General features: G+C 62.6%; 53 protein-coding genes and 1 pseudogene (1 of these 54 only partly in view). 20 read left to right on the plus strand and 34 right to left on the minus strand.

Annotated elements, in window-relative coordinates:
- Positions 1 to 74 precede the first annotated feature (74 nt).
- The 5 genes from AB5Y95_RS15540 (at position 75) to AB5Y95_RS15560 (ending at position 5405) form a co-directional block, all read left to right on the plus strand.
- A complete protein-coding gene (locus AB5Y95_RS15540; RefSeq protein WP_368161624.1) occupies positions 75 to 464 on the plus strand; it encodes a hypothetical protein in 390 nt (129 codons plus the stop codon).
- A 67-nt stretch (positions 465 to 531) separates the two neighbouring features.
- Complete coding sequence (locus AB5Y95_RS15545) at positions 532 to 3066, plus strand: fimbria/pilus outer membrane usher protein (protein WP_017779285.1); 2535 nt, start codon at positions 532 to 534, stop codon at positions 3064 to 3066.
- 10 nt (positions 3067 to 3076) lie between these two features.
- Positions 3077 to 3808, plus strand: a complete 732-nt coding sequence (locus tag AB5Y95_RS15550) for a molecular chaperone (protein WP_279463054.1) — start codon at positions 3077 to 3079, stop codon at positions 3806 to 3808.
- A 5-nt stretch (positions 3809 to 3813) separates the two neighbouring features.
- A complete protein-coding gene (locus AB5Y95_RS15555) occupies positions 3814 to 4842 on the plus strand; it encodes a fimbrial protein (RefSeq protein ID WP_005308359.1) in 1029 nt (342 codons plus the stop codon).
- Positions 4843 to 4853: 11 nt separating this feature from the next.
- The gene (locus AB5Y95_RS15560; RefSeq protein WP_017785834.1) at positions 4854 to 5405 is read left to right on the plus strand and encodes a fimbrial protein; all 552 of its coding nucleotides are present in this window, start codon (positions 4854 to 4856) and stop codon (positions 5403 to 5405) included.
- A 2-nt stretch (positions 5406 to 5407) separates the two neighbouring features.
- On the opposite strand, the gene AB5Y95_RS15565 is transcribed toward AB5Y95_RS15560, so the two are convergent.
- From AB5Y95_RS15565 to AB5Y95_RS15595, 7 genes are all read right to left on the minus strand, one after another.
- On the minus strand, positions 5408 to 6643 hold the full coding sequence (locus AB5Y95_RS15565) for a winged helix-turn-helix domain-containing protein (RefSeq protein ID WP_005308366.1): 1236 nt from the start codon (positions 6641 to 6643) through the stop codon (positions 5408 to 5410).
- Positions 6644 to 6944: 301 nt separating this feature from the next.
- Positions 6945 to 8351 carry an AMP-binding protein gene (locus AB5Y95_RS15570; protein WP_368161548.1) on the minus strand — a complete coding sequence of 469 codons (1407 nt, stop codon included), beginning with the start codon at positions 8349 to 8351 and terminating at the stop codon, positions 6945 to 6947.
- Between the two features lie 10 nt (positions 8352 to 8361).
- Positions 8362 to 9291 carry an o-succinylbenzoate synthase gene (gene menC, locus AB5Y95_RS15575; RefSeq protein ID WP_368161549.1) on the minus strand — a complete coding sequence of 310 codons (930 nt, stop codon included), beginning with the start codon at positions 9289 to 9291 and terminating at the stop codon, positions 8362 to 8364.
- On the minus strand, positions 9291 to 10139 hold the full coding sequence (menB, locus tag AB5Y95_RS15580; protein WP_019841092.1) for a 1,4-dihydroxy-2-naphthoyl-CoA synthase: 849 nt from the start codon (positions 10137 to 10139) through the stop codon (positions 9291 to 9293). Before menB ends, menC begins: the two co-directional genes overlap by 1 nt.
- A gap of 4 nt (positions 10140 to 10143) precedes the next feature.
- Positions 10144 to 10914, minus strand: coding sequence for a 2-succinyl-6-hydroxy-2,4-cyclohexadiene-1-carboxylate synthase (menH, locus tag AB5Y95_RS15585; protein WP_368161550.1), 771 nt, complete (start codon positions 10912 to 10914; stop codon positions 10144 to 10146).
- Positions 10904 to 12634, minus strand: coding sequence for a 2-succinyl-5-enolpyruvyl-6-hydroxy-3-cyclohexene-1-carboxylic-acid synthase (menD, locus tag AB5Y95_RS15590; RefSeq protein WP_368161551.1), 1731 nt, complete (start codon positions 12632 to 12634; stop codon positions 10904 to 10906). Before menD ends, menH begins: the two co-directional genes overlap by 11 nt.
- Positions 12635 to 12667: 33 nt before the next feature.
- Complete coding sequence (locus tag AB5Y95_RS15595; RefSeq protein WP_368161552.1) at positions 12668 to 14014, minus strand: isochorismate synthase MenF; 1347 nt, start codon at positions 14012 to 14014, stop codon at positions 12668 to 12670.
- 207 nt (positions 14015 to 14221) lie between these two features.
- On the opposite strand from AB5Y95_RS15595, the gene AB5Y95_RS15600 reads away from it, so the two are divergent.
- The gene (locus tag AB5Y95_RS15600) at positions 14222 to 15127 is read left to right on the plus strand and encodes a 1,4-dihydroxy-2-naphthoate polyprenyltransferase (protein ID WP_005308387.1); all 906 of its coding nucleotides are present in this window, start codon (positions 14222 to 14224) and stop codon (positions 15125 to 15127) included.
- A 103-nt stretch (positions 15128 to 15230) separates the two neighbouring features.
- Positions 15231 to 15446 (plus strand): DUF6500 family protein, encoded by a 216-nt coding sequence (locus AB5Y95_RS15605; protein WP_010635255.1) that lies wholly within the window; start codon positions 15231 to 15233, stop codon positions 15444 to 15446.
- 68 nt (positions 15447 to 15514) lie between these two features.
- On the opposite strand, the gene AB5Y95_RS15610 is transcribed toward AB5Y95_RS15605, so the two are convergent.
- Complete coding sequence (locus tag AB5Y95_RS15610) at positions 15515 to 16912, minus strand: PepSY-associated TM helix domain-containing protein (protein ID WP_368161553.1); 1398 nt, start codon at positions 16910 to 16912, stop codon at positions 15515 to 15517.
- A 274-nt stretch (positions 16913 to 17186) separates the two neighbouring features.
- Here AB5Y95_RS15610 and AB5Y95_RS15615 point away from each other — a divergent pair, with 274 nt between their 5' ends.
- Entirely contained in the window at positions 17187 to 17582 is a 396-nt protein-coding gene (locus AB5Y95_RS15615; protein WP_005308395.1) for a hypothetical protein, read from the plus strand.
- A 35-nt stretch (positions 17583 to 17617) separates the two neighbouring features.
- On the opposite strand, the pseudogene AB5Y95_RS15620 reads toward AB5Y95_RS15615, so the two are convergent.
- The 3 genes and pseudogenes from AB5Y95_RS15620 to dbpA all read right to left on the minus strand — a co-directional run.
- A pseudogene (locus AB5Y95_RS15620) lies at positions 17618 to 17725 on the minus strand (YkgJ family cysteine cluster protein); the annotation flags it as partial.
- 160 nt (positions 17726 to 17885) lie between these two features.
- A complete protein-coding gene (locus AB5Y95_RS15625) occupies positions 17886 to 18167 on the minus strand; it encodes a YkgJ family cysteine cluster protein (RefSeq protein WP_017765205.1) in 282 nt (93 codons plus the stop codon).
- Between the two features lie 72 nt (positions 18168 to 18239).
- Positions 18240 to 19616: an ATP-dependent RNA helicase DbpA gene (gene dbpA, locus AB5Y95_RS15630; RefSeq protein WP_005308401.1), complete on the minus strand. Its 1377-nt coding sequence runs from the start codon at positions 19614 to 19616 to the stop codon at positions 18240 to 18242.
- Positions 19617 to 20180: 564 nt separating this feature from the next.
- Between dbpA and AB5Y95_RS15635 the strand changes: the two genes are divergently transcribed.
- The gene (locus AB5Y95_RS15635; protein WP_005308404.1) at positions 20181 to 21386 is read left to right on the plus strand and encodes a NupC/NupG family nucleoside CNT transporter; all 1206 of its coding nucleotides are present in this window, start codon (positions 20181 to 20183) and stop codon (positions 21384 to 21386) included.
- Positions 21387 to 21455: 69 nt separating this feature from the next.
- Here the strand turns inward: AB5Y95_RS15635 and AB5Y95_RS15640 are convergent, their stop codons facing one another.
- The 4 genes from AB5Y95_RS15640 to AB5Y95_RS15655 form a co-directional block, all read right to left on the minus strand.
- Entirely contained in the window at positions 21456 to 21956 is a 501-nt protein-coding gene (locus AB5Y95_RS15640) for a metal-dependent hydrolase (protein ID WP_017783607.1), read from the minus strand.
- Between the two features lie 91 nt (positions 21957 to 22047).
- Positions 22048 to 22605: a cytochrome b/b6 domain-containing protein gene (locus AB5Y95_RS15645; RefSeq protein WP_336289503.1), complete on the minus strand. Its 558-nt coding sequence runs from the start codon at positions 22603 to 22605 to the stop codon at positions 22048 to 22050.
- A 48-nt stretch (positions 22606 to 22653) separates the two neighbouring features.
- Entirely contained in the window at positions 22654 to 22923 is a 270-nt protein-coding gene (locus tag AB5Y95_RS15650; protein ID WP_336289504.1) for a PepSY domain-containing protein, read from the minus strand.
- Between the two features lie 119 nt (positions 22924 to 23042).
- Positions 23043 to 23495: a YaiI/YqxD family protein gene (locus tag AB5Y95_RS15655; protein ID WP_005308419.1), complete on the minus strand. Its 453-nt coding sequence runs from the start codon at positions 23493 to 23495 to the stop codon at positions 23043 to 23045.
- 105 nt (positions 23496 to 23600) lie between these two features.
- On the opposite strand from AB5Y95_RS15655, the gene zntB reads away from it, so the two are divergent.
- The gene (zntB, locus tag AB5Y95_RS15660; RefSeq protein ID WP_065018365.1) at positions 23601 to 24593 is read left to right on the plus strand and encodes a zinc transporter ZntB; all 993 of its coding nucleotides are present in this window, start codon (positions 23601 to 23603) and stop codon (positions 24591 to 24593) included.
- Positions 24594 to 24602: 9 nt separating this feature from the next.
- Positions 24603 to 25121: a mechanosensitive ion channel domain-containing protein gene (locus tag AB5Y95_RS15665; RefSeq protein WP_017780379.1), complete on the plus strand. Its 519-nt coding sequence runs from the start codon at positions 24603 to 24605 to the stop codon at positions 25119 to 25121.
- Positions 25122 to 25163: 42 nt separating this feature from the next.
- On the opposite strand, the gene AB5Y95_RS15670 is transcribed toward AB5Y95_RS15665, so the two are convergent.
- The 11 genes from AB5Y95_RS15670 to AB5Y95_RS15720 form a co-directional block, all read right to left on the minus strand.
- Positions 25164 to 25412, minus strand: coding sequence for a hypothetical protein (locus tag AB5Y95_RS15670; protein WP_005308429.1), 249 nt, complete (start codon positions 25410 to 25412; stop codon positions 25164 to 25166).
- 63 nt (positions 25413 to 25475) lie between these two features.
- Positions 25476 to 26057, minus strand: coding sequence for a DNA-J related domain-containing protein (locus tag AB5Y95_RS15675; RefSeq protein WP_368161554.1), 582 nt, complete (start codon positions 26055 to 26057; stop codon positions 25476 to 25478).
- Complete coding sequence (locus tag AB5Y95_RS15680; RefSeq protein WP_010635247.1) at positions 26054 to 27841, minus strand: sodium:proton antiporter; 1788 nt, start codon at positions 27839 to 27841, stop codon at positions 26054 to 26056. Before AB5Y95_RS15680 ends, AB5Y95_RS15675 begins: the two co-directional genes overlap by 4 nt.
- 168 nt (positions 27842 to 28009) lie before the next feature.
- Entirely contained in the window at positions 28010 to 28531 is a 522-nt protein-coding gene (locus AB5Y95_RS15685; protein WP_368161555.1) for an MltR family transcriptional regulator, read from the minus strand.
- Positions 28532 to 28644: 113 nt separating this feature from the next.
- A complete protein-coding gene (locus AB5Y95_RS15690) occupies positions 28645 to 29790 on the minus strand; it encodes a mannitol-1-phosphate 5-dehydrogenase (protein ID WP_054544001.1) in 1146 nt (381 codons plus the stop codon).
- Between the two features lie 37 nt (positions 29791 to 29827).
- Entirely contained in the window at positions 29828 to 31747 is a 1920-nt protein-coding gene (locus AB5Y95_RS15695) for a PTS mannitol transporter subunit IICBA (protein ID WP_368161556.1), read from the minus strand.
- A 454-nt stretch (positions 31748 to 32201) separates the two neighbouring features.
- Positions 32202 to 33248, minus strand: coding sequence for a DUF418 domain-containing protein (locus AB5Y95_RS15700; RefSeq protein ID WP_368161557.1), 1047 nt, complete (start codon positions 33246 to 33248; stop codon positions 32202 to 32204).
- 21 nt (positions 33249 to 33269) lie between these two features.
- On the minus strand, positions 33270 to 33863 hold the full coding sequence (locus AB5Y95_RS15705; RefSeq protein ID WP_368161558.1) for a TetR/AcrR family transcriptional regulator: 594 nt from the start codon (positions 33861 to 33863) through the stop codon (positions 33270 to 33272).
- A 187-nt stretch (positions 33864 to 34050) separates the two neighbouring features.
- A complete protein-coding gene (locus AB5Y95_RS15710) occupies positions 34051 to 36072 on the minus strand; it encodes an exoribonuclease II (RefSeq protein WP_042008632.1) in 2022 nt (673 codons plus the stop codon).
- Between the two features lie 86 nt (positions 36073 to 36158).
- Positions 36159 to 37058, minus strand: a complete 900-nt coding sequence (locus tag AB5Y95_RS15715) for a LysR family transcriptional regulator ArgP (protein ID WP_017787441.1) — start codon at positions 37056 to 37058, stop codon at positions 36159 to 36161.
- 266 nt (positions 37059 to 37324) lie between these two features.
- Entirely contained in the window at positions 37325 to 37948 is a 624-nt protein-coding gene (locus tag AB5Y95_RS15720) for an acyl-homoserine-lactone synthase (RefSeq protein WP_017765215.1), read from the minus strand.
- A gap of 62 nt (positions 37949 to 38010) precedes the next feature.
- On the opposite strand from AB5Y95_RS15720, the gene AB5Y95_RS15725 reads away from it, so the two are divergent.
- From AB5Y95_RS15725 to AB5Y95_RS15735, 3 genes are all read left to right on the plus strand, one after another.
- Positions 38011 to 38793, plus strand: coding sequence for a LuxR family transcriptional regulator (locus AB5Y95_RS15725; protein ID WP_005308457.1), 783 nt, complete (start codon positions 38011 to 38013; stop codon positions 38791 to 38793).
- Positions 38794 to 39006: 213 nt separating this feature from the next.
- Positions 39007 to 39627, plus strand: coding sequence for an L-lysine exporter (gene lysE, locus AB5Y95_RS15730; protein ID WP_005308459.1), 621 nt, complete (start codon positions 39007 to 39009; stop codon positions 39625 to 39627).
- A 126-nt stretch (positions 39628 to 39753) separates the two neighbouring features.
- The gene (locus AB5Y95_RS15735; protein ID WP_043158768.1) at positions 39754 to 41733 is read left to right on the plus strand and encodes a bifunctional 2',3'-cyclic-nucleotide 2'-phosphodiesterase/3'-nucleotidase; all 1980 of its coding nucleotides are present in this window, start codon (positions 39754 to 39756) and stop codon (positions 41731 to 41733) included.
- Positions 41734 to 41806: 73 nt separating this feature from the next.
- Here the strand turns inward: AB5Y95_RS15735 and AB5Y95_RS15740 are convergent, their stop codons facing one another.
- The 8 genes from AB5Y95_RS15740 to hslR all read right to left on the minus strand — a co-directional run bounded on the left by AB5Y95_RS15740 (position 41807) and on the right by hslR (position 49337).
- Positions 41807 to 42283, minus strand: a complete 477-nt coding sequence (locus tag AB5Y95_RS15740; protein ID WP_005308463.1) for a glycine zipper 2TM domain-containing protein — start codon at positions 42281 to 42283, stop codon at positions 41807 to 41809.
- 137 nt (positions 42284 to 42420) lie between these two features.
- The gene (locus AB5Y95_RS15745) at positions 42421 to 42873 is read right to left on the minus strand and encodes an N-acetyltransferase (protein WP_017787443.1); all 453 of its coding nucleotides are present in this window, start codon (positions 42871 to 42873) and stop codon (positions 42421 to 42423) included.
- Positions 42874 to 42985: 112 nt separating this feature from the next.
- Complete coding sequence (locus AB5Y95_RS15750; protein WP_268010132.1) at positions 42986 to 43381, minus strand: nitrous oxide-stimulated promoter family protein; 396 nt, start codon at positions 43379 to 43381, stop codon at positions 42986 to 42988.
- 112 nt (positions 43382 to 43493) lie between these two features.
- Positions 43494 to 45296, minus strand: a complete 1803-nt coding sequence (locus tag AB5Y95_RS15755; RefSeq protein WP_368161559.1) for an aminopeptidase P family protein — start codon at positions 45294 to 45296, stop codon at positions 43494 to 43496.
- Between the two features lie 33 nt (positions 45297 to 45329).
- Entirely contained in the window at positions 45330 to 45995 is a 666-nt protein-coding gene (locus AB5Y95_RS15760) for a GntR family transcriptional regulator (protein WP_017783592.1), read from the minus strand.
- Positions 45996 to 46170: 175 nt separating this feature from the next.
- On the minus strand, positions 46171 to 47796 hold the full coding sequence (pckA, locus tag AB5Y95_RS15765; RefSeq protein ID WP_017765220.1) for a phosphoenolpyruvate carboxykinase (ATP): 1626 nt from the start codon (positions 47794 to 47796) through the stop codon (positions 46171 to 46173).
- Between the two features lie 149 nt (positions 47797 to 47945).
- Positions 47946 to 48830, minus strand: a complete 885-nt coding sequence (hslO, locus tag AB5Y95_RS15770) for an Hsp33 family molecular chaperone HslO (RefSeq protein ID WP_005308471.1) — start codon at positions 48828 to 48830, stop codon at positions 47946 to 47948.
- Positions 48831 to 48938: 108 nt separating this feature from the next.
- A complete protein-coding gene (gene hslR, locus AB5Y95_RS15775) occupies positions 48939 to 49337 on the minus strand; it encodes a ribosome-associated heat shock protein Hsp15 (protein WP_017765222.1) in 399 nt (132 codons plus the stop codon).
- A gap of 214 nt (positions 49338 to 49551) precedes the next feature.
- Here hslR and exeC point away from each other — a divergent pair, with 214 nt between their 5' ends.
- The 6 genes from exeC to exeH form a co-directional block, all read left to right on the plus strand.
- A complete protein-coding gene (gene exeC, locus AB5Y95_RS15780) occupies positions 49552 to 50400 on the plus strand; it encodes a GspC family type II secretion system variant ExeC (protein WP_005308474.1) in 849 nt (282 codons plus the stop codon).
- A 21-nt stretch (positions 50401 to 50421) separates the two neighbouring features.
- Positions 50422 to 52455, plus strand: a complete 2034-nt coding sequence (exeD, locus tag AB5Y95_RS15785) for a GspD family T2SS secretin variant ExeD (protein ID WP_017780394.1) — start codon at positions 50422 to 50424, stop codon at positions 52453 to 52455.
- Positions 52455 to 53960 carry a GspE family T2SS ATPase variant ExeE gene (gene exeE / locus AB5Y95_RS15790; RefSeq protein ID WP_017787449.1) on the plus strand — a complete coding sequence of 502 codons (1506 nt, stop codon included), beginning with the start codon at positions 52455 to 52457 and terminating at the stop codon, positions 53958 to 53960. The genes exeD and exeE overlap by 1 nt, the downstream gene beginning before the upstream one ends.
- Before the next feature lies 1 nt (position 53961).
- The gene (gene exeF, locus AB5Y95_RS15795) at positions 53962 to 55182 is read left to right on the plus strand and encodes a GspF family T2SS innner membrane protein variant ExeF (RefSeq protein WP_017765226.1); all 1221 of its coding nucleotides are present in this window, start codon (positions 53962 to 53964) and stop codon (positions 55180 to 55182) included.
- A gap of 150 nt (positions 55183 to 55332) precedes the next feature.
- Complete coding sequence (gene exeG, locus AB5Y95_RS15800) at positions 55333 to 55764, plus strand: GspG family T2SS major pseudopilin variant ExeG (RefSeq protein ID WP_005308483.1); 432 nt, start codon at positions 55333 to 55335, stop codon at positions 55762 to 55764.
- Positions 55765 to 55811: 47 nt separating this feature from the next.
- Positions 55812 to 55901: the 5' end (the start) of a GspH family T2SS minor pseudopilin variant ExeH gene (exeH, locus tag AB5Y95_RS15805; RefSeq protein ID WP_279451722.1), read on the plus strand. Its footprint extends 474 nt past the window's final position; the window shows 90 of its 564 coding nt (coding positions 1–90); its start codon is at positions 55812 to 55814; the stop codon falls past the right edge of the window.

Here is a 55901-nt window from a genome sequence, read left to right on the forward strand (position 1 = left end):
GTTGTGGTGGCTGATGCCACCACAACTTCACACCTTCTGTCTCCTCACATCGAACCTTGATCATGAAAACTTCAATGATGGCAGCCATGGTGCTGCAGCTGGTGATTATGGCGGGATCAGTCCACGCCAACGAGATTTCGGATGGGCTGGCCGAGTCGGGCTGTACGCTGGACGTGCAGCGCAGTATTCCTTTGCAGGCCAGGCAACCGGGCACGTTGAAAATCAGCGGCTGTCAGGTTGAAGGAGCAGCAGAGGCATCACTGCCTTTTATTTCCATGTCCGTGCGCGGTGCCATGAGCGATGAGCTTGGCATTCTCAACAACGGCCAATATCACAAGGTGTCCGGCGAGAGCTTTATTATTTCGGATATCGTCAACAGTGATCTGGAATTCAATTTGGGTCTGACCAGCAGTCAACTGTTTTTTCCGGACAGTACGACGCTGTTTGAACTCAATTATATGTAAGCAAGCCAATTGCTTAGTGTAGATACCTCATTACGTGAGACCGTTATGCAATTCCTAGAGTAAATATATGAGCGTTTCAACATCAGACTCTGTGAGAAAAAAACATTATTCCAAAATGGCTTTTATGCTGTGCGTGCCCGGCCTGATGGCGGTGGCGAATCATGCATGGGCAGAGACGGAGTTTAATATTGATGCGCTCGATCTGGACGAACGAACCAAGATCGACCTCTCCCAGTTTGCCGACGAAGGCTACATCCTGCCCGGCGACTACTACCTCGAGATCGAGGTCAACAAGAACAAGCTGCCCCTGCAGAAAATCCCCTTCTACGAGACCGACACCGGCAAGGGGAAGGGCGGGGTGGCCTGCCTGCCGCAAGAGGTGATCCCCAAGCTGGCGCTGACCGACGAGGCCATCGCCAAGATCGACAGCTGGCACGACGGTCAGTGTGCCAACCTGCTGGCGCTGGACGGTGTGGTGATCGCCAACGACATCGGCAACGGCCTGCTGCGCATCGCCGTACCCCAGGCGTGGATGAAGTACAGCGATCCCAACTGGATTCCGCCCGAGCAGTGGGATGAAGGGATCCCGGGGATGATGCTGGACTACAACATCAACGCCCAGATCAACGAGGGCGATGGCTACTCCAACCGCAACATCAGCAGCTACGGCACCCTGGGGTTCAACTACGGCGCCTGGCGCCTGCGCGGTGACTATCAGGCCAATGCCTACTGGGGCGACAACGATCGGACCACTTCCGAGCTGAACCGCATCTACGCCTATCGTCCGCTGCCGAACATGGCCGCCAAGCTGACGGTGGGTGAGCAGCAGCTCAACTCCCAGCTGATCGACGGTTTTCGCTATACCGGCGTCAATCTGGCCAACGACGAGCGCATGCTGCCGCCGAGTCTGCAGGGCTATGCGCCGGAAGTGAGCGGCATCGCCAAGACCAATGCCAAGGTGACCATCTCCCAGTCCGGTCGCATCCTCTATGAGACCAACGTACCGGCCGGTCCGTTTCGCATCCAGGGGCTGGACAGCTCGGTGCGCGGCCGTCTCGATGTGCGGGTGGAAGAGCAGGATGGCAGCGTCAACTCGTTCCAGGTCGACACGGCAACTGTGCCCTATCTGACCCGTCCCGGTTATGTCAGATACAACCTGGCGGTCGGCGCCCCTTCCGAACAGACGGACTCGGTGCACGACGTGCACGGCCCTGCCTTCGTCACCGGTGATTTCTCCTGGGGGGTGGCAAACTCTTGGTCGCTCTATGGCGGCAGTCTGGTTGCGGGTGAATACAACTCCATGGGGCTGGGTATCGGTCGCGATCTCTATGCCTTCGGTGCCATTTCCGCCGACCTGACCCAATCCATTTCCAAGCTGCCCGGCCTGTCGACCAAGATTGGCCAGTCGGTGCGGGTGAACTACGCCAAGCAGTTCGATGAATACAACAGCTCGATCACCTTCGCCGGCTATCGCTTCTCCCAGCATGACTTCATGACCATGTCGCAGTTCCTCAATAACAAGGATCGGCTGGAGAAGAACGAGAACACCTCGAGCGATGACTACAACAACTGGGGTGACAAGGAGCTCTACACCATCACCGCCAACAAGACCTTCTGGGCGGACGATGCGGCCAAGGCGCTGACCGTCTACCTGGACTACACCCACAGAACCTATTGGGAACATGACGCCGAGGATCGCTACGGCCTCACCATCAACAAGAACGTGAACATCGGCAGCTTCAAGGATGTCTCCGTCTATGTGTCGGCCTACAAGACCAAGACCGAGAACTACGAGGATGACAAGAGCGTCATGCTGACCCTGAGCATGCCGATCGGGGACAGAAAGAGCGCGGGATACAGCGTGCAGTCCTCCAACGGCAAGGTGACCCACCTGGCCACCTATCAGGACTACAGCCGGCCGGATGATACCTATCAGCTGGGGGCGGGCGTGCAGAGCAATGGTCACGCCGTGGCGCGGGGTTACTACAACCACAACAGCGACATCGGGGCGGTCAGCCTCAATGCCTACAGCGTGCAGAGCGAGTACACCTCGGTCGGTGCCAGCCTGCGCGGCGGCCTGACGGCGACCGAGCACGGGGCGGCCCTGCATCAGGCGACCCGTCGTGGCGGCACCCGCATGATGGTGGATACCGACAAGACCTCCGGCGTCTCCTTCAACAACGGCCGCGCCGTGACCAACCGCTTTGGCGTCGCGGTGATCAGCGACATGACCGACTATCGCAAGAGCGACACCCGGGTCGACGTGGATCAGCTGAGCGACGACATCGATGCGATGAACGCCATCAAGCAGGGGACCCTGACCGAGGGGGCAATTGGGTATAATGCCTTCGAAATCGCCGAAGGGTTCAAGCTGCTGGCCAACGTCAAGCTGTCCGATGGCTCAGTGCCGCCGTTTGGTGCCACCGTCGTCAGGGATTCCGGCCGTGTGCTCTCGGTGGTGGATGAAGATGGCCTGGTCTATCTGACCGGGGTGAAACCGAATGAAGCGTTTGAACTCTCCTGGGGCGGCGCCCGCCAGTGCAAGATAGTGGCACCGCAACAAGTAACCGATCTGTCGATGAAGACTCTCACTTGCAAGTAATGGGATACCGATGAAAAAGCTGCTCTCTTATACCTGTCTGGCCGTGCTGGGCATGACCTCGCTCAACGTCAGCGCTGCCATCGTGCTGGACCGTACTCGCGCCGTCTATCCGGGTGGTGCCAAGTCCATCAGCCTCAACATCAAGAACGAGAACCAGAAGCTGCCCTATCTGGCGCAGTCTTGGATTGAAGATGCCCAGGGGCAGAAGATCTCTTCTCCCTTCGTGGTGCTGCCGCCGGTACAGCGGGTGGATGCCAACCAGAAGTCCATCGTGCGCATCGCCAGCGTGCCGGCCGTCGACAGCCTGCCCAAGGATCGCGAGTCGATCTATTACTTCAACCTGCGCGAGATCCCGCCCAAGAGCGAGAAGAGCAACGTGATGCAGATTGCCGTGCAGTCCAAGATCAAGCTGTTCTACCGCCCCGAGGCCATTTTGCCCGAGCGCGGCGCCATCTGGCAGGATCAGGTGCTGATCACCAAGCAGGGCAAGGCCCTGCAGGTGAACAACCCCACCCCTTACTACATCACCTACGTGGGTCTCGGCCATCCGCAGGGCAAGGGGAGAACCGCCATCAAGGGTTTCTCCGCCTTTATGGTGGCACCCAAGTCCGAGCAGACGGTCAACATCCCGGAAGCGCTGGGCAATGAATTTGTGATCAGCTACGTCAATGACTACGGCGGATATATGGATATCAAATACCAGTGCACAGGCAATGCCTGTAAAGCCGTGAAGAGCGAGTAAGGCCTATGCTACGTTCCATCTTCTGTTCAAGCCTTATGCTGTTTGCAGGAACGGCATTGGCAAATGGCTATGTGACGCCCAACCCAACCCATGATTACTATATATCGTTGGATAAGGCTGATATTCAAAACAAACCTGGTTTTACTACCAAGGCGTTTGAGTGGAACTTGGGGGGGCAATATTCGGGTATCGTTACCTGCCCCGATAGAAGCATTCCACAATCTCCAGTGTACTATAAGGCGACCATGACGGATGGCTTGCCTCAAGCCGGTGACGGTTTTGTAAAACTAAATGACTTTCTGGATATGAAGGTCGAAATTTGGATAGCCGGTTGGAAGAAAAAATTTGTTACGGCCCCATTTCCGAATGAGAGTAATGATTACCCAAATTACTCTTGTACTAAGGGAAAAGAGACAAGAATAAATAATTTCGAAAGTGGTAGTCGTGGGCGAGTAACCTTCCGTGTAAGAAAACAAATAATTAATGGTGTGCAAATATCGGATCGTCAAGTCGTAGAGATGTATGGCCGCTTAGGATCTACTACTACAGATTTCAATAATTTGCCAATGTCTCGAATTACGATTACATCTGCAATTTTATATGTGCCGGAAGAGTGCGTGATTAACGGTGGGCAGACGATTGAGGTAGAATTTGGTGATTTGCCAGGATCTGGATTGGATGGGAACAATTTTGAAAAGACGGTCCCTCTGACATTTCAATGTCGCGGTGGTGTTTTCGAAGGGGATGCTTTGAAGATCAATCTTGGTATTTCTGGAAAACCGACCTCTTTCAACCAAGACTATCTGCGGACAACTCGGGATGGCTATCAAGGTGGAAATGTCATTTCCGATTTGGGCATAAAGTTCAAGCAGCTGGATGGTTCTCAGCTGAATTTGAATACATTTTATCCGGTTTCCATGCAAGGAAACATTGGTGACTGGGGCTTTATTGCCGCGCCGATAACACCGGTAGGCGCTGATATTCCTGCGGGTGACTTCTACGCCACCGCCACCATAGTTGCCGAATTTCAGTGAGGAGTTGTCATATGTTGCGGACATTGTGGATAGGCCTGGCGCTGTGCCCGCTGTTGGCGGTAACGGCAGCTCCCCGTGCCAGCAATGATCTGGAGTTGCTTGGCAATACGGTCCACCTACATGGCCGTATCATCGATCAGCCGTGCGAGATTGCTCCCGAATCCATCGAGCAGGAGGTCGAGATGGGGGTGGTCGACGTGAAGGAGCTCTATGCCAACGGGGCCGGGGTCCAGGTGCCTTTCTCCATCCGGCTGACCAACTGCAAGCCGGGGATCTTTCGCATGGCCAAGGTGACCTTTACCGGCTCGCAGGATCCCCAGCTCAGCGGCGGGTTGGCGTTTACCGCCGGGATGGCCAAGGGCGCCGGGATCCGCCTCTATGACGTGACCCAGTCACCGCTGGATCTGGGCACCCCCTCCCGCGGTTATCTGCTGGGCGGTGCGGCAGACAATGAGCTGCAGTTCTTTGCCAGGGTGGAAGCGCATCCGGACGCGCTGGCTGCCAAGACCATCCAGCCCGGGGATTATTCCGCCGTGGCCAACTTTATCGTTGCCTATGAATAAGGTCAGAAGTCATTGCGCTGAATGACCTTTGAATTACCCAGACTGGGCCAGTTGATGACGCCGCCCAGATAACTGGAGAGGTAAATGCCCCCCGGCAACTGCACAAACTGTGCTTTCTGTTTAGGGGGGGTCAAGGCGGCTACCAGGGTTGCCACCATGCCGTTATTGGTCAGTGCCTTTTGATCGATGTAATTGACGATGGTATTTTTTACCTCTACCGAAATATCGCCATCATCCCGCTCCAGATCCCCGACGGAATCCAGATTGAACAGCGTCTGACCCTGGCTGTCGGTAGCTATAATGGTTGCCACGACTATTTCTCGGCTCAGCGTAACAATGAACTTGTTTTTTCTTGTCAGCTCAACCCAGTTGTCCGGCGCTTGGCAATTGCTGTGATATCGAACTGTGGTGTCGGTATTGTTGTAATAGTTGTGGGAAACATTCTTTCCCTGCTGAGCCATGGTGGAAATAACGCATTGCACCTCTTCGGCAAGCGGATGACCATTGCGCAATAAAAAGACATTTTCTGACAGCTGGCGACTGTTGTTGTCGATGGAAAAATAGCTGATGGCTTCTTTTCCGACCAGCAGGGATACCTGTTCATCATCCTTGCGCGAAATTTTCTGGACCAACGGTGAGAGCGCATCGATCTTTACCTTCAATGCTTGCTCGGTATCACTGGTCATATAAAGAGAAACATGGCCAAGATTGATGGTGCGCAGCGTATTGGCCGTGGCATAGTGATATATGCTGATGACCAGCGCGGTCAGCGATACCAGCAAGAGTGCAACCAGCAAAATACGCTGCGGGCTGAAATAGCGATCATATTTACGGCGGGTATATTGCCGTCTGACCTGGGGCACATTGGCGGTTGCGACCGTCTGAATTTCTTCATTCGGCACTGCCTCCTCGGTCTCTCCGGCCACTTCAATGGGGGCGCAGAAGATATATCCCACCCGCGGGATAGTATCGATCGCATCCATCAAACCGAATGATTCCAGCTTTCGTCTCAACGAGAGGATCTGCCGGTTCAGGTTGGTGTCGGTATTGTCCTGGTTCGGCCACAAGGCATCCTGCAGCTTGCTTCTGGCAATGACAGTACCTGCCTCATCACACAGCATCTCGAGCAGCTCGGCTTCCTTGTTGCTGAGCTTGATGTCCTTGTCTCCTTTCGAGAGTCGGAATATTGCAGCGGAGAAAAAGATATCCTCTGCAATTTTATAATTTTTGTTACTCATGTGTGACTCGTCTTACTGCCAAGGAGAGCATTTTACCACCATGCAGTCTTTGTTCAAATAATGGGAAATTAGCAATATCTTTAACTATCAACTAGTTACCTTTGCGTTTAAATGCATGGCGGGGAATATGGTACTACAGGCGGCTCGTTCAGTTCAAAAAACACGCAAAAAGAGGGTCATGTATGTAATCGTTCTCACTTCCCCCTGCCTGTGAGGGGTATTTTGACGCCGCCAGCATTTTCTTTCGAATAAAGTGTGTATTTGGATGGCTCCACCATGTCTGAAATTGTCGCATGGCTGATCACTGTTCCTGCAGCATGCGTTGATATTGCCTGCGCTGCGGCTTGAGTTGCCCCCCGAGATCGGGCCAGGGATGCCATTGGTCCGGCACCATGAAGCCGGGCAGGGTCTGCCGGATCCAGGTCGCCAGCTCGGCATAAGGCCGCGGCTCGCCATGCCAGTCGATGAAGGCGGCGGGCCTCTGCCCCCACTCGTCGCTCGGCACCGGCACCACCAGCGCCTGTGCAACTGCGGGGTGATCCACCAGCCGCTGCTCTATGGTCTCGGGCTGAATGTTCTCGCCCCCCGAGATGAAGAGGTTGTCGAGCCGCCCCTCCACCACCAGTTCGCCATCCGTGTTGAAATGCCCCTTGTCGCGGGTGTGGAACCAGCCGTCCTCGTCGAGCGGCCGCGCCAGCCCCCCTTCCTTGAAGTAGCCCGCAAACAGCGTCTCGCCGCGCACGCAGATCTCCCCCTGGCGGATGCAGACCTCCCGCCCCGGCAGCGCCTTGCCCACCACGCCAGCGGCGGCTGGCCGGCCGGTGCAGACCTGGCTGCCCATCTCGGAGAGGCCATAGCTCACCTTGGGCACCAGCCCCATGGCGGTGAGCCTGTGCACCAGCGGCTGGGGGATGGCGGCGCCGCCGAGCAACAGCTCGCGCAGCCGGGTGCGAGCGGGATCGAAGCCCTGCGCCAGCAGTCGCCAGAGCTGGGTCGGCACCAGGGATAGATGGGTGATGGGTTGTTGTTCGAGCCGCTCCCTGAGCGGGCGGGCGCGATCGTCCAGCACCAGGGCTGCGCCCGCCAGAAAGACCCGAAACAGGATGGCGTAGCCGCCGACATGAAACAGCGGCAGGGAGAGCAGCCAGCCACAACGCTCATCGAGCGGGATCTGGCTGGTGGAGCCTCGCGCCGAGGCCAGGTGGTTGGCCAGCTGGTGCACCACCGCCTTGGGCGTGCCGCTGGAACCCGAGGTGAGGATCATGTTGTTGAGCCGGGCCGGCGCCAGCATGCAGTCGCCTTCGTCCGCCGCCAGCTCACGGGTGAAGTCGAGTCGTAGCGGTTGCCAGCCGCCGGTCGGGATCTCGCCCGCCGACCAGCAGGCCCTGACGTCGAGCAGGGTCGCCAGCTCCGTTTGCCGAGTCAGCGGAAAGGCGGGGTTGAGCGGGCAGAAGACGATGGCGCTGCGCACGCAGGCCCAGGCCAGCAGCACATCTTCCAGTGCACCGCGTACCACGGCGGCGAGGCGATCTCCCGGTTGCAGGCCGGCCATGGCCAGCTGCTGGCACAGGCTGTTGAGCCTGGCGTCCAGTTGCCGGTAGGTGAGCGGGACGGCGGCGTGAATGGCGATACGAGCGGGAGCGGATTGCGCCCAGTGACGCACCGGGCAGGGTTCGAGATGGAAGTGATGGTCAGACAAGGGTGGCATGCAGGCCCCTTCAATCGTGGTGAAACAGGGGCTCCAGCAGGCTTGGATCGGGTTTGCTGGCGGCGTCCAGCAGATCGGCGGCCAGCCAGCGCCGGGTATCCAGGCCGGGGGCCTGCTCCGGTGCCCATTCGCCGGCCAGATGGAACAGCTGGTTCAGACCGACGCCGGATTCGAAACAGGAAGAGACGATCACCTTGAGGCGCAGCTCGTGGGCCCGGGCCACCAGCGCCTCGCAATGGGCCAGCGAACCGAGCAGGGTCGGCTTGAGCACCAGGGCGCGCAGCTGGGGAATAGGCTCCCATGGCTTGCCCTGGGCCAGCAACTCGTCGATGGCCACCGGCATGCCGGTGCGATTGGCCACGAAGGCGATGTCGGCAAAGTCGGCGCAGGGGTCTTCCAGATATTCGATCCGGTTTGGATCCAGATGACCGCAGAAGGCCCAGGCCTCCTCGCGGGTCCAGCCCTGGTTGGCGTCCAGCACCAGCTTGAGGGTGGGAATGCGGTCGCACAGCAGGCGGATCAGCGCCAGCTCGTCGCGCATGGGGTAACGGGCCACCTTCAGCTTGGCCTTGTTCGGGGTCTTGTGAAGCCAGTTCTTCCAGTTCTTCAGCAGCTCCTGGGGGGAGCCCTGAATAAGGGGATAGGGTTCGGGCAGCGGGGCTGTCTGGGCAGGCCAGCAGCGGCGGGCACAGTCCAGCCCGAATTGCACCGAAGGGAGCTGCGGGGCTATCTCCTGCCCCGCAGCCAGCCGTTCCAGACAGACGATGGCTTCGGCTTGCGCCTCGGCCAGGCTCTCGCGGGAGAAGCCGGGCAGGGGGGCTATCTCCCCCCAGCCGTCGTCAATGCGGACCAGCAGGCCCTCTCGCGCCACCTCCACCTTGCCGTGAAAGGTCAGGGGCTGGGTAAAAGGCAGTTGGTAGCGATAGAGAGCGAGTGTCATCAGGGATTCCGCTTGTATTTGGAGAAGTCGGGACGGCGTTTCTCGTTGAACGCGTTGCGCCCTTCCTGACCCTCTTCGGTCATGTAGAACAGCATGGTGGCATTCCCCGCCAGCTCCTGCAAGCCGGCCTGGCCGTCGCAGTCGGCGTTGAGGGCGGCCTTCAGGCAGCGCAGCGCCATCGGGCTGTTCTGCAGCATCTCGCGGCACCAGCGCACGGTTTCACGCTCCAGTTCTGCCAGCGGCACGACGGTATTGACCAGCCCCATGTCGAGGGCTTGCTTGGCATCGTACATGCGGCAGAGGAACCAGATCTCGCGGGCCTTCTTCTGGCCGACGATGCGCGCCATGTAGGAGGCACCCCAGCCGCCGTCGAAGGAGCCCACTTTCGGGCCGGTCTGGCCAAACTGGGCGTTGTCGGCGGCGATGGTCAGATCGCACATCATGTGCAGCACGTGGCCGCCACCGACCGCATAGCCGGCCACCATGGCAACGACCGGTTTCGGGCAGGTGCGGATGTCGCGCTGGAAGTCGAGCACGTTGAGGTGATGGGTGCCCTCGTCATCGCGGTAGCCACCGTAGTCGCCACGGATCTTCTGGTCGCCACCGGCGCAGAAGGCTTTTTCACCGAAGCCGGTCAGGATGATGGTGCCGACCTGATCGTCGTAGCGGGCATCGGCCAGCGCCTGCAGCATCTCTTTGACGGTGCGGGGGCGGAAGGCGTTGCGCACCTGGGGGCGGTTGATGGTGATCTTGGCAATGCCATCGCCGGACTTGTGATAGAGGATGTCCTCGTAACCGGCGGAGCAATCACGCCACTCGACGGGGGCATAGAGTTCCGCTTCAGTCATTGCTTCAATCATGACGCTTCTCTTCTTGTTGTTGGTTGACCCACTCCGCGAGGAGCCGGGCAAAGGCCTCAGGCTGGTGGGCATGCAGGTTGTGGCCGCCATCCAGCTCCAAGTGGTTGATTTTGCTCTGCTGACTCGCCATGAGGCAAGCCAGCTGATGGAATTTGTGATCCCGCTTGCCGCTCACCCAGGTGACCGGCAGCGTGCCTTGCGCCAGCCAGGGGGCCAGGTTCGGCTGCTTGCCAAGGGAGGTGGCGCGCAGCATGGCGGCCACGGCCTGGCCGTCGTTGCCAAGGCGGCGGGCTATCTGGCGGGCGCGGGCTGTGTCGTCCAGATCGGTGAACACCCCCTGCCGATACCAGTCGGCCAGCACGCTGGCCAGGGGCTCCTGCTCGAAGCGCAGGGCCCAGCTTTCGTCGTGGGTCAGGCGCGCAGCGCGCTCTTCGGCGGGCAGGCCGGGGTGGCAGTTTTCCAGCAGCAGGGCCTGCAACCCAACCGGCGCCTGGCTGGCGTGATAGAGGGCGAGCCGCCCCCCCAGCGAATAGCCCGCCAACCGGTAGTGGTCGATGCCGCGGGTGGCCAGCTCGTCGCAGAGCCAGCGGTGAGCCTGGTCAAAACCGCTCACCCGCACAGCCTGGTTGCTGCCGTGGCCCGGCAGATCCAGCGCCAGGCTGGGGAGGTCGGCCAGGGCTGCCTGCACGGGTTGCCAGTCTTGGGCATCGCCGAGCAGACCGTGCAGCAGCACCAGCGTCGGCTGGTCGGCACTAGCTGCCACGGATCGCGCTTCCCAGTGCCTTCAGATCCTCGGCGACTTCGCTGCTGGGGACCTTGATTTCAATCAGCGTTACCCCCTTTTCCAGCGCGGCGGCGTACTCCCGCTCAAAGTCGGCGAGGGTGGCCGGCACCCGGTAGTGGAGGCCGAACATGGCGGCGGCGTGTTCGAAGTGCAGGCCGTGGGGCAGGCAGTAGTAGGTCTCCAGCAGTGCGTCCTGGGTCGGCACCGGCAGCATGCGAAAGATGCTGCCGCCGTCGTTGTTGAGCAGGATCACCACCAGCGGCCGGCTCGCCTTGCCAAGCAGCGCCAGGCTGTTGAGATCGTGCAGGGCGCTGAGATCGCCGAGCAGCAAGGTGGTGGGCTCGTCACTGCCTGGTTCGACCGATTGTGCGAAGCCGTAAGCGGTGGCGATGAGGCCGTCGATGCCGGAGGCGCCGCGGTTGGTCATCACCCGGCTGGGGCCCTTGCCCGCCTCGCCGAGCATGTCCATCAGCCGGGCCGGCATGCTGTTGCCAACGAACAGCTGGCCCCTGATCCGCTGGTTCAGACGATGGCACACCCCGAGTTCGGAGAAGCGCTCGCAGGCGCTGCGCACCTGCAGACTCACGGACTGCTGGCGCTCCGCCAGCCGGTGCCAGGGCAGGTGCGAATGCGCCACCGGATGGGCGGTGGCAAAGGCGCCGGGTTCGCACAGCAGGCGGCGGCGCAGCCGGTAGTCCGGGTCGAGTCGGGCCGGCTGCGGGTCGATGAGCCAGTATGCCTGCCAGGAGTGCTGTTTGATGAACTGACCGAGCCGCTTGGAGATGAGACGGGCGCCAAATTGCAGCAGCACCTCGGCGCGGGCCAGTTCGGCCACGAAGCCGCTGTGTTGCAGGGCGAGATCGGCGTGCACCAGGTTGCGACCATCGAAGCGCAGCTGGCTCTGCAGATCGGCCAGCAGGGGCCAGCCGAGCCGCTCGGCCAAGGCGGCGACTGCCTTGGCCTGGGCGGGATCCTGAATGCGGCCGGCGACGATGAGGCCGCGCTTGCCCTGCAGCTCGTCCCAGTCGGGTTGACGGGGGCAGGGGGGTTGCGCCAGTTGCCAGGGGCTCCAGGGCTCGGACGAGCGAAGCCAGTCGCCGAGGGGGGCCAGGTAGGCGGAGAAATCCAGGTACTCATCGCCCGGATAGAGGGGCTCCGGGTACATGCAGTTGAAGTGCACCGGCCCCGGCGTGCGCGCCTGCTGGGCCAGCGCCTGATCCACCGAGCTAAGCACGAAGGCGGCCGGGATGGTGGCGGTGGGGCTCGGCAGGTTCTGCTGATAGACGGGGTAGCGGCCGAAGATCCCCTGCTGGTCGATGGCCTGGTTGGCCCCGTTGTCGATGAGCTCGGGCGGCCGGTCGGCCGAGAGAATGATGAGCGGCACGCCGGTGAGCTGGGCCTCGGCCACCGCCGGCCAGAGGTTGGCCACCGCGGTGCCCGAGGTCATGATCACCGCCACCGGGCGGCCACTGCCCTTGGCCAGCCCCAGCGCCATGAAGCCGAGGCCGCGCTCGTCAAAGTGCAGATGGCGGCGAAAGCCGGGGTGCGCGGCGGCAGCCATGGTGAGCGGTGCCGAGCGGGAGCCGGAGGCCAGCGCGATATCGCGCACGCCGAGGCGAAAGAGCTCCTCCAGCAAGAGGGAAGACCAGACGTGGTTGAAGGTGGCATGGTGACTGGCGAACGCTTGGCTGGCAGACATGAGGCTCTCGTGGTGAGGAGTCGATAAGAAACGCTATCCCAGCAGGGAGAGCACATTGGCGATCTTGTTGTCGAGTTCGGCCCACTCGGCGGCAGGCTCGGAACCCGCGACGATACCGGCGCCGGCAAACAGGGTGATGGCCTGCGCCGTGATGCGGGCGCTGCGGATGGCGACCGAGAACTCGGAGGTCTCCCGGCTCAGCATGCCGCAGGCACCGGCATACCAGCCGCGATCATAGGGCTCGCGCTCGCGGATGAAGGCCAGCGCGGCCTCGCGCGGAGCGCCGCCCACCGCCGGGGTGGGGTGCAGCGCCTCCAGCAGTTGCCAGTCGCAGACGCCGGGCTTGAGTTCGGCCTCGATGTCGCACTTGAGGTGCTGCAGCAGGCGCAGTTTGAGAATGCGCGGCTCGGTCAGAGTGGCATCCGTGGTGAGCGGCGCCAGCCGGCTGAGGATATCGGCGTGCACCAGCCGGTTTTCCAGCCGGTTCTTGCTGTCGCCCAGCAGCTCGGCGGCCAGCGCCGCGTCGGTTGCCTCGTCGCCGGAGCGGCGAATGGTGCCCGCCAGCGCCTCGGTGAAGAGGTGCTGCTGCTCGCGGCGATAGAGCCGCTCGGGGGAGCAGGCGATGAAGCTCTGCTCGGGGGAAAACTGGAGGCCGAAGTGAAAGCAGTCCTGACCGTGTTGTGCCCAGCGGGCCAGCAGCGACCAGGGGGCGACGGCCTGCGGCTCGGTGGCATTCGTCGCACCCTCATGGGTGAGTCGGCTCTGGCGCGACAGCACCACCTTGGGGGTGTGGACCTGGAAGTCGGCGGCGGTCACCTGCTCGACCAGCGTCTGCCACTGGGGCTGGCTCGGACAATCTTCCCGCTGCCACGGGTGGCGGGCCAGCGGGGGCAGGGGCGCCTCCGGCTGGAGGGCGTCGAGGGCGGCGGCGGCGGCCTGCAGTTCAGCCTCGAAGGCGTCGCCACCGGTCTGCTCCGGCAGCCAGAGGTTGAGGCAGAGGGTGACGCACTCGCCACGGCGCACCAGCTCGATGCGGGGCAGCACGAAACGACAGGGGCCGAACCCCTGCCAGCCGGGCTGGGTCGGGTCGAATGCCAGTCCGCCATAGTAGCGGGGGCTGTCATCATGGGGCTGGCTGGTGTGCTCGCAGACCTGGCGGATCGCCCTGGGCTCGGTCAGCTCGCGCAGGCAGCCCAGTGCCACGTATTCGGGCTTGTCCTGTCCTCTGGCATGCCAATAGATGCGGGGATAGAGAGTCTGCGCCGCCAGCCAGCCCAGGAAGGAGCGAACCTCGATCGCGACGCGCAGTCGCACGAAGCCGCTGGCATTGCCATGACGCAGGGCGTCCAGTTGTTGCTTGATATGGGTCTGAGCCAACATGGATTTCGTCTATGAGCCGATAGTGACGGTCCATCCTGCAGAAGGATGCCGTTGGTTTATGCCAAAGGAGCGATTATTCCTATATATTATCTGCCCATTCGTCCATGTAAATCGCCCGGGGAGCCAACTCCCGAGGGGCCAAGTATACCGAAATCCGGTTCGATAACCCTTAACACGATCAATATCTGATTGTTTGGCCATCACAATATGACAAATACCTTATCTATTTGGTTGTTGGCGGCGCGTTTGCGAACGTTGCCGCTGGCGTGCTCCTCCATTTTGCTGGGATCTGGGCTGGCGGCCAGCCGCGGCGCCTTCGACGGCACCATCATGGCGCTCTCCCTGCTGACCGCCATTCTGCTGCAGATCCTCTCCAATCTGGCCAACGATTATGGGGATGCGGTATCCGGGGCGGACAATGGCGAGCGGATCGGCCCCCAGCGCGCCGTGGTTTCCGGCCTCATCACCCGCAAACAGATGTGCGTGGCCATGGCGCTGACCGCCCTGGCCGCCGTGGTCAGCGGCCTCGCCCTGCTGGGCTGTGCCTTCGGCGATCAGTGGTTGCAGATCCTCACCTTCGTGCTGCTGGGCGGTGCCGCCATCGTGGCCGCCGTTACCTACACAGTGGGCAAGACTCCCTACGGCTATCGCGGCTTCGGCGATATCTCGGTGTTCCTCTTCTTCGGTCTGCTGGGGGTTCTCGGCTCCTACTACCTGTTCACCAAGACCCTGCAGTGGGATCTGCTGCTGCCGGCCACCGCCTGCGGCCTGCTGGCCACCGCCGTGCTCAACATCAACAATGTGCGCGACATCGAGACCGATGCCGCCAGCGGCAAGATCACCCTGGCGGTGCGGCTCGGCCGCAACCGGGCCATCGCCTATCACTGGGTGCTGCTGGGAGCGGCGCTGCTGGCGACTATCGCCTTCATCCTGACCCAGCCTGCCAGCTTCTGGCCCTGGATCTTCCTGCCCGCCATGAAGCCGCTCACCGACGCCGCCCGAACCCTGCGCCAGAGCTTCGATGGCGAGGTGCTGACCGGTTCGCTCAAGAAGACCGCCATCAGCGCCTTCCTCTACAGCCTGCTGCTCTCCATCGGACTGGCGCTCTCCTGAGTCGCAACCTTGTCTGGCAATGAAGAAAGGCTCCCGCAGGGGAGCCTTTTTGCTGGTTGGGGTATGCTGTCCGGCCATTCACTCATCGGGCAGGAGGGCCGCCATGCGCGACTCGCTCAAGCAGAAAATCATCCAGGTGTGCCAGCAGAAGATTGCCCAGAAGGGGGAGACGGTCGGGGTCTCCTTCTATGCGTTTTTTGCCAACCGCAATGACGACCCTGAGCTGCTGATGGAGGCGGCGACCTGGTGGATCCAGACCCAGCGCCTCGATCACTTCGAGAAGGCGAGGAAGATCCTCCAGCTGGTGGAGCAGGAGTAAAGACGGGTTGAAAACCAGCGGGCTCCCATTCGGGAGCCCGCTGGCTGGTGCGTCAGGTTGAGGTCACGCTAGCTGGCCCGTGCCAGTCGGGGCGCCCGACGGCGGGCGAAGAGCAGGCTGTCCAGCAGCCAGATCACCAGCATGGAGCCGCCCACCAGCGGGAAGCAGATGCCGAGCAGGATCAGCAGGGCAAGGGCGCCGCGCATGGGGGGCAGGGTGGTCGGCAGCGGCGGGGCGGCGAGGCGGCCCTGCGGACGACGGCTCCACCAGATCCAGAGCCCGCTCACCGAGCTCAGCAACACCAGCAGGCAGATGAGCAGCATGGCGAGCTGATGCGGCCAGCCGTAGAGCTTGCCCATGTGCAGCATGACGCCGGTTTCCACCGTCTTGGCGACCGGGCCGTAGTCCTGCCAGCGCACGTCCGCCAGCACCTTGCCGCTGTATTGATCGATGTGCAGGGTGGCGTCGTTGCGCGGATCATCGGCAAAGATGGCGATGGTGTAGACACCGCTCGCCCCGGCCGGCGGCGTGATGCTGTAGCCCGGCGTGACCCGGCGTGCGGCGGCGATCTCCACCACCTGCTGCAGCGGGATGCGGTGCTCCGCCATCACCATGCCGTCGTGCTCGCCACCGTGTCCCATGGCGCTGTGGTCGTGGGCCTTGGGCTCGGTCGAGCTGGGGATGGGGGTGTTCTCCACCGCCCAGGGCACGGTCTGCTGGTGGGCATGGTTGAGGCTGCGGGCCAGGGGCGCCGACTTGGGCACCTCGTTCCACATGGCGGCCGGGAAGCGGTTCCAGACGGCGGCAAACTGATCGCCCCAGAAACCGGTCCAGGTCATGCCGCTCAAGAGCAGCAGCAGCAGGAAACCGGCCCCCCAGAAGCCGACCACGGCGTGCAGGTCGCGCCACCAGAGCCGGCCACGCTGGCTCCAGCGCGGCCACAGGATGCCGCCAACCCCTGGCCCCTTGCGTGGCCACCAGAGATAGAGCCCGCTCAGGAGCAGCACTATGCCCCAGCCGGCGGCCAGCTCGATCAGCCTATCCCCCACGGTGCCTATCATCAGCTCGGCGTGCAGGGCGCGCGCCACCGCCTGCAGATTCCACTTGTTGTCCATGGTGCCGAGCAGGGCGCCGCTGGCGGGATCGAGGAACAGGGTCAGCTCGCTGCCCCCCTGGCGGACGATGAACTGGGCGCTGGCCTCCGGGCCTGTGGGGGGCAAGTATTTGCTCAGGCTGGCGTCCGGCATGGCCGCCATCGCCTTTACCAGCAGCTGGTCGGCGCTGAGCGGTTGGTTGACGGGGGCGACCTTCATCAGCTCTGGGTACATGAGGTTGTCGAGCTGGGGCTTGAACAGATAGACGATCCCGGTCAGCGAGAGCAGGATCAGGAAGGGGGCGACGAAGAGACCCGCATAGAAGTGCCAGCGCCAGATGCGCTGATAGTGGTTCGCGTCCCGATTTTTCATCTCTGTTCCTTGCGCCTTGGGTTAACGTTTCAGTTGGTGGAATGTTGGTGGCGGCGCGGATGATAACAGCAACGTTTTGTTAACTGCAACAGAACATGAGGGCTGGCCGTGGAGGTAGCCGAGTGCACGCCGAACCGGTTTGCCGGCGGTCAGAAGGTGGCGCAATCCCGTCAGGGCGAGCCTTGTCAAAATGGACTTTTGGCAGAGAGATCATTACCTTGTTGCAACATAAGAGAGTGCTTGCACGGCGAAGAATCCAGGGAAGGAGGCAGACGTGAAGTTGCGACCCCACGGCCATTTCGAGATGCAGCGACAGGGCCAGGTGCTGATCTGCCGGCCGAGCGGCCCCTTCAATCTGGCGGGGGCCATGGCCTATGAGGCGCAGTTCAGCCAGCAGATCGCCAGCCTGAGTGCCGGGCCCTGGGGCATAGTCGAGGTGGCGACCGAATTCGAGGCGGCCGGGCCCGAGGTGCTTGCCCGTTTTCGCCGTCAGTTCGAGTGGTGCGCCAACAACGGCTGTGCCTTTCTGGCGGTGGTGCTGGCGGGCAGTTTCAAGCAGTATCTGGCGGATCAGGTGTTCAGCGGGTTGCCGTTTCAGGGGATCCGTTACTTCGAGCAGACCGACGAGGCGCTGCACTGGCTGGAGCAGCAACTGGTCGGGCTAGCCTGAAATAGACCGCAATGCGACTGATGCTGGTGGGCAGTTCAATCCAGCCTGATAAACCACTTGTCCCGCTCGTCGATACAGTCCGGCTCACCCATCTCGAACTCACGGCAGATCAGGGGGCGCACCTCATGGATGCGGCACATCATCGCGGTGAGTGCGATCGAGGGGCGGCTCAATCGAGTTTGATAAACCACTTGTCCCGTTCGTCGATACAGTCCGGTTCACCCATCTCGAACTCACGGCAGATAAGGGGGCGCACCTCATGGATGCGGCACATCATCGCGGTGAGTGCGATCGAGGGGCGGCTCAATCGAGCTTGATAAACCACTTGTCCCGCTCGTCGATACAGTCCGGCTCACCCATTTCAAACTCACGGCAGATCAGAGGGCGCACCTCGTAGATGCGGCACATCATGGTGTTGCGATCGAGCGCCGCGCACCAGCCATCTTCCAGCCGGTGCATTACCGGCACCTCGCCTTCCCGCTCTTCCACGTAGCGATCCGGCACGCCGGTATCGGTAAACAGCATCACCTCGAGGCGGCAGCAGCAGGCCTCGCAGTTCTGGCAGCTCACTTCTGGGGTCGTCATGGCACCTGCCTTGTTCTCATGGGCACGGATAAATATGAAACAGGCGCCGCTGGGGCGCCTGTGGTCTGAACCTTAGCCCAGTTTGCGGGCACGGTAGCTGCGCCCCTTGATCTTGCCTTCCTGCAGTCGCTTGAGCGCCGCTTTGGCTACGCCCTGCTTGACTGCCACGTAGGAGTACTGCTCGGCGATCTGGATCTTGCCAACATCGGCCCCGGCAATGCCGCCTTCGCCGGTCAGGGCGCCCAGGATGTCACCGGCGCGCACCTTGCTCTTGCGGCCCGCATCGATGGAGAGGGTCACCATCTGCGGGGCTATGGGTTTGATGGCGCGGCCGATGGCATCGAGATCCCCCAGCGGCAGCGGGGCCTGCTGGTACTCCTCGATGATGTTGACGCGCTGGGCCTCGTTCGGCTGATAGAGGCTCAGGGCCAGGCCCTGCTGGCCGGCGCGGCCGGTCCGACCGATGCGGTGCACGTGCACCTCGGGGTCGTAGGTGAGCTCGTAGTTGATGACGGCGCCCAGCTCCTTGATATCCAGCCCGCGGGCCGCCACGTCGGTGGCCACCAGTATGGTGGCGCTGCCGTTGGCGAAGCGCACCAGCACCTGATCCCGCTCGCGCTGCTCCAGATCGCCGTTCAGCGCCAGGGCCGAGAAGCCCTTGGCGGCCAGGTGATCGGCCACGTCGTTGCAGGCTCGCTTGGTGTTGCAGAACACCACGCAGGAGCCCGGCTGATAGTGACTGAGCAGCCAGCCGAGGGCCTCGAGGCGCTGACCGGCCGGCACTTCATACAGCTTCTGCTCGATGGCGCTCTCCTCGTGCAGGGACTCCACGCTCACCTCCACCGGGTTGCGCTGCACGCCACGGCTCATCTGGGCGATCCCCTCCGGATAGGTGGCGGAGAAGAGCAGGGTCTGGCGATCCCGCGGGGCGTGGCTGATGACCCGGTTGATGTCTTCGCCAAAGCCCATGTCCAGCATGCGATCCGCTTCGTCCAGCACCAGCGTCTTGAGGCTGTCGAGCGCCAGGGTGCCCTGCTCCAGGTGCTTGAGGATCCGGCCCGGGGTGCCGACGGCGATGTGGGCACCGAAGCTCAGGGTGGCCGATTGCGGTGCGGTCGGGGTGCCGCCGCACAGGGTCACCAGCTTGACGTTGGGCAGGGTACGGGCGAGACGACGGATCTCGGTGGCAACCTGATCCGCCAGCTCGCGAGTCGGGCAGAGCACCAGCGCCTGTACCTCGAGCCGGTTGACGTCGAGGCGGGAGAGCAGACCGAGGCCGAAGGCCGCAGTCTTGCCGCTGCCGGTTTTTGCCTTGGCGATCAAGTCTTTGCCGTCGAGTACCAGGGGCAGGCTCTGGGCCTGGATCGGGGTCATCTGCAGATAACCCAGGCTGGCGAGGTTCTCGAGCAGGGCGGGGGAGAGGTTCAGGCTGCTAAATTCGTTGTTCACAAAAGGACTCTATATGGGAGAAAACGGGCTGCGCCGGGCGCAAGGGCGCGCATTGTACCAGAATCCGCCGTTGGATGTGCTGCAAATTTGAGCGACTGCTTCTGTTCGTGACTGTCAGCCCGGTGGCAAGGGGCCGGCTCACCGACTGCCCCCTGGCAATCCGGAGCAGCGGTTCGCGGTCGCGGAAATATGTATTTGGCACCGTCTACATTCATCGCAAATAAGATAAACGTTTTTCACTCCACCTTGATTAAATAAATTTGTCGTAAATTTGTTCTGACCACTTCTGCGCGGCCTTGCGAGTATTAAGTGAATGTAATTAAGCTGTGAAAATAGGAGTTTACAAATACATGATTTATTTTTAAGTGATTGTTTGTATTGTGTTTTGTTATTTATTGAACAATGGTTGGATGCTTGTGTGAGCGTTTAATTAATTTAAAAACGTTTGTATTATCCAACATGCATATTTTTACCGCAGATTGTGATGGCTATCTGAATTTTTAAATATGCAAATGTCTATGATGGCGCCGGTCAAAAATTACAATTCACTCAGGTGCTACAGGTATGGAATACGTTCACTTTGTGCTCGGACTCGTCATGGTCCTCGCTCTGGCGTTGCTGGCAAACCGCCGCAACTGGAAACTGATCAAGCCGCGCTATATCGGCCAACTGCTGGTGGTCGAACTGGCGCTGGCCTGGTTCATGCTGAACTCCGAAGTGGGTCTGGCAGTAGTGGGTGGCTTTGCCGCCGGCTTCACCAAGCTGATGGAGTTTGCCAAGCAGGGGACCGACTTCGTGTTCGGCGGCCTGGTCAATGAAGGGGCCTTCTCCTTCTTCCTGATGGTGCTGATGCCCATCGTCTTCATTTCTGTGCTGATCGGCATCCTGCAGTACATCCGTCTGCTGCCGCTGGTGATCCGCGGCATCGGTACCGTGCTGGCCAAGATCAACGGCATGGGCAAGCTGGAATCCTTCAACGCCATCAGCTCCATGATCGTCGGCCAGTCCGAGAACTTCATAGCGCTCAAGAACATACTGCCGCACCTGAACGAGAAGCAGATGTACACCCTGGCCGCCACCGCCATGTCCACCGTCTCCATGTCCATCGTCGGTGCCTACATGCAGCTGATCGAGCCGCGCTACGTGGTCGCCGCCCTGGTGCTCAACATGTTCAGCACCTTCGTTGTGCTGTCGCTCATCAACCCCTATGAGCCGGACAATACCGTGACCGACGCCAAGGCGCTGTCCGAGGGTGACGAGCACCACACCCCGAAGAAAGAGAACTTCTTCGAGATGCTGGGCGAGTACATCATGGCCGGTTTCACCGTGGCGGTGATCGTGGGTGCCATGCTGGTGGGCTTCATCGCCCTGATCGCCCTCATCAACTACCTGTTCGAGATGGCGTTCGGCGTCAACTTCCAGCACGTCATGGGCTACATCTTCTACCCCATCGCCTGGATCCTGGGCATCCCGGGCAGTGAAGCGCTGCAGGCCGGTTCCATCATGGCGACCAAGCTGGTGACCAACGAATTCGTGGCCATGATGGATCTGGGCAAGATCGCGGCCCAGCTCTCTCCGCGCACCGTCGGCATCCTCTCCATCTTCATGGTGTCGTTCGCCAACTTTAGCTCCATCGGCATCATCGCCGGTGCGGTGAAGGCGCTGAACGAAGAGAAGGGCAACATGGTCTCCCGTTTCGGTCTGAAGCTGGTCTATGGCTCCACCCTGGTGAGCCTGCTCTCCGCCGTGATCGCCGGTGTGATGCTGTAAGTCATCCACCCGCCCTCACCACGACAAACCCCTGCCTCGGCAGGGGTTTGTTTTTTGGCGGCCGACTGCCTAGCCGGGCCAGTGGGCCCAGTAACCGGCGGCCAGCAGGGTGAGGGTGCAAAAGCTGGTCTCGAGGGCGCCGCCGCTTCTGAGTGGCCAGCCCGGCAGCCGGTAGCGGCGTTTGCTGGGCCAGAAGAGCGGGATGCCGGCCGGGGTGAGCCAGTCCCCCAGCAGGTGGCTGAGGTAGCCGATGATGAGGGCATCCTTGACCCCGACCGGCAGGGTGTCGGGCGGCAACTGCTGGTTGAGCCCCCAGATGGCGACCGCCACCGCCAGCAGGCTGTGGGTGAAGCCGCGATGACCGAACAGGCGAGAGAGGGGTTTCGAGATCCAGGGCAGCCGCTGCCCCAATACCGACTTGGGGTGGTCGAGGTCCGGCAGCAGGGCGCTGGCCAGGGCGGCGGGTACGGTCTGCCACAGGCTGGCGTCGGCCAGGGCCGGCGTCAGCTGGAGTTTGTGGGCGATCAGGGTGCAGGTAACGGAGAAGAGCAGGTGCCCTTGGGCGGTCATGATGGCTACGACATGGGAAAATGGCGGCGCATCTTACCAGTGTCGCGGGCCATTGCAGCAAAAAACCGGGGCCCGGCGGGCGACCCGGTCATTAACTGCGCGGATCTTCCACCTTGGTGTCGGCGGGCACCCGTTTTTTACCCAGCACCATGGCGCGCACCAGGTCGCTGCGGGTGAGGCGATCGGTCAGGATCACCACGGCCGCATGGACACCGACGGCGGCCATCAGGGTGTTGGCGAGGATGCCGTGCAGCTCCTCCAGCCAGTCCTCGCCCCAGAAGGCATCCCAGGTGGTGAGCCAGCCGGTGACCACGGTGCCGACCAGCGACAGCAGCAGCAGCCAGATCATCAGGGCGCCGACCGGGTTGTGGCCGAGGTAGTAGGGGTGACGGCCCTGGGCCAGCTGGCGCAGGTAGTAGCGCACCCGGGCCGGGGTCGGCCACCACTGGCCGAAGCGGGCGTAATGAGGGCCGATCAGTCCCCACAGCAGGCGGATGATGAGCAGGATGCCCACCGCGTAGCCGGCGTACTTGTGGAGCTTGCTCCCCTCTTCCAGGATGAAGAAGTTGAGCAGGCAGAGGGTGACGGTAGCCCAGTGAAACACCCGGATGAGGGGATCCCAGACTTTCACTTCAGACGAGGTTGTCATGGTGTGGCTCCATAGAAAGGGCCGGCAGGAGACCGGCCCATGGCCGGATTATTCGTCGTTCTCTTCTTTCACTTTCTTCAGATCGGTCGGGTCGAAGTAGATCTCGACCTTGCGCTTCTCCTTGTCCCAACCGTAAATCTCGTAGCAGTTGGTCTCGGTGACCTTGAACTTCTTGATGTCATAGCCCATCGCCTTGATCTGCTGCTGGGCGTCGGCTTCGCTCATCCACTTGCTCTTGTCGGCCTGGGTGCATTGGGGATCGGCCAGGGCTGCGCCGCTCAACAGAGGGATCAGTAACAACAGGGGGGTCAGTTTCATTGCTTGCTCCTTGCGGGTGGTTGGGTCAACAGCCACAAGGCTAGTTCACCAGCCTTAAGAAAGAATTAAGCGCAGAAGGGGATGAACGGGTCTCCCCGGCAGGGCACCGGGGAGCGGGCTCAGCTCAGCTTGCCCCTGACCAGCCACTTGTCCAGCGCGTTGGCGAAGCGCTGCTTGTCGGCCGCGTTGAGGGGGGCCGGGCCACCGGTCTGGACCCCGGCCGAGCGCAGCTCTTCCATGAAGTTGCGCATGCCGAGCCGCGCCTTGATGGTCTCGCGGGTGTAGATCTCGCCGCGGGGGTTGAGCGCCTCGCCGCCGGCATCGATCACCAGGGCGGCGAGGGGGATGTCACCGGTGATCACCAGATCGCCGGGTTTGACCTGCTGGGCGATGACATGATCTGCCACATCGAAGCCCTTCTCCACCTGCTGGGTCTTGATGAAGGGGGAGGGGGGCACACGCAGCCCCTGATTGGCCACTAGCGTGGTCACCACCTGGGCGCGGTGGGCGGCACGGTAGAGGATCTCCTTGACCGGAATGGGGCAGGCATCGGCATCGACCCAGATGGGCATGGCATGGTTTCCTGTGTCTGAAACGAGTGGCGCATCTTAGCACGGCCGGGGGCGGCCGGCTGCCCCGGGGCTGAGTCGGGTCCGGCTTTGGTGTAAGCTGGGCCGATGAACATGAGCGAGAAGGACGAGCAGATGGATCGGGTGCCCAGTGACGTGATTTATGGCCTGACCCTGGATGGCAGGGGGGGCATGCAGCCGCTGGCGGCGGGCAGCGAGATACCGGCAGCGCAGCCGGGCTGGCTGCATCTGGACTATGGCAACCCGGAGGCGGCGCGCTGGCTGTTGCAGACGCCACTGCTGGGTGACGCGGCACGCGAATCCCTGCTCGGCCAGAGCAATCGCCCCAAGCTGGTGCGGATGGGCGAGACGGTGCTGCTGATCCTGCGCGGCATCAACCACAACAAGGATCACAGGCCCGAAGAGATGGTGGCGCTGCGGATCTTCATCACGCCGGACCTCATCATCAGCAGTCGGCGGCGGCCGCTGTTGTCGGAAAAAGATGTCTTCGAGCAGCTGAAGCTGGGGGGCGGTGCGGACACCCCGGCCGACTGGCTGGTGGAGATCTGCGACGCCCTGACCGATCGGGCCGGAGAGTTCGTCGAGGAGCTGCACGACCAGATCCTGGATCTGGAAGAGCAGGTGCTGATGCGCGACCTGCCTGCCAACGGCCGGCTGGCGCTGATCCGCAAGCAGCTCATCATGATCCGCCGCTACCTCTCCCCCCAGCGGGATCTGGTGGCGCGCCTTGCCAACGAGAAGATCAGCTGGCTGGACGAGGACGACCGGCGCCGCCTGCTCGACATCGCCGACCGGCTGCGGCGCTGGCTGGACGATCTGGATGCCGGGGTGGCGCGCACCGCCGTGCTGGCGGACGAGATCAACAACCTGATGGCGGAGGCGACCAACCGCCGCGCCTATCAGATGTCGGTGATGGCGCTGCTGTTTCTGCCGGCCAGCTTCCTGACCGGCCTGTTCGGCATCAACCTGGGGGGCATTCCCGGGGCCGAGAGCCCGACCGCCTTCTGGATCTTCTGCGGATCCCTGGTGGCGCTGGCGACCGGGCTGGCGGTCTGGCTCAAACACAGACGCTGGTGGTAAGGAGCCGACATGACCACATGGGAATCTTTTGGCGTGACCCTGCTGCTGTTGCTGGGCCACACCCTCATTCGCGGCCTCATTCACAAGAGCCTGATGGCCCTCGGCCAGAGCCGGCAGGTGAGCGAGAACCGGGTGCTCTACGTGGAGCACGTGTTCCACTTCCTGCTCGGCTGCGCCACCCTGCTGATCCTGGCCGGGGTGTGGGGGCTCGACTTCTCGCGGCTGGTGGTGCTGGCTTCCTCCTTCTTCGCTGTGCTGGGGGTGGCCATGGTGGCGCAGTGGTCGATCCTCTCCAACATCACCGCCAGCATCACCATCTTCTTCGCCTTCCCCTACCGGATTGGCGATCGGATCCGGATCCTCGACAAAGATGACTCGGTCACCGGGGTCATCACCGAGATCGGCCTCTTCTATGTGCGGGTACGCGATGACAACGGCGATCTGGTCACCTATCCGGCCAACCTGATCCTGCAAAAGCCGGTCAGACGGCTGGAGGGCAAGGGGGCTGAACCCCTGCAACCAGAATGAGAAAAGGCTCCCGCGGGAGCCTTTTTTGCGCCTGCCAGCTTCTCAGCGTTCGAAGAAGCGGTAGAGGTGCTCGATCTGGATCGGGCAGTCCGCCACCAGATGCACGTGCTGGCGGGCCTCTTCGACCGAGCCGAAGCTGAGGGGGCAACCCAGGGTGTCGGTCATCTCGTACAGTTTGCCGTCCTGTCCCCTGAACTCCACGATCCAGCCGGGCAGGATGGCATCCTGCAGGATCTCGGCTTCCTTGAAGGCTTGTTGCTGGTAGAGCAGACGAAGTTCATTGACTGTCATGACATCCTCCCGTGACGCTTGATGCCACTTCAAGTCTAGTGGTTGCGGCCGCCATCAGGCGGCTCATTTGGCCGTCTTGAGATGCTCCCAGGCCCAGCGCAGGCGGATGAAGGTGTTGGCGTCGCCCCCCCGATCCGGATGGTGTTGCAGTGCCAGCTCCCGCCAGCGGCGGCGAATGGCGTCAGGCCCCGCCCCGGCCGGCAGGGCGAACAGGGTCAGCGCCTCTGCCCTGTGTTCATCCCGCTCACAGGCCCGCCAGAAGCTGCCGAGCAGGGCCTCTACCTCCTCCCTGTCGGTCTGCCAGAACACCCGCCAGTCGAGGTAGTAGCTGCGCAGCGCCTCACCCCGGGCGAGGGCGCTTGCCGCGTTGCGAGGAGCGAGCGGTTCGAGCCGGATATCCAGGGTGCTGATCAGCAGCCACCACCCTTCATCGTGGAGCTCGGCCTGCAGCTGATAGAGGGCGTTCATGATGAGGAAGTTGAGCCGAAACAGCTGTTGCTGCTCGTCCCCCGGCAGAGGCGGGATAAGCTCCCGGCGGCGCAGCTCGGCCAGCAGCTCGTGCACCTTGTAGCTGCCGCTGGCCTGCCTGAGCAGTGCCAGCAGCGGGGCGAGCAGCGGGTTGGCGGTCGATTCGGCAGAGTTCACTGGCCGGCCCCCTCTTTGGGGGGCTGCAGGGCGATCAGCAGCTCCCCGGCCAGCGGCTCGACGGGGCCGGTGACGATGCGGGTCCGGCCCTTGCCATCCAGCACGAACAGCGGGATGGCGCCCGGGTTGGCCTCCTGGTACTGGGCCCAGTCGAACGCCTCACTCAGGCGGGTTGCCTTGATCTGGCCACCCCGACTCAGCAGGCCGCTCAGCCTGGCGTAGTTGATGTCGGGGCCGAACAGGTTCTGACGGGCGCGGAAGGTGGCGCTCTCCCGGTTGGCCTTGCCGTGCTGTTCGCTGGAGCGCAACGAGTAGACCTTCTCCTCGCCGTAGAGGTGGGCGAAGTGCAGCACGCCGAGGGCGTTGTTGTGGCGGTTGGGGGAGAGCGCCAGCACGGTACTGATGCTGGTGAGCGGCAGGTGCAGCTCGGCGTGCTCGGATTGCGGGTTGCCGAAGTAGCAGGGCAGGTTGCTCATCCGTGCCTGACGGCAGAACTCCCAGGCCGGATCGCAGAGCTGAACCGGCACCCCCTGATCTGCCAGCGCTCGGCCGATGGCCCGCGCCACCGAGTTGGCTCCGATGATGAGCCAGGTGTTGGGGGCGCTCTGGCGCATCTTGAGCAGCCCGGCCAGCGGCGCCGAAGTGAGGCTCTGCAGCACCACGGTGGAGATGATCACCGCAAACACCAAGGGGACCAGCTTGTCCGCATCGGCAATGCCGGCCTCATGCAGGCTGATGGCGAAGGAGGCGCTGACCGCCGCCGCCACTATGCCGCGCGGCGCGATCCAGCCGAGCAGGGCGCGGGCCCGCCAGGAGAGATCGGATCCCCAGGTGGAGACCAGGATGCAGAGCGGGCGTGCCACGAACTGCACCACGCACAGCAGCGCCAGCACCATGGGGCCGAGCTGCCAGAGCTGGGCCAGATCGAGGCGGGCCGCCAGCAGGATGAAGAGGGAGGAGATGAGGATGACGGCGAGATCCTCCTTGAAGGCCAGCACCTCCTCCAGATCCAGCCCCTCCTGATTGGCGAGCCAGATGCCGAACACGGTCACCGCCAGCAGGCCGGATTCGTGGCTGAGCCAGTTGGAGAGGCTGAAGGTGACCAGCACCAGCGCCAGCACCCCGAACTTGTGCAGGCTGACCGGCAGCCAGTCCTTGCGGATCAGCAGGGTGGTGAGCCAGCCGGCACCGACCCCGATGAGCGAGCCCACCCCCACCGTCTTGGCCAGCGCCAGCAGGGTGTGACCGACCAGATCCCCCTGACTGCCGAGGCGTACCGCCTCGAATACCAGCACCGCAAACAGGGCGCCGATGGGATCGATGACGATCCCCTCCCAGCGCAGGATGCGGTCCACCTCCCGGGTCGGGCGGATCACGTTGAGCATGGGGGCGACCACGGTGGGGCCGGTCACCACCAGCACGGCGCCGAGTACCATGGCGACCCGCCAGTCCAGCCCCAGCAGGAAGTAACCGGCGCTGCCGATGACGGCGAAGCTCACCAGCATGCCGGTGGAGCAGAGGTTGCGCACCACCTTGCCGATCCCCTTGAGCTCGGCAAGGTGCAGGGTGAGCGCCCCCTCGAACAGGATGATGGCGACCGACAGGGAGACCAGCGGGAACAGCAGGTCGCCGAGCAGGGCATCGGGGTCGAGCAGGCCGCCGACCGGTCCCAGCAACAGGCCGGTGAGCAGCAGAAACAGGATGGCGGGTACCCGCAGCGACCAGGCGAGCCACTGGGCCAGCACTGAGACTAGGGCGATCCCGGCCAGGGAGAGAGCGATCATGCAGACCTCGGTTGGGGCAATGGACCTGGAGGAAGTGTAGTGGGGAAGATGGTCAGATTGACACCAGCCGGCGGCGGGAGCAAGGGGGGAAGCGGGTCGCGCGACAGCGGGCGTCACGGTTGCTGGGAAGGCGAGGCAGGGGGCCGCAGGTTGCGGCCATCAGCCGGATTAGATGGGGCTCTCTTTGTGGAGTTCGGTGACGCAGTCGGCCACCGCCAGCACCAGCGCCGAGCGCATCACCTGATCGAGCCGGTTCAGCTGCATCTGGTAGAAGGGCCAGTCCTCCTCGTTGGCGGGGGCCTCCTGCGGCATCATGCCGCCCTGGTTGACGCCGTGCAGGCGTGCCAGCAGATCGCGGATCGGCTTGTCGCTGAAGCGGTAATCCTTGGGGTCGCGCACCAGAAAATCGCGGATCTTCAGGTAAGCCTCGAGATCCTGATAGCGCTCGAGGGAGATGAGGCCGAGGGCGAAGATGAGCTTGAGGCGTACCTCCAGCTGGCCGAGGGGGCCGCTCTGGTTGAGCAAAGGTTCGATGGCGTATTTGACGGCATACTCCTCCTGACGGAACGCGCGTCGCATCAGGGAGTCGACCGCCTCTTCCAGGATGGTCACGACTTCGAGAAAGAAGCCGCGGGGGCCATCCTGCTCGTTCAGTCGTTCCAGTACTTCATCTTCCTGGTGTGTGGTCATAAGTGCATTGGGTCCAGCTGACTGGGAGAGAGTGGGCCTCTCTCCCGGTTTTTATCGTATGAGGCGCTTTGGTGGCCGGCCTGAGCGGGCCGGCACGGTGGCGCCTCATCAGGTCACTTCAAATTGCCATAACGGGTGACGATGGCGCTGACGATGTCGCTGTCGGCGGTCAGGCCGGTGATGCGCGCCAGGGCCTGGGCCGGGCCCAGCTCCGCCAGCAGCTGTTGCAGCTCCACCGCCTGCGGGTCATCGGCATTGCGATAGTGCAGCGCAGCGGCGATCCCCTCCTGCAGGTGATCGCTGGGCAGGCCGTACTCCAGGGTGCCGAGCAACGGCTTCACCAGCCGATCCCCCGCCGCCAGCTTGCGCAGCGGCTGACGGCCGACCCGGTCAATCTCGTCCACCAGATAGGGGTTGGCGAAGCGGGCCAGGATCTTCTCGATGTAGGCGGCGTGCAGGCGCGGGTCGAAACCGTAGCGTTGCACCAGCACGGCGCCGCTCTCCTCCATGGCGCGGCGTACCTTGCTGCGGATCAGCGGATCCTCGATCGCCTCGCGAATGGTGCGATAGCCCCTCAGCTTGCCGAGGTAGGCAGTGACGATGTGGCCGGTGTTGAGGGTGAACAGCTTGCGCTCGACGAAGGCCATCAGGTTGTCGGTGGGCTCCATGCCCGCCACCTGGGGCAGCTCGCCCTTGAACTGGGTCTGGTCGACGATCCACTCGCTGAAGCTCTCCACCGTCACTTCCAGCGGATCATCGTTGGCCGCAGCCGGCGGGACGATGCGGTCCACCGCCGAGTCGACGAAGCCGATGCAGGCGTCGAGGGTGGCATGATACGCGACCGGCAGGTACTTGAGTACCTCCTGCTTGAGGTGGCTGGTGCCGCGCACCATGTTCTCGCAGGCGATGACGTTGAGCGGCGTCAGGTTGCCGGCATCGAAGCGGGCCTGCAGCCCCTGGGCCAGGGTGCTGGCAATCTTGTCCAGAATGTTGGGGCCGACCGCGGTGGTGACCAGATCGGCGGTGATGATGCGGGCGATCACCTCGTGGCCGGCGGAGCTCACCGCCGCCACGTTGCGCACCACGTCCAGCTTCTGATCCGCTCCCACCACGTGCACCTTGTACTCTTGGCGGTGGTTGAGCTGGTCGATCAGGGTCTCGTTGACGTCGGCGAAGGTGACCTGGTGGCTGGCGTCAGCCAGCAGTTTTCCGATGAAGCCGCGACCGATATTACCGGCACCAAAATGCAATGTTTTCATGATATTAACCTCTTGAACCAAAGACGATGAAGGACGATCAGGCCGCCTGTTCGGCACCCAGCAGATCCAGGAACTCCTGGGGATCCTGGGTGCTGGCCAGCCGGTCGATGAGACCGGGTTCGTCCAGTGCATTGGTCAGGCGGGTTATCACCTGCATGTGTTCGTCGTTGCGGGCGGCGATGCCGATCACCAGCCGCGCCACTTCATCGGCCGCCTCGCCGAAGGCGACCCCGGCCGGGTATTGGCAGATGACGATGCCGGTGCGCTTCACAAACTCCTTGGCGGCGATGGTGCCATGGGGCACGGCGATGGATTCACCAAGGTAGGTGGAGACCAGCTGTTCGCGCTCCAGCATGGCGTTGACGTAGTCGGGCGCCACGTAGCCCCGCTCCGCCAGCAGCTTGCCGGCAGCCCGGATGGCGGCCTCCTTGTTGTCGGCCTTGAGCCCCAGGTGCACGTCATGCCGGCTCAGGGTGAACACTTCGGCCTGCGGCTCGTAGCTGTCGTCGTTGGCGGCCACCAGCAGCTGCGGGTTGGCTACGTCATCGTTGGCGGCCTGAGTCAGGCTCTGTACCAGCTCCTGATAGAGACCGTTGTCGAGGAAGTTGGTGAGCGAGATGTGGTGGGCGTGCGGCGCGTGGCGACGGGCCCGCTCGGTCAGATCCTTGTGGGTGATGACCCAGTCCACCTGATCGTCGAGCTGATCGATGGCACGGTTGGTGACGCTGATGTCGAGGCCGGCGGCCTGCACCCGCTTGCGCAGCAGGCCGGCGCCCATGGCGCTGGATCCCATGCCCGCATCGCAGGCGACGACGATGTTGCGTACCGCCATCAGTTCACCGCCCGGCTTCTTGGCTGCTGCGGTCTCGGGCTTGGCACCCTTCATGGCTTTCATCTTGCGGGTGGCTTCACCGAGGGCATCGGCCTCGTCGGCTTCCGGCTGCTGGGCGCGCACGAACACGGCGGCGACCAGGAAGGAGACCAGGGTGGCGCTGATGATGGAGAGAGCAACCCCTATGAGGGAGGCTTTCGGTGTCATCAACAGCACGGCGAAGATGGAACCCGGTGAGGCGGGGGAGACCAGACCTGCGTTGAACAGGGTCAGGGTGAACACCCCGGTCATGCCGCCGGCAATCACCGCCAGGATGAGGCGCGGGTTCATCAGCACGTACGGGAAGTAGATCTCGTGGATGCCGCCGAAGAAGTGGATGATGGAGGCACCGGCAGCGGACTGCTTGGCGGCGCCGCGACCGAACACCATGTATGCCAGCAGCACACCCATGCCCGGGCCCGGGTTCGCTTCGATCAGGAAGAAGATGGAGCGGCCGTGCTCGGTGGCCTGCTGGATCCCCAGCGGCGAGAAGATGCCGTGGTTGATGGCGTTGTTGAGGAACAGGATCTTGGCCGGCTCGACGAAGATGGAGGTGAGCGGCAGCAGGTTGTTGTCCACCAGGAAGCCGACGCCACCGGCCAGCACGCCGGAGAGCACCTTGACGAAGGGGCCGATCACGAAGAAGGCGAGGATCGCCAGCAACATGCCGATGAGGCCGGCGGAGAAGTTGTTGACCAGCATCTCGAAGCCGCTCTTGACGCGACCTTCCATCGCCTTGTCGAAACGCTTGATGGCCCAGCCACCGAGCGGGCCGACCATCATGGCGCCCATGAACATGGGAATGTCGGTCCCCACGATGACGCCCATGGTGGTGATGGCACCGACCACGCCGCCGCGCTCACCGCCCATCAGCTTGCCGCCGGTATAGCCAATCAGCAGCGGCAGCAGGTAGGTGATCATGGGGCCGACCAGCTTGGCCAGCGTTTCGCTCGGCAGCCAGCCGGTGGGGATGAAGAGGGCGGTAATAAAGCCCCAGGCGATGAAGGCGCCTATGTTGGGCATGACCATATTGGACAGGAAGCGTCCAAAATTCTGTATCTTGACTTTGGTATCCGGTGATAACATGTCGGGACCCCGTTTTAAGCCTGTTTGATTAAAAGTGGTAGTCGGGCTGGCCGGTTTTGCCGAACCGCCATCCCTGTCGTCTAAGCAACTTCAATCTACCAGCTTGTGATCAAATTAGGCTGAAAACGGGGTGTCTTGTGACGCAGCTCTCAAATACCTCGACCTCCCCCCTCCCTTCATAGTGATGTGGATCACATCAACTCTCTGTATTTCGGCTACATTTCGATCTTTGCTGCCGCCAGCATCGTTTTTATGTGATGCAAGTCACTCTTTGTTGTTTGCGCAAACCTGATATCAATGTGATCTATTTCTCATTTTCATTATTTGTATTCAAATGGGGCGATCCGTCCGACCTGAAAACTGAGGGTGTTGACGATGAATTGCTTGAATCCACATTCAAATAACCAATGAGTCAATTATTTTGTAACCTACTTTCAGTTTTTCATGATGCTCTTCAGCCGCAGAGCCGGCGCATCAGCCACTCCAGCGGGCCTCGCTCGAAGCGCTGACTCCAGAGATTGGCAAACAGCAGGGCCGCCAGGGCGAAGAGGCCGGCGGCCAGCACCACCTCGGGCAGATCCTGCCCTTGCAGCCAGCCGATGGCCTCCAACATCCCCATGCCGAACATGATGTGAGCCAGATAGAGGGTCAGGGTCTGCCGGCCGACCGGCAGCCACATTCGCCACCAGCGAGCCTCGGGCAGGGCGCGTCCCAGCCAGAGGCAGATGGCGATCAGGGTGCTGGCCGCGCCCATGCCGAACAGCAGGTAGAGCGGCGCCGGGGGAATGGGCTGGGTTGCCAGCAGCGGCGCCAGCTCTGGGTTCGGCAAGAGGGTCGGCAACCAGAGCGACAGCCCCTTGGCCAGCACCATGGCACTCACCCCGCCGGCCAGCAGCCAGCGCTGGGTGAGCGGATTGGCCAGAGACTGGCGGCTCAGCCAGAGGCCGTAGAGCAGAAAGCCCAGCCAGGGCACCACAGGGTGCCAGCCGTTGAACAGCAGATTGCGGATGAAGCCGGCCAGGGTCCAGAACTCGGGATAGCTGAAGCTGTGCCACTGCCAGCCCCGATCGTAATCGAGCAGGAACAGCAGGCTGACGAAGCTTGCCGCCAGCAGCGGGATCAGGGCCAGCAGCCAGGGGGAGGGAAGCCGGAGACAGCAGGCCCCCAGCAGAAAGTAGACGGCGTAGTAGTGGATGATGTCGGCCGGAAACACCAGGTAGTTGAGCAGCCCTACGATCAGCAGGAACAGGGCCCGCTTAGCGGTGTGGGTCATGGCTGCCGACCACGCCAGCTTGCGGGTCGACAGTCCGAGCCCGATGCCGGCCAGCACCACGAAGCTGGCGGCGGAGCGCCCCTCCAGCGCATCCAGCAGGGGCTTGAGCCAGGTTGGCCCGCCCGCCAACACCCCCATGGCGATGCGAAAATTCACCAGCACCATGCCGAGCAGGGCCATGGCGCGGGCCAGATCCAGTCCTTCCAGTCGATGGTGCGGGGTCGTCATGGTGGTGACTCCTTGGGGTGATCAGCGGGCCGGGCCCAGCAACTGGTCCAGCAGGGACGGCAACCTTTGCTCCACCGGTGCCTGCTCTGGATGCAGGGCCAGGGCGTGGCGCACCGCCTGCCCCTCCAGTGCGTCCAGCAGCAGCTGGGCCGTGAGATCCGGCTGCAGGTGGGCGGCCAGCTCCCCCGCCTGCTGACCACGGCGCACCGTCGCCGCCAGGGCATCACACAGCTGGCGCTGGTTGCTGGCGAAGGTGGCCGCCATCTCGGGGTGGCGGGCCAGCTCGGCCAGGATCTCGGTGCCGAGCAGCAGGTTCTCCGGGGTCAGCGACCAGGCGAGGTAGCCGGCGGCGAAGCGGGCCAGCGCCGCCCGGGCCGGCCCCTGAACCAGCTCATCCAGCAAGGGTTGCAGCTCGGCCGCCTCCAGCGAGGCGATCAGGGCGATCAGCTCCTCCTTGCGGGCGAAGTGGTTGTAGAGGTTGCCGAGGCTCACCCCGGCGGCGGCGGCGATGTCGCGCATGCCGGTCTGGTGGAAGCCCCGCTCGATAAAGCAGCCGAGCGCCGCCTGGATGATCTGCTCGCGCCGCTGCTCCAGCCGCAGGTTGTTGGTGGTCATAGGGATGCCTCTTGCCTGAAAACTCTTTATGAGCGAACGTTCGTTCATTTATGGATTCACTCTATGCCCGTGGCGAGCCACTGGCAAGCTCGGGGCGTACAAAAAGTGATCTGCTGACCAGGCGGGCGGCATGACCCAATAAAAAAGCCCGCAGGGTGCGGGCTTTTGCAAGGAGGGAAGGCCTGGCTTATTCGGCCTTGGGAGCTTCCGCAGCCGGTGCGGCCTCGGCTTCGCTCACTGGGGCGACCGGCGCCGGGCCCGGCACCAGCTCCACCGCCGGCTTGGCGATGAGGGAGCGGGTCTCTTCCACCGCCTCGGTCAGCTTCACCTCGATGATCTGGCCGAGCTCGTAGACCACCTCGGTCTTGTCCAGATAGACGCGGCCGTTGTCCCAGTTGCACTCCAGCCGCTCCTTGTTGTCCAGGATATGGCGGGCGGGCATGAACACCACGGCACCGTTCTCCTGCAGGCGCAGCTTGAGGCCGGCACGCATCACGTCGATGATCTCGGCGTTGAACACCTTGTCGGTACCCGCATCGGCCTTGAGGTAGCGGACATAGAGCCAGTCGCCGATGTCGCGCTCCACCATGCGGTGCAGGCGACGGCAGGCGGTCAGGTGCTCGGTCAGCTCCAGGCTCGGGCGCTCACCCGGGGTCTTGCCGGCGATGACGGCCTTGAGCAGGCGATGGTTTACCATGTCGCCGTACTTGCGGATTGGTGAGGTCCAGGTGGCATAGGCATCCAGCCCCAGGCCGTAGTGGGCGCCCGGCTCGGCGGACATCAGGGCATAGCTCTGGAAGCGGCGGATCTTGCCGTCCAGCCAGCGGGTGTCCAGGCTGTCGATCCAGCGGCGCAGGGCGCAGAAGCCGGACAGGCTGGCGATCTCTTCCTTCTCGAACGGGGCCTCGGCGCTTTTGAGCAGGTCGATGGCACCGTCGAGGGACTCCTCGTCAAAGCCGGTGTGGACGTTGAAGATGCCGTAGCCGACGCTCTTGCCCAGCACGCGGCCGGCGCAGATGTTGGCGGCGATCATCGACTCTTCCACCATGCGGTTGGCGATGCGGCGCGGCTCGACGTGGATGGCCAGCACAGCGCCGTTCTCGCCCAGCTCGAAGTCGTAGTCGGGGCGGTCCGGGAACACCAGGGCGTGCTCGGTGCGCCACTTGATGCGCGCCTCGGTCATCGCCTTCATCAACGGCAGCTGGGCCAGCACGCCTGCGTCGATATCCAGCGCTTTGCCGTGTTCGGCCCAGTCGGAGACGTCGTCATAGTTGAGGCGGGCGTGGGAGCAGATGCGGGCGGCGAAGAACTCGGTTTCCTCCAGCAGCAGGCCATCTTCGGCGATCAGCAGACGGGCGCACAGGGTGTTGCGCTCCTCGCCCTCTTTCAGGGAGCAGAGCTCGTCGGAGAGGGTGCGCGGGATCATCGGCACGTTGCGGCCCGGCATGTAGACGGTGAAGGCGCGCTGGGCGGCCTCCTTGTCCAGCTCGCTCCCTTCGGCCACATAGGCAGTCGGGTCGGCGATGGCGACCAGCAGCTCCCAGCCGTTGTCCAGCTTGCGGATGGCCAGGGCGTCATCCATGTCCTTGGTCTTGGCGCCGTCGATGGTGAAGAAGGGGGTTGCGGTCAGATCGGTGCGGGGCAGCTCTTCCTCTTCGATCACCTTCCACTCCGGCAGATCCGCCGGCTCGACCTGGGCCAGGTTGTGGCGCGCCAGCACCACCCACCAGGGCACGTTGTGATCTTCCTGGGCGGCGATCTTCTGGGTGATCTCGGCGGAGAAGTTGCCGTCCACCAGGGCGTGGCGCTTGAGGGTGGCAACCACCCAGTCCCCTTCCTTGAACTCTTTCTCGTCCAGACCCTTCTTGACGCGGGCCTTGATGGCATCCTTGATCAGCGGATGATCGGCCACCACGTTGAGGCGGTCGCGGAACATCTTGACCCGGGCCACGAAGCGGGTGACGGACTGCTCCAGCAGCTCATCCGGCTCGGCCACTTCCTTCTCTTTCTCGGTACGGATCAGGGCGGTCACCCGGTCACCGTGCATCACCTTTTTCATGTAGGGAGGCGGCACGAAATAGCTGGTCTTCTCATCGACCTCCAAGAAGCCGAAGCCCCGATCGGAGGCGCGGATCACACCCTCTTTCTTGGGGATGTTTTCGCGGATTTGTTGCTTGAGCTGGGCCAGCAGCGGATTGTCTTGGAACATAAATGGGGAACCTGAGTGGAGACCTGGTGGTTAATCGCCCAGCACTATACGTTTTTACCCCTCCAAAGCCAAGGTGAATGGCCTTGTCAGGGGCGTTGCAGCGCCCGGCGACCCTGCTCGATCAGGCGCTGGGATATCTGTTTGTGCAGCCCGCGCTCCAGCACCCAGCGGTGCCAGTAGAGTCGCTCTACCAGGTGCTGATCCGGGTTGAGATCGAGCAATGACCCCTCCGCCAGCTGGCGACGGATCTGCAGTTCCGGGATGAGGCAGCAGGCCAGCCCCTGCTCGGCCATGGCGACGAAGGCCTCCGACGAGCGCACCGTGTGGCAGGGGTAGCCGCCGGGCTCCAGCCCGAAGTGGCGGGCCATGTAGCTGACGTGCATGTCGTCGCGCTGATCGAAGGCCACCGCCGGCGCCTTGGCCAGCGTCGCCAGGGTCAACCCCTGCGGGAAGTGGCGCTCGACGAAGGCGGGGCTGGCGGTGAGCAGGTAGCGCATCTCGCCGAGCTCGTCGACGCAGCAACCCGCCAGTGGCTGGCCGTGCAGGCTGACGGCGCCGAACGCCTGCCCCTCGCGCACCCGATCCAGGGTGCGGCTCTCGTCATCTACCAGCAGGTTGAGCTCGATGGGGTGCTGTTCCAGCAGCGGCGCCAGGGCGGGCAGAAACCAGGTGGCCAGGCTGTCGGCATTGACGGCAATGCTGACCCGGATCGGCGCCTGGGGCTCGGCGGGAGAGAGCTCGCCGGCCAGCTCCAGTTCCAGCTGGCGCACCTGGCGGTAGTGGGCTAGCAGCTTCTGCCCGAGCGCGGTGGCCTGCAGCGGCTGGCCGCGAATGATCAGCGGCTCGGCAAACTGCTGCTCCAGTTGCTTGATGCGCTGGGAGATGGCGGACTGGGTGATGTGCAGGCGCTGGGCGGCGCGCTCGAAGTTCTGCTCCTGCATCACCGCATCCAGCGCCAGCAGCAGCTTGTAGTCCAACGCCTTCATCAGCATTCCTTATCAGCAGGGAGATTGAGAAGGGATGCTACTCAAGTGGTGGCGAGAGAACAACCGAAGAGCGCTGAAAATGTCGGCAGCGCAGGCGGGACAAGGGTTGTGGGGTCAAAGCGGGTTTGTCACTGTGAGATGTGACAGTGGTGGTCAAAAGGTATTCAGGAGATACTCTTTTGCGTCCGTTTTTGCATGGGGTGGAAACGGGCCATAGCGAGAACTTTTAATCCCGGGTCTTACCCCGGGATTTTTTTGCGTCACCCTTATTCGGTGACCAGCTCGCGGGCTTCGTCATAGGCACCCTGCAGGGGCTGACCGACGGCACGGGCGAAACGCTCGTCCAGATGGAAGCGGATCCCCACCCCGCGCACGGCGCCCAGATCCACCGCCTGGCGGTGACCGAGTCGCTCGATGGGCAGGCCGAGGCGGCGGAAGATCCGCTCTACCGGCAGGCTGACCACGGCAACCAGCTCGCGGATCCCCTTCGCCCTGGCGAAGGCATAGACCTCGCGGAAGATGACGCAGGTCAGCTCGCTGACCCCGTTGCCCAGGCGCGGCGCCCGTTCGGCATCGATGGCGAGGCGGGTCAGTTCCCACACGTCGTTGCTGCGCGGCGGGGCTTCGCCGGCGAGGGCGGTGGGGAAGATGCTGGGCAGCATGTAATCCTGGGCACAACTGAGCAGACGGATGCAGCCGCACAGGCCTTCTTCGTCCTCAATCAGGACCCAGTGGGTGTCCGGAGTATCGAAACTGTCCTGCTCCAGACCACGGTGAGATTCCACATCCCAGCCGAGGCGATCGGAGAAGACGCGATTGCGAAAGCGATAAAGCTCGTTTTCTACCTCCCATCTGGGGTGTTCTTTTAATTTTCCTTTGAAAACAAGCATTCAGATGTCTCCATTTCAGTGTTCGGCGCTATAATCGAGGCCCTGGCCAGGGGGGCTAGCCTATGAAACAAGACCAACTGCTTGAGTACCTCGAACATTTCACTTCGGTAACGGACGGGGATCGTCTGGCCGAGTTGATCGGTCGGTTCACGCTCGGTATGGGTTACGACTACTACCGGTTTGCGCTGATCATTCCCATGTCGATGCAAAGACCCAAGGTGGTGCTGTTCAATCAGTGCCCCGACTCCTGGGTGCAGGCCTATACGGCAAACCATATGCTGGCCTGTGATCCCATCATTCAATTGGCCCGCAAGCAGACCTTGCCCATTTACTGGAACCGGCTGGATGAGCGAGCACGTTTTCTGCAAGAGGGCAGTTTGGACGTGATGGGGTTGGCGGCGGAGTTCGGGCTGCGCAACGGCATCTCGTTTCCGTTGCACGGGGCGGCGGGAGAAAACGGCATACTGTCGTTCATCACCGCCGAGCGGGCATCGAGCGATCTGCTGCTGGAGTCCTCGCCCGTCCTCTCCTGGATGTCCAACTACATCTTCGAGGCGGCGATCCGGATTGTGCGGGTCAGTCTGCGGGACGATGACCCTCAGGAGGCCCTGACTGACCGGGAGACCGAATGCCTGTTCTGGGCCAGTGAAGGGAAAACGTCGAGTGAAATCGCCTGCATCCTGGGGATCACGGAGCGAACCGTGAACTACCACCTCAATCAGGTCACCCGTAAAACGGGGTCGATGAATCGCTACCAGGCCATCGCCAAGGGGGTGAGCAGTGGCATCTTGCTGCCCAATCTCGAGCAGGTCGTGGTCACCAACTTCCCCAAGCTGATGCAATAAAACCCGATGATTCTCGGGGCAGAGTGACTGGCTAACAATTGTCAGATCCTGCAATTGACAGCCATGAACGGGTCTAGCCCCTTCTACCTCGAAGGGGTTGGGTCGAGCCCTCTGTCATTAGCAAAACAAATTGCTCAGCAGATTAATGAATTTCTCTAAACGTCTGACCGCCCCTTATAGTGCCGTCCAATCACTCTGCTGGACGGTTCATCCATGTTTGCAACTACCCTGCAAGGCTTCACCCTAGGCCTTGCCATGATCATCCCCATCGGTGCCCAGAATGCCTTCGTGCTGAGCCGGGGCATCCACCGCAACCACCATCTGCTGACGGCGACCCTCTGCTGCCTGTGCGATCTCGTGCTGATCGGCATCGGGGTGTTCGGCGGCGCCAACCTGCTGGCGGCCAGCCCGATCGGACTGGCCCTGCTGACCTGGGGCGGCGTGCTGTTCCTCGGCTGGTTTGGTATCCGCTCCCTGCGTAGCGCCTGGCGCGGGCAGGGGGCTGCGCTTGCTGACTCGCCCCAGCTGATGGGAGTCAAGAGCGTGCTGGCCATGACGCTCGGGGTGACCCTGCTCAACCCCCACGTCTACCTGGACACCCTGATGCTGCTCGGCTCCTTCGGCAGCCAGTTTGCCGAGGAGTTGCGGCCCGCCTTTGCGGCGGGGGCCATGTTGGCCTCGCTGGTCTGGTTTTACAGCCTGGCGTTTGGGGCGGCCGCCCTCTCGCCCTGGCTCGCTCGCGGCAGGGTTCAGCAAGCTATTGATACTATTGTTGGTTTCATCATGCTCGGGTTGGCGTTGCAGCTGGCGAGCGGGGCTTTGCTGGCGTCATAAGGCTATTTTTGTGCCGCACCTCATAAAAATTCACCCCGGCTTCATCCGCTGACATATTCGTCTGTTAAATTCCCGTCGCTGGTAAAGCGACACTCTAATAAAAGGGACAAGACAGTGAATAAATCCATGAAGCTGGGTGCTATTGCAGCCATCGTGCTGTTGTCTGCCTGTAGCAATGACAACGACAGCAAGGCGCAACCGGGCGAGGTTGCCCTGCGTCTGATCCAGACCTCCGACATCCACTCCAACGTGCTGGGGTACGACTACTACCAGAACAAGGAGGATCGCAAGTTCGGCCTCTCCCGCACCGCGCTGCTGATCCGCGCGGCCCGCGCCGAAAACCCCAACAACCTGCTGCTCGACAACGGCGACCTGATCCAGGGCACGCCGCTGGCTGACTACATCTTCGAGCAGTCCGGTGCCGGCTACCTCGACAAGCAGGCCCACCCGGTGTTCAAGGCGATGAACGAGCTCGGCTACGACGCCGGCAACCTGGGCAACCACGAGTTCAACTACGGTCTGGATTACCTCACCAAGACCCTGCAGGGGGCCAAGTTCCCTTATGTGAATGCCAACGTGTTCGAGGCAGGCGCCTTCAAGCGGGATGCCAAGGGGCAAATAGACTGGAGCGGCAACAAGTTCACCCCCTACCTGCTGCTGGAGCGCAAGGTGAAGGATGACAAGGGCCAGCTGCAGACCGTCAAGGTCGGCATCCTGGGGCTGACCCCGCCGCAGGTGCTGCAATGGGACAAGCGTCATCTGGAAGGCAAGGTGGTGGTGGCCGACATGGTCGAGACCGCCAACCACTATGTGCCCGAGCTGCGCGCCAAGGGCGCCGATATCGTGGTGGTGGTAGCCCACACCGGCATCAACGCCAGCAGCTACGAGGCCATGATGGAGAACTCCGCCTGGCACCTGGCCAAGGTGAAGGGGGTGGATGCCCTGATGCTGGGCCACGCCCACAAGAACTTCCCGGGTGATTTCCCGGATCTGCCGGAGGTGGACAACCAGGCCGGCACCCTGAGCGGCATTCCGACCGTAATGCCTGGCTACTGGGGCAACCACCTCGGCATCATCGACCTCAAGCTGGAGCAGGTGGACGGCAAGTGGCAGGTGAAGCAGAGCCAGGCCAGCCTACGCAAGATCGACTCCAGCGAGGGTAGTGCGGTGGATCAGCGGGTGGTGGACCTGGTACAGGCCGACCACGACGCCACCAACCAGTGGCTGGACGAGCCGCTCGGCAAGATCACCTCTTCCATCCACAGTTTCTTCGCCTTGGTGCAGGACGACCCCTCGGTACAGCTGGTGAGCGATGCCCAGCGCCGCTACGCCGAACAGCTGCAAAAAGATGGTCTGCTCAAGGAGTCCTATCCCATCCTGTCGGTGGCGGCGCCGTTCCGTGGCGGTCGCAACGGCATCAATGACTTCACCTACGTGGCCCAGGGCGACATCTCCCTGCGCAACGTCTCCGACCTCTACATCTATCCGAACACCCTGCAGGTGGTCGAGGTGAACGGGGCCACCGTCAAGGAGTGGCTGGAGATGAGTGCCGGCCAGTTCAACCAGATCGACACCGGCAAGACCGAGGTGCAGTGGCTGGTGAACGAGAAGTTCCCCACTTACAACTTCGACGTGATCGACGGGGTCAACTACGAGGTGGATATCACCCAGCCGGCCCGTTACAACAAGGAAGGGGCCAAGGTCAGCGACGGCCAGCGCATCAGCAGCCTCACCTTCAACGGCCAGCCCATCGATCCGGCCCAGAAGTTCTACGTGGTGACCAACAACTACCGCGCCAGCGGCGGCGGCCACTTCCCGGGTATCGACGGCAGCAACATCGTCCATGAAGATCCCTTCGAGACGCGCGAGATCATCGCCCAGTACCTGAAGGCCCAGTCTGCCGACAACCCGGCCGGCTTCAGCCCGGCGGCCAACAACAACTGGCACATGAAGGCCCTGCCGGCCAACGTGGACGTGCGGCTCTACTCCTCGCCCCGCGAGGAGGCCAAACAGCTGGCCGGTGCGGATCTGGAGTACAAGTCCACCCTGCCGATGGATGACGCCCAGCACCCTGGCTACGCTATCTTCCGGCTGATCCGTCAGTAATTCCCGGCCGACATGGCAATAAAAAAAGCCCTCGATTGCGAGGGCTTTTTCATGGGCGGAGGGTTCCGAGGGCTTAGTTGACCACGGCCACGTTGATGGTGCCGTTGCCCTGGGTCATGCGGACCCGGGCACCCGGTACGAAGGTGGGGCTGGCCTTTTGCACCACCACGATGGATTCGCCGTTCTCTTTCTTGATCTCGAGCTCGACGCCATCCACCTGGTTGAGCTTGTCACCGGCCGCCTTGCCGGCTGCCGCACCCGCGATGGCGCCACCGGCCGCGGCGATGTCGCTGCCGCGCCCGCCGCCAATGGTGCTGCCGAGCAGGCCGCCGACCACGGCGCCGCCTATGGTGCCGATCAGCGAGTTCTCATCGGCCTGGATCTTGACCGGGCGGGTGGAGAGGATGGTGCCGTAGCTGACGGTCTGTACCTGCTTGGCGCGATCCTTGGTGTAGACATCGCCGGAGTAGACATCGCTGTTGGCACAGCCGCTGAGGGTGGTGGCGGTGGTGGTGGCCAACAGGGCGATGAGGGTAATGCGTTTCAACATGATGGGCCTCCTGGGCTGGCATCTAATCTGGTTTGTTCGGTCAGTGATTCAACTCTACGCCAACCGGATTGAGCATGAAACCAGCAAAGTGTAACCAATTATAAGGCCCGGGCCCCGCAAACCCCGTCACCGGCGGCTCAGTCGAGCCGTTTCTCCAGCAGCAGGCGATCCTCGCCCGGGCCGAAATAGTCGCGCTCCTCGGCCAGTTGCTGATAACCGAGTCGAAAGTAGAGGCGCTGGGCCGGATTGGCCGGATCCACCGTCAGTCTGACCCGCTCGATCCCCAGTGTCTGCAGTGACTGCTCCACCTGCAGCATCATGCGTTCGGCCAGGCCGAAGCCGCGCGCCTCCGGCAGCACCGCCAACGACAGCAGCCAGCCCTGCGACCGATCCTGTCCCAGTCCACCCAGGGCATAGCCCAGCAGCTTGCCGTCCAGCTCGGCTACCAGCAGCAGCTCGGGCCACAGGTCCATGGCCTGGCGGAAGAAGAAGCCGGGATAGACATCCTCCCCGAACACATTGACGTCGATCTGCCAGATGGCGTGCATGTCGGTGTGGCGCGCCACTCTCAAAACGGGGGGCTGGTGCATCCGGGCTCCTGTAGTGTCGTACGTGCTGCCGGGCGGCAGTCAAAAAGGAGCCACAGGGTAGTGGGCCCGTCGGGTTGATGCAAGCGGGTCTGAGCGGCAGGGTGGCCCCGGCTCAGGGCGGCAGAGGGCGGCTGCCCGGCCGTTTGGGGGCCTTGCGACGGCTGTCCAGCAGGTGGCGCAGGGCCAGCCAGGGGTGATGCCACAGCATGCGCGGGCCGCTCCACTTCATCACCAGCTGGATCTGTTTGCGCATGGCCGGGGCATAGCAGTGGATGTGGCAGTTGGCACAGGTGGGCTTGTGGCCGTGACCATAGCGGCAGCGGCGTAGCCGCTGGTGGGCGAACTCCTGCAACTGCTGGCAGTGCCGGCAGGCGGGGTCCTGGTGATGGTGGTCGCAGTAGAGGCGGATCATGGCGCTGACCGTCTGCTGCTCCCGCTTGAGCCTGGGGTGCATGGGCACCTGGTCGGCGCGGGCCGGGCGCGCGGGGTGGGAGTGATGGGTCGTCATGAGGGGCATTGTCCTGACCTGGGGCGGCGGGGCCTTGATACAGGTCAAACCGGCGGGCAAAAAAACAGGGCCCGTGGACCCTGTTTTATCAGACAAGCAGAGTTGTCTGCGCTTAGATGAGGCTAGTCGCCTGCTCCAGCCAGGCGAGATCCTCACCCTCCAGCAGCGGGCTGAGACGGCGGTAGACCTCGACGTGGTACTCGTTGATCCAGCGGAACTCGGCCGGGCTCAGCAGGCTGCGATCGATGAGGCGGGTATCGAACGGTACATAGGTCAGCCGCTCGAAGCCCAGCATCGGCAGCTCGCCGATCTGCTCCTGTTCGGTGACCACCACCAGGTTCTCGCAGCGGATGCCGAAGGCATCTTCCCGGTAGTAGCCGGGTTCGTTGGAGAGCACCATGCCCGGCTGCAGGGCCACCAGGCTGCCCTTGGGGGCGATGCGCTGCGGGCCTTCGTGCACGCTGAGGAAGTGGCCGACGCCGTGGCCGGTGCCGTGGTCGTAGTTGTAACCGGCCTGCCACAGCGGCATGCGGGCCAGCACGTCGAGCTGGATGCCGGCGGTGCCGCGCGGGAAGCGGGCCTGATCCAGGGCGATGTGACCCTGCAGTACCCGGGTGAACATCGCCTTGTGCTCGTCGGTCAGCTCACCCACCTTGATGGTGCGGGTGATGTCGGTGGTGCCGTCCAGATACTGGGCGCCGGAGTCCACCAGATAGATGCTGTCCTGACCAAAGGTACGCGGGGTGCCGTTGGTGTGGCGGTAGTGGCACATGGCGGCGTTGGGGCCGAGCGCCGAGATGGTGTCGAAGCTCGGCTCGACATAGTGCTCCTGCTCGCGGCGGAAGGCTTCCAGCTGGTCGGCCAGGGTGCCTTCATCCACCCCGTCGAATTCGCCGCTGGCGATCAGCCGATCCAGCCAGGCCAGGAAGCGGGTGACGGCGACACCGTCGCGCAGATGGGCGGCACGCATGCCGGCCAGCTCCACGGCGTTCTTGCACGCCTTCGGCAGCATGGTCGGATCCTGACCGGCCACCAGGATGGCGCCCGCCTCTTCCATAACCAGCTGGGTCCAGGCGTTGGCGGTGTTGGGATCGGCCAGCACCTTCTGCTGATCTTCGCCGATGCGCTTGAGCACGTCACCCAGCTTGTCGATGGGGTAGACGGAGACATCCTGCCCCACGTGCTGGCTGAAGGCGAAGCAGTCGATCTTGTCGGTGTCGACGAAGAAATCCATGGTGGCGTTGGCGTAGAGCACCGCAAAGCCGAGCACCACCGGCAGCCGCTCCACGTCGCGACCACGCAGGTTGAGCAGCCAGTTGATGGGCTCGGCCTGGGTCAGCAGCACCGCATCCAGCCCGCGCTTGCGCAGATCGCTGGCCAGCAGCTCGCGCTTGGCCTGGCTGGACTGGCCCGCCAGCGCCTCGCTGTAGAGGATGGCCGGATTCTTGGTGGGGGCGGGGCGATCGCTCCAGTGCAGATCGATGGGGTTCTGATCCACACGCACCAGCTCGATGCCGCGCTCGGTCAGGATCTCTTTGGCGTGTCGATACCAGGCCAGGCTGTGCAGGCGGGCATCGAAGCCGACCCGGGAACCGGCAGGCAGCTGCTCGGCCAGCCACTGCACGTGGGGATCTTCGTTCAGATGGAGAAACTCGAAGAGCTCGGCCGGTGCCTGCATGCGGGCCTGCACCGTGTAACGACCGTCGATGAACAGGGCCGCCCGCTGCGCCAGTATGATGGCGAGGCCGGCGGAGCCGTTGAAACCCGTGATCCAGTCCAGTCGCTCGGCGTAGGCGGGAATGTACTCCCCCAGGTGCTCGTCGTCATGGGGGACGATGAAGGCGTCCAGCTCCATCATGGCCAGTTCGGCCCTGACCTGGGCGACGCGGGTTTCAATAATCTCGAAATGATTCATGTCGTTAATGCCAGATTGTAGTGATGTGAGTGTTCAGTGGTTGTGGCCGCTGTCCAGGATCCGCTTGATTGACTGGCCAGCCGCCTCGATATGTTGCTTGAGCAGTACCACCGCCTCGTGTTTGCGGCGGGCGCGGCACAGCTCCAGCAGCTGGGCGTGCTCCCGCTCCGCCTTGTCGACGCCATCGCTGGCGAACAGCAGCTCGAAGCGCACATAGCGGTCACAGCTCAGATTGATCTGGGCGATCAGCTCCAGTGCCTGGGGGCGGCCGGCGGCCTGATAGAGGGTGGCGTGAAAACTGTGGTTCAGTTCGGCCCAGTGTTCGATCTGGGTGCCCGACTCGAGGGCCTGGTCGAACTGGGCGAGGATCGCCTGCGCCTTGGCGAAGGTCTCCTCCGTCATCAGGTCGACGGCGTGGAACAGGGTATCGGCTTCCAGCAGGGCTCGCAAATAAAAGAGCTCCTCGATGGCTGCGGCGTCCAGCATGGTGACCACGGCGCCGCGATGGGCCTCGAATTTCACCAGTCCCTGAGCTTCCAGCTGCATCAGGGCCTCCCGCACCGGAATGCGGCTCACCGCCAGCTCCTTGGCGATGGCGTCCTGGCGCAGGGGGGCGCCGGCGGGAAACTCACCGCGCAGGATCCGGCCACGGAGGTTTTCCATCACCATTTGGGTACGGGTCTTGTAGGGTGGGGTCATGATCGGGTCACAGGGGAATCGTTACAAAATTGTATATTGTATAAAGTTGGGCTGAATCTAACGCGCAAGGGCCCACAAGGCAAGGTTTGGCGGGAGTCAAACGCCGCGCTCTGCTCAAAAAAATACCGGTCAGCTGGGCTGACCGGTATGAGATTGGTTGTGAACGGGGTCGCTGTTACAGCTGCGGACCCGCCGCGACCAGACGCTTGCCTTCGTCGTTGTCGGTGAAGCGCTCGAAGTTCTTGATAAAGCGCTGGGCCAGATCCTGCGCCTTGGCATCCCACTCGGCCTTGTTGGCGTAAGTGTCGCGGGGGTCGAGGATCGCCGGGTTCACGTCGTGCAGGGCGGTCGGTACTTCCAGATTGAAGATCGGCAGCACCTTGGTCTCGGCCTTCTCGATGGAGCCATCCAGGATGGCGTCGATGATGGCGCGGGTATCCTTGATGGAGATGCGCTTGCCGGTGCCGTTCCAGCCGGTGTTGACCAGATAGGCCTCTGCACCGGCCGCTTCCATCCGCTTCACCAGCTCCTGACCGTACTTGGTCGGGTGCAGGGAGAGGAAGGCCGCGCCGAAGCAGGAGGAGAAGGTCGGGGTCGGCTCTGTGATGCCGCGCTCGGTACCGGCCAGCTTGGCGGTGAAGCCAGACAGGAAGTGGTACTTGGTCTGCTCCTTGGTCAGCTTGGAGACCGGGGGCAGCACGCCGAAGGCGTCGGCGGTCAGGAAGATCACCTTGGTGGCGTGACCCGCCTTGGAGACCGGCTTGACGATGTTCTCGATGTGATAGATGGGGTAGGAGACCCGGGTGTTCTCGGTCTTGGAGCCATCGTCGAAGTCGATGGTGCCGTCGGCCGCCACGGTCACGTTTTCCAGCAGCGCATCGCGACGGATGGCGTTGTAGATGTCCGGCTCGGCTTCCTTGGAGAGCTTGATGGTCTTGGCGTAGCAGCCCCCTTCGAAGTTGAACACGCCGTCGTCGTCCCAGCCGTGCTCGTCATCGCCGATCAGCTGACGCTTGGGATCGGTGGAGAGGGTGGTCTTGCCGGTGCCGGAGAGGCCGAAGAAGATGGCCACGTCGCCGTCCTGGCCCACGTTGGCGGAGCAGTGCATGGAGGCGATGCCGCGCAGGGGCAGGAAGTAGTTCATCATGGAGAACATCCCTTTCTTCATCTCGCCACCATACCAGGTGCCGCCGATGAGCTGGATCTTCTCGGTCAGGTTGAAGGCGACGAAGTTCTCGGAGTTGAGACCCTGCTCCTTCCAGTTCGGGTTGGTGCACTTGGCACCGTTCATCACCACGAAGTCCGGTTTGAAGGTTTTCAGCTCTTCATCGCTCGGGCGAATGAACATGTTTTTCACGAAGTGAGCCTGCCAGGCTACCTCGGTGATGATGCGCACGGCCAGGCGGGTGTCCGGGTTGGCACCGCAGAAGCCGTCCACCACGAACAGGCGCTTGCCGGAGAGCTGCTTGGTCACCAGGGATTTCAGATGTGACCACACTTCCGGGCTGATGGCTTTGTTATCGTTTTTACCCTGGTCAGACCACCACACAGTATTCTGGGTAGTGGCGTCTTTGACGATATATTTATCTTTCGGGGAGCGGCCGGTGAAGATGCCGGTATTGACATTGACGGCCCCCAGTTCGGTCACCACGCCGCGCTCGAACCCTTCCAGGTCGGCACGAGTCTCTTCCGCGAACAGCTGGTCGTAGGAAGGGTTGCGCAGGATTTCAGTGGAGTTCTTGATACCGTACTGGTCCAGTCCTAATTGTTGGGCCAGGGTGGGTTCTGCCACGATTGTCATTGTATTCTCCTGGGTTCAGAGGTTGGTAGGGTTCTATCTGGCGTTCATCCTATCACTTAGGTGGTAGAGTTTAGCGATCGCCATCAAACTTTATAAAATAGGGTATTTTTTTGTTATTTAAGTTAAAGGCGGGTTTTGCCCGCCTTCAATTAGTGTAACTTGTTTGCATCATTACCGGGAGCCCCGCTGAACAGGGTTTCGACATCGATCCCGTCAAATTCGTACTGGGCGCCACAATAATCACAGTGCATGCCGATCTTGCCGAGCTCCTGCACCATCTCCATCACCTCTTCCTTCTCGATCTGCAACAGGGCCCCTTCGCAACGCTCGCGGGAGCAGGTGCAGCGGAACTCGACCGCCTGCGGATCGAACACCCGCACCTTGTCCTGGTGGTAGAGACGGTAGAGGATCTCTTCCGCTTCCAGGCCGAACAGCTCTTCATCCTTGATGGTGCTGGTGAGCTGGGTCAGGTGCTCGAAGTCGTCGCCGTGATCCTCGCTCTGGGCGGGCAGCTCCTGCAGCAGAATGCCGGCGGCACGCGGCGCGCCTTCGTGGTAGCCGGTGCGGATCCAGAGCTTGGTCGCCAGCTGTTCGGACTGGGTAAAGTACTGCTCCAGGCAGCCGGCCAGGGTGTCGGCGTCCAGCGCTATGATGCCCTGATAGCGTTCACCCTGCTCCGGGGTGATGGTGATGACCAGCTGGCCTTCCCCGATCAGGCTCTGCAACTTGCCGTCGCTCGGCAGTTCACCCTCGTAGCGGGCCACGCCGCGCAGCTGCTGGTTGTTGTCGCCGTTGATGACGGCCAGCCGTACCGGGCCGTTGCCCTGCAGCTGTACCGTGATGGAGCCTTCGAACTTGAGGGTGGCGGTCAGCAGGCTGGTGGCGACCAGCAGTTCACCCAGCAGTTTTTGCACCTGTACCGGGTAGTTCTGAGCCTCCACCACGTGGCGGTAGGTGTGGTCCAGCTGGACCAGCTCGCCCCGGACTTCGTACTCTTCGAACAGATAGCGATACAGGAGATCTTGGTTACTCATCATGCATTCCTGGGTTCTTCGGTGGGGTAAATAGATAAAAACATTAATAAACAGGTGGTTAGGAACTTATTCCGCCATCTGTCGTCATAAAAGGGCCATCTTGGCGGGTCAATATTGCTTGACCTTGATCAGCTGGCGCCGCTCCTGCTTGTCGGGGCGACGCTCGGGGCTCGGGGCAAACTGGCTGTTGAAGCGGCGTGCCTCGCTGTTTTCCGCCCGTCGTTTCAGGCTGGCCTCGGTCTCTTCATAGAGCTGCTGGGCCAGCGGGGCGGATTTGCGCTGCTCGCTCACCTCGAGCACCCGCACCTCCCGCTCGTCCTGGCCCTGCCAGAAACGAATGAGGGCGCCGACCTCGACATGCTTGCCCGGCTTGCTGCGCTGGCCGTTGTAGTGCACCTTGCCCCCTTCAATCTGGTCGCGGGCCAGGCTGCGGGTCTTGTAAAAACGTGCCGCCCACAACCACTTGTCGAGACGGACCTGGGTTGGGATTTCTGCGGGGTTCGGCATGAATCGACTCCGGAATGGCTGAAAGGGGTGCCTGATTATACCAGAGGCAGGCCCCGGGATAGAAACAGGGGGCCCAAGGGTGTGACGGAATGTCAATTTTCGCAGCTTACTCCCATCCGGTCGGTTGTCTCTGGGTCCATTGCCGTACACAATAGCCAACCGATTTGGATGCCAGAAAATATTGATAAACATGACGCTACCGTTCAGGGATGACTTGTTGAGCTCCCTTCTGGCCCGTTGTAAAACCGTGCCACTCTCCCGTTTCAGCCAGCCTCTGTTCTGGCTTCTGCTGCTGTTGCTGGCCCACCAGTGTGCCGGTCTCACCTGGCGTCTGCTGGATCTCGGCAGCCGCCCCGTCAGTCAGCCCTGGCAGCCGTCGGTGGTAGCCAGTCAGGGTCAGGGTTCAAACCGGCTCGATCTGAGCGGCGTCAGCCGGCTGGCGCTGTTCGGCAAGGCCAAGCAGCAGGCCCAGGCGGCCGATGTTGTCGCAGCCGATGCTCCCAAGACCCAGCTCAACGCCCAGCTCAATGGCGTGCTGGCGAGTTCGGATCCCGCCAAGTCCATCGCCATCATCGCCCACAACGGGCTGCAGAACTCCTATGGCATCGGTGACCTCATCGACGGCACCCAGGCCAAGATCCGCCAGGTATTTGCCGACCGTGTCATCATCGAGCGGGACGGGCGCGACGAGACCCTGATGCTGGACGGGGAGGAGTACGGCAAGCCGCTGCCCCAGCAGGGCAAGCAGGACGACAAGCTCTCCTCGGTGCGCAACGAACTGATGGGCAACCCCGGCAAGATCACCGATTACCTCAATATTTCCCCGGTCCGGGTCGATGGTCGCATGGTCGGCTATCGCCTCAATCCGGGTCGCAATCCGGAACTGTTCAATCAACTCGGGCTGGTCGCCAACGACATGGCGGTCAGCATCAACGGGCTGGATCTGCGGGATAACGCTCAGGCCATGCAGGCGATGCAGCAGGTGGCTGGCGCAACGGAAATGACCGTCACCGTCGAGCGGCAAGGACAGCTCTACGACGTTTATGTCGGCTTGTCAGAATAATGAATTGGAGTAGCACCAAGAATGACAAATAAAGGGAAGGGCTGGCGTCTGGCCACCGTGGCCGCGGCGTTGATGATGGCAGGCTCAGCCTGGGCCACCGAATACTCCGCCAGCTTCAAGAATGCCGACATCGAAGAGTTCATCAACACGGTCGGCAAGAACCTGAACAAGACCATCATCATAGAGCCGTCGGTACGGGGCAAGATCAACGTCCGCAGCTATGACCTGCTCAACGAAGACCAGTACTACCAGTTCTTCCTGAGCGTGCTCGACGTCTATGGCTTCGCCGTGGTCCCGATGGACAACGGCGTGCTCAAGGTGGTGCGCTCCAAGGATGCCAAGACCTCCGCCATCCCGGTGGTGGACGAGAGCAACCCCGGCAGCGGCGACGAGATGGTGACCCGGGTCGTGCCGGTGCGCAACGTCTCGGTGCGCGAGCTGGCGCCGCTGCTGCGCCAGCTCAATGACAACGCCGGCGGCGGCAACGTGGTCCACTACGATCCCTCCAACGTGCTGCTGATTACCGGCCGCGCCGCCGTGGTCAACCGGCTGGTGGAAGTGGTGCGCCGGGTCGACAAGGCGGGCGACCAGGAAGTGGACATCGTCAAGCTGAAGTACGCCTCCGCTGGTGAAATGGTGCGACTGGTGACCAACCTCAACAAGGACGGCAACAACCAGGGGGCCAACACCTCCCTGCTGCTGGCCCCCAAGGTGGTGGCCGACGAGCGCACCAACTCCGTGGTGGTGAGCGGCGAGCCCAAGGCGCGCGCCCGCATCATCCAGATGGTGCACCAGCTCGACCGTGACCTGCAGAGCCAGGGCAACACCCGGGTCTTCTATCTGAAATACGGCAAGGCCAAGGATCTGGTGGAGGTGCTCAAGGGCGTCAGCTCCAGCATCGAGGCCGACAAGAAGGGCGGCGCGGCTACTACCACAGGCGGTGGCGGTGCCAGCATCGGCGGTGGCAAGCTGGCCATCTCCGCCGACGAGACCACCAATGCGCTGGTGATCACCGCCCAGCCGGACGTGATGTCCGAGCTGGAGCAGGTGGTGGCCAAGCTCGACATCCGCCGTGCCCAGGTACTGGTGGAGGCGATCATCGTCGAGATCGCCGATGGCGACGGCCTCAACCTCGGGGTGCAGTGGGCCAACACCAATGGCGGCGGCACCCAGTTCACCGACACCAACCTGCCCATCGGCTCGGTGGCCATCGCGGCCAAGGATTACAAGGACAACGGCAACACGGATGCGCTGTCCAAACTGGCCGGTGGCTTCGACGGCATGGCGGCCGGCTTCTACAAAGGCAACTGGGCCGCGCTGGTGACGGCCCTGTCGACCAATACCAAGAACGATATTCTCTCCACCCCGAGTATCGTCACCATGGACAACAAGGAAGCCTCCTTCAACGTCGGCCAGGAAGTGCCGGTGCAGAGCGGCTCCCAGAGCTCCACCACCAGCGATCAGGTGTTCAACACCATCGAACGCAAGACGGTGGGGACCAAGCTGGTGGTGACGCCGCAGATCAACGAAGGGGACTCCGTGCTGCTCAACATCGAGCAGGAGGTCTCCAGCGTGGCGCAGACCCAGGCGACCGGGACCGCCACTCTGGGCCCGACCTTCGATACCCGCACCATCAAGAACGCCGTGCTGGTCAAGAGTGGCGAGACAGTGGTGCTGGGCGGCCTGATGGACGAGAAGACCCAGGAGAAGGTCTCCAAGGTGCCGCTGCTGGGCGACATCCCTGTGCTGGGCTACCTGTTCCGCTCCACTAGCAATACCACCTCCAAACGCAACCTGATGGTCTTTATCCGGCCCACCATCTTGCGTGACTCCGACGTTTACAGCGGCATCTCCGGCAACAAGTACTCACAGTTCCGCTCCGAACAACTGGATGCGGCGGCGCAGGAGGGGTATCTCACCTCGCCCAAGCGCCAGGTGCTGCCCCAGTACGGCCAGGACGTGACCGTCTCGCCCGAGGTGCAGAAACAGCTCCAGCAGACACAGTCGGCCCCGCAGACGAACGGCGGGTCCCAGCCATTCGTGGGTAACAAGTAATGGCGGCATACCAGCTGGATGGCGTCGACATGCCGGCAGCCCTGCCCGAGCTGCCGTTTGCCTTCGCCCGCAACTTCGGCGTGATCCTGACCGAGCGGCAGGGGGCCCCGGTGCTGCTCTGCCGCCAGGGCGTGACGCCGCAAACCCTGCTGGAAGTACGGCGGGTGGCGGGTTGCGCCTTCACGGTGGAGCAGATGGACGGCGAGGCCTTCGAAGAGCTGCTGATGGCCCACTACCAGCGCGACTCCTCCGAGGCACGCCAGCTGATGGAGGATCTCGGCAACGAGATGGACTTCTTCGCGCTGGCCGAAGAGCTGCCCCAGAGCGAAGACCTGCTGGACGCCGACGACGACGCCCCCATCATCCGCCTCATCAACGCCATGTTGAGCGAGGCGATCAAGGAAGAGGCGTCCGACATCCATATCGAGACCTTCGAGCGGGCCCTGGTGATCCGTTTTCGCATCGATGGGGTGCTGCGGGAGATCCTGCGCCCCCACCGCAAGCTCGCCTCCTTGCTGGTGTCGCGCATCAAGGTCATGTCGCGGATGGACATCGCCGAGAAGCGGGTGCCGCAGGATGGCCGCATCTCACTGCGCATCGGCGGCCGGGCGGTGGACGTGCGGGTCTCCACTATGCCGTCCAGCTATGGCGAGCGGGTGGTGTTGCGTCTGCTCGACAAGAACAACGTGCGGCTCGAGCTCAAGCAGCTCGGCATGACGCTGGCCAACCGCAACATCATCAGCGAACTCATTCGCAAGCCCCACGGCATCATTCTGGTGACGGGCCCGACCGGTTCGGGCAAGTCGACCACCCTCTACGCGGCCCTCTCCGAGATCAACTCGCGGGATCGCAACATCCTGACCGTCGAAGACCCCATTGAATATGACCTCGAAGGGGTAGGCCAGACCCAGGTCAACAGCAAGGTGGACATGACCTTCGCCCGCGGCCTGCGCGCCATTCTGCGCCAAGACCCGGACGTGGTGATGGTGGGGGAGATCCGTGACCTCGAGACCGCCCAGATCGCGGTGCAGGCGTCGCTGACCGGTCACCTGGTGATGTCGACCCTGCACACCAACACCGCCATCGGCGCCATCACCCGGATGCGGGACATGGGCATCGAGCCCTTCCTGCTCTCCTCGTCACTGCTGGCGGTACTGGCCCAGCGGCTGGTGCGCACCCTCTGCCCCGATTGCCGCGCCCCGCGCCCCATCACCGAGCAGGAGCGCATTGCCATGGGCATCGAACTGGCGCCTGATCAGCAGGTGTGGCGCCCGGTGGGCTGCGAGCAGTGCAACCACACCGGCTATCGCGGCCGGACCGGCATCCACGAGCTGGTGGTGGTGGACGAGGCGGTACGCGAGGCGATCCACAGCGCCAGCGGCGAGCTGGCCATCGAGCGACTGATCCGGGGCCATACCCCCAGCATCCGCCGCGACGGCATCGACAAGGTACTCAAGGGGCAGACCAGCCTCGAAGAGGTGCTGCGCGTGACCCGGGAAGACTGAGATGGCGGCATTTGAATACAAGGCCCTCGATGGCAAGGGACGCAACAAGAGCGGCGTACTGGAGGGGGATTCCGCCCGTCAGGTACGCCAGCTGTTGCGCGAGCAGGGGCTGACCCCGCTCGAGGTGAACGAGACCACCGAGAAGGCCAAGCGCGAGGCGAACCGCTTCGTGTTGTTCCGCCGTGGCGCCAGCACCGCCGAGCTTGCGATGATCACCCGCCAGCTGGCGACCCTGGTGGGGGCCGGCCTCACCATCGAGGAGGCGCTCAAGGCCGTCGCCGAGCAGTGCGAGAAGGCCCACCTGCGCAGCATGGTGGCCACGGTGCGCAGCAAGGTGGTGGAGGGCTATTCGCTGGCCGATTCGCTGGGGGCCTTCCCCCATGTGTTCGATCAGCTGTTCCGCTCCATGGTGGCGGCCGGCGAGAAGTCCGGTCACCTGGAGAAGGTGCTCAACCGCCTCGCCGACTACACAGAGCAGCGCCAGCACATGCGCACCAAGCTGCTGCAGGCGATGATCTACCCCATCGTCCTTACCTGCGTCGCCATCGGCGTCATCTCCATCCTGCTGACCGCCGTGGTGCCCAAGGTGGTGGCCCAGTTCGAACACATGGGCCAGCAACTGCCGGCCACCACCCGCTTCCTCATCGGTACTAGCGAGCTGATGCAGCACTACGGCCTCTGGTTCCTGTTGCTGCTGCTGGTGGGTGGGTTTGTCTGGCGCTGGTGGCTGACCGACGACAAGCGTCGCCGTCACTGGCACCAGCTGATCCTGCGCCTGCCGGTGATCGGTCGGGTCAGCCGCGGTCTCAACACCGCCCGTTTCGCCCGCACCTTAAGCATCCTCAACGCCAGCGCTGTGCCGCTGCTGGAGGGGATGAAGATCTCTGGCGAAGTGCTCTCCAACGACTTTGCCCGCATGCGTATCGGTGAGGCCACCGAGCGGGTGCGGGAGGGGACCAGCCTGCGCAAGTCGCTGGATGAAACCAAAATTTTTCCGCCCATGATGCTGCACATGATCGCCTCCGGCGAGCAGAGCGGCGAGCTCGACAACATGCTGGAGCGGGCGGCGGACAACCAGGACCGGGAGTTCGAAACCCAGGTGAACATCGCCCTCGGGGTGTTCGAACCCATGCTGGTGGTCTCCATGGCCGGGGTGGTGCTGTTTATCGTGATGTCGATCCTGCAGCCGATCCTCGAGCTCAACAATATGGTGAATCTGTAGGTGAGGGTGTCCGAATACGCTTCGCTATTCGAACCTACAAACCCAGTCGAACCCGTAGGTTCGATTAGCCGACAGGCGTAATCGAACGATCGTGGTTTAACAGTTAATCGTTGATGGTTCATGCCATCTCATTTCGTGAGGGAGTAAGTCATGCAAAAGCGTCGTCAATCGGGTTTTACCCTGCTGGAAGTGATGGTGGTCATCGTGATCCTGGGGATCCTGGCCAGCCTGGTGGTGCCCAACCTGATGGGCAACAAGGAGAAGGCTGACCAGCAGAAAGCGGTCTCCGACATAGTGGCGCTGGAAAACGCCCTCGACATGTACAAGCTGGACAACAACCGCTACCCGACCACAGAGCAGGGGCTGGACGCACTGGTCAACAAGCCGACCGCCGCACCTGAGCCGCGCAGCTACCGGGAAGGGGGCTACATCAAGCGCCTGCCGCAGGATCCCTGGGGCAACCCGTACCAGATGCTGAGCCCGGGCCAGTTCGGCAAGATCGACATCTTCTCCATGGGGCTGGATGGCGAAGCCGGTACCGATGACGACATCGGCAACTGGAACCTGAAGGACTTCCAATAAGTGATCCCGCCGCGCCGCGCTCACCGAGACATGCCGAGGCTGCCTGAATGAAGGTGGCCTCTTCTACCCGTCGCCAGGCCGGTTTTACCCTGCTGGAAGTGTTGCTGGTCGCCATGCTGATGGGGCTGGTGGCCACT

This window comes from Aeromonas sp. R5-3, from assembly GCF_040908225.1.
Taxonomy (GTDB): Bacteria; Pseudomonadota; Gammaproteobacteria; order Enterobacterales; family Aeromonadaceae; genus Aeromonas; species Aeromonas dhakensis.

Bases quoted from the DNA above. Each gene is read 5' to 3' on its own strand.
- AB5Y95_RS15540 (WP_368161624.1), top strand. From the start codon at position 75: ATGATGGCAGCCATGGTGCTGCAGCTGGTGATTATGGCGGGATCAGTC.
- AB5Y95_RS15545 (WP_017779285.1), top strand. From the start codon at position 532: ATGAGCGTTTCAACATCAGACTCTGTGAGAAAAAAACATTATTCCAAA.
- AB5Y95_RS15550 (WP_279463054.1), top strand. From the start codon at position 3,077: ATGAAAAAGCTGCTCTCTTATACCTGTCTGGCCGTGCTGGGCATGACC.
- AB5Y95_RS15555 (WP_005308359.1), top strand. From the start codon at position 3,814: ATGCTACGTTCCATCTTCTGTTCAAGCCTTATGCTGTTTGCAGGAACG.
- AB5Y95_RS15560 (WP_017785834.1), top strand. From the start codon at position 4,854: ATGTTGCGGACATTGTGGATAGGCCTGGCGCTGTGCCCGCTGTTGGCG.
- AB5Y95_RS15565 (WP_005308366.1), bottom strand. From the start codon at position 6,643: ATGAGTAACAAAAATTATAAAATTGCAGAGGATATCTTTTTCTCCGCT.
- AB5Y95_RS15570 (WP_368161548.1), bottom strand. From the start codon at position 8,351: ATGCCACCCTTGTCTGACCATCACTTCCATCTCGAACCCTGCCCGGTG.
- menC (WP_368161549.1), bottom strand. From the start codon at position 9,291: ATGACACTCGCTCTCTATCGCTACCAACTGCCTTTTACCCAGCCCCTG.
- menB (WP_019841092.1), bottom strand. From the start codon at position 10,139: ATGACTGAAGCGGAACTCTATGCCCCCGTCGAGTGGCGTGATTGCTCC.
- menD (WP_368161551.1), bottom strand. From the start codon at position 12,634: ATGTCTGCCAGCCAAGCGTTCGCCAGTCACCATGCCACCTTCAACCAC.
- AB5Y95_RS15595 (WP_368161552.1), bottom strand. From the start codon at position 14,014: ATGTTGGCTCAGACCCATATCAAGCAACAACTGGACGCCCTGCGTCAT.
- AB5Y95_RS15600 (WP_005308387.1), top strand. From the start codon at position 14,222: ATGACAAATACCTTATCTATTTGGTTGTTGGCGGCGCGTTTGCGAACG.
- AB5Y95_RS15605 (WP_010635255.1), top strand. From the start codon at position 15,231: ATGCGCGACTCGCTCAAGCAGAAAATCATCCAGGTGTGCCAGCAGAAG.
- AB5Y95_RS15610 (WP_368161553.1), bottom strand. From the start codon at position 16,912: ATGAAAAATCGGGACGCGAACCACTATCAGCGCATCTGGCGCTGGCAC.
- AB5Y95_RS15625 (WP_017765205.1), bottom strand. From the start codon at position 18,167: ATGACGACCCCAGAAGTGAGCTGCCAGAACTGCGAGGCCTGCTGCTGC.
- AB5Y95_RS15635 (WP_005308404.1), top strand. From the start codon at position 20,181: ATGGAATACGTTCACTTTGTGCTCGGACTCGTCATGGTCCTCGCTCTG.
- AB5Y95_RS15640 (WP_017783607.1), bottom strand. From the start codon at position 21,956: ATGACCGCCCAAGGGCACCTGCTCTTCTCCGTTACCTGCACCCTGATC.
- AB5Y95_RS15645 (WP_336289503.1), bottom strand. From the start codon at position 22,605: ATGACAACCTCGTCTGAAGTGAAAGTCTGGGATCCCCTCATCCGGGTG.
- AB5Y95_RS15650 (WP_336289504.1), bottom strand. From the start codon at position 22,923: ATGAAACTGACCCCCCTGTTGTTACTGATCCCTCTGTTGAGCGGCGCA.
- AB5Y95_RS15655 (WP_005308419.1), bottom strand. From the start codon at position 23,495: ATGCCCATCTGGGTCGATGCCGATGCCTGCCCCATTCCGGTCAAGGAG.
- zntB (WP_065018365.1), top strand. From the start codon at position 23,601: ATGAACATGAGCGAGAAGGACGAGCAGATGGATCGGGTGCCCAGTGAC.
- AB5Y95_RS15665 (WP_017780379.1), top strand. From the start codon at position 24,603: ATGACCACATGGGAATCTTTTGGCGTGACCCTGCTGCTGTTGCTGGGC.
- AB5Y95_RS15670 (WP_005308429.1), bottom strand. From the start codon at position 25,412: ATGACAGTCAATGAACTTCGTCTGCTCTACCAGCAACAAGCCTTCAAG.
- AB5Y95_RS15680 (WP_010635247.1), bottom strand. From the start codon at position 27,841: ATGATCGCTCTCTCCCTGGCCGGGATCGCCCTAGTCTCAGTGCTGGCC.
- AB5Y95_RS15685 (WP_368161555.1), bottom strand. From the start codon at position 28,531: ATGACCACACACCAGGAAGATGAAGTACTGGAACGACTGAACGAGCAG.
- AB5Y95_RS15690 (WP_054544001.1), bottom strand. From the start codon at position 29,790: ATGAAAACATTGCATTTTGGTGCCGGTAATATCGGTCGCGGCTTCATC.
- AB5Y95_RS15695 (WP_368161556.1), bottom strand. From the start codon at position 31,747: ATGTTATCACCGGATACCAAAGTCAAGATACAGAATTTTGGACGCTTC.
- AB5Y95_RS15700 (WP_368161557.1), bottom strand. From the start codon at position 33,248: ATGACGACCCCGCACCATCGACTGGAAGGACTGGATCTGGCCCGCGCC.
- AB5Y95_RS15705 (WP_368161558.1), bottom strand. From the start codon at position 33,863: ATGACCACCAACAACCTGCGGCTGGAGCAGCGGCGCGAGCAGATCATC.
- AB5Y95_RS15710 (WP_042008632.1), bottom strand. From the start codon at position 36,072: ATGTTCCAAGACAATCCGCTGCTGGCCCAGCTCAAGCAACAAATCCGC.
- AB5Y95_RS15715 (WP_017787441.1), bottom strand. From the start codon at position 37,058: ATGAAGGCGTTGGACTACAAGCTGCTGCTGGCGCTGGATGCGGTGATG.
- AB5Y95_RS15720 (WP_017765215.1), bottom strand. From the start codon at position 37,948: ATGCTTGTTTTCAAAGGAAAATTAAAAGAACACCCCAGATGGGAGGTA.
- AB5Y95_RS15725 (WP_005308457.1), top strand. From the start codon at position 38,011: ATGAAACAAGACCAACTGCTTGAGTACCTCGAACATTTCACTTCGGTA.
- lysE (WP_005308459.1), top strand. From the start codon at position 39,007: ATGTTTGCAACTACCCTGCAAGGCTTCACCCTAGGCCTTGCCATGATC.
- AB5Y95_RS15735 (WP_043158768.1), top strand. From the start codon at position 39,754: ATGAAGCTGGGTGCTATTGCAGCCATCGTGCTGTTGTCTGCCTGTAGC.
- AB5Y95_RS15740 (WP_005308463.1), bottom strand. From the start codon at position 42,283: ATGTTGAAACGCATTACCCTCATCGCCCTGTTGGCCACCACCACCGCC.
- AB5Y95_RS15745 (WP_017787443.1), bottom strand. From the start codon at position 42,873: ATGCACCAGCCCCCCGTTTTGAGAGTGGCGCGCCACACCGACATGCAC.
- AB5Y95_RS15750 (WP_268010132.1), bottom strand. From the start codon at position 43,381: ATGACGACCCATCACTCCCACCCCGCGCGCCCGGCCCGCGCCGACCAG.
- AB5Y95_RS15755 (WP_368161559.1), bottom strand. From the start codon at position 45,296: ATGAATCATTTCGAGATTATTGAAACCCGCGTCGCCCAGGTCAGGGCC.
- AB5Y95_RS15760 (WP_017783592.1), bottom strand. From the start codon at position 45,995: ATGACCCCACCCTACAAGACCCGTACCCAAATGGTGATGGAAAACCTC.
- pckA (WP_017765220.1), bottom strand. From the start codon at position 47,796: ATGACAATCGTGGCAGAACCCACCCTGGCCCAACAATTAGGACTGGAC.
- hslO (WP_005308471.1), bottom strand. From the start codon at position 48,830: ATGAGTAACCAAGATCTCCTGTATCGCTATCTGTTCGAAGAGTACGAA.
- hslR (WP_017765222.1), bottom strand. From the start codon at position 49,337: ATGCCGAACCCCGCAGAAATCCCAACCCAGGTCCGTCTCGACAAGTGG.
- exeD (WP_017780394.1), top strand. From the start codon at position 50,422: ATGACAAATAAAGGGAAGGGCTGGCGTCTGGCCACCGTGGCCGCGGCG.
- exeE (WP_017787449.1), top strand. From the start codon at position 52,455: ATGGCGGCATACCAGCTGGATGGCGTCGACATGCCGGCAGCCCTGCCC.
- exeF (WP_017765226.1), top strand. From the start codon at position 53,962: ATGGCGGCATTTGAATACAAGGCCCTCGATGGCAAGGGACGCAACAAG.
- exeG (WP_005308483.1), top strand. From the start codon at position 55,333: ATGCAAAAGCGTCGTCAATCGGGTTTTACCCTGCTGGAAGTGATGGTG.